This window comes from Pseudomonas sp. MF6394, from assembly GCF_002018845.1.
GTDB lineage: Bacteria > Pseudomonadota > Gammaproteobacteria > Pseudomonadales > Pseudomonadaceae > Aquipseudomonas > Aquipseudomonas lactis.
On sequence record NZ_MVOJ01000024.1, the window covers coordinates 57,196 to 106,472 of the forward strand.

Here is a 49,277-nt window from a genome sequence, read left to right on the forward strand (position 1 = left end):
CCTTCCAGAACGCTTCCTGCGCTTTTTTCAGTTCACGATCGCGTCCAATGCGTGGAAACCCGAGGGAATGAGCGACTGCCATGACTTACAACTCCAATGGTCTGATTGATGGCGGTCATTGTCGGCAGAGGGGTGTCTTGAGACAAACTCATTCTGTTCTAGATCATCACAAGATTTGCTCATGTTTAGGTAGGCATGATATTGGCGGCGCTACTGTGGGGGTTTGTGTTGCCAGGGCGGCCGTCATCGCGGCCTCGCTTAGGCTCGAGCGCTCCCACAGTTTGGGCGGGGTGATTCTTATGAACGGTCATACTTACGCCCTATGCTTAACGTGGCGCGCAAAATCCGCCGGCTAACCTTTCGATCTGTTCCAAGTGCGGGCACAATGCGTGTCCTTTTTTGGCAGGCACCGCCGCAGGCTCTCAAAAATGATCAAAACGCCGTACTACCTCATCGATAAACAGAAGCTTCTGGTCAACATGCAGAAGATTGCCTACGTGCGCGAGCAGTCTGGCGCCAAGGCTCTGCTGGCGCTCAAGTGCTTTGCCACCTGGTCGGTGTTCGACTTGATGCAGCAATACATGGACGGCACCACCTCGTCGTCGCTGTATGAACTCAAGCTCGGTCGCCAGAAGTTCGAAGGTGAAGCGCACGCCTACAGCGTGGCCTGGGCCGACGATGAAATCGAAGAGATGCTGGAGAACTGCGACAAGATCATCTTCAACTCCATCAGCCAACTGCAGCGTTTTGCCGAACGCAGCGAAGGCAAGACCCGCGGCCTGCGTGTGAATCCGCAGGTGAGCAGCTCTGACTACCTGCTGGCCGACCCGGCGCGCCCGTTCAGCCGCCTGGGCGAATGGGACCCGGTGAAAATCGATGGCGTGATCGATCAGATCTCCGGCTTCATGTTCCACAACAACTGCGAGAACGGCGACTTCAGCCTGTTCGACAAGATGCTCGGCACCATCGAAGAACGCTTCGGTGCGCTGTTGCACAAGGTCAAGTGGGTCAGCCTCGGCGGCGGCATCCATTTCACCGGTGAAGGCTATGCGTTGGACGCGTTCTGCGCACGGCTCAAAGCCTTCTCCGAGAAGTACGGCGTGCAGGTCTACCTGGAACCCGGCGAAGCAGCGATCACCAACAGCGCCTCCCTGGAAGTCACCGTGTTCGACACCCTCTACAACGGCAAGAATCTCGCCGTGGTAGACAGCTCCATCGAAGCCCACCTGCTGGACCTGCTGATCTACCGCCTCAACGCCAAACTGGCGCCGAGCGAGGGTGAACACACCTACATGGTGTGCGGCAAATCCTGCCTGGCTGGAGACATCTTCGGCGAGTATCAATTTGATCGTCCGCTGGCCATCGGCGATCGGCTGTCGTTCATCGACACCGCAGGCTACACCATGGTCAAGAAAAACTGGTTCAACGGCCTGAAAATGCCGTCCATCGTAGTGAAACAACTCGACGGTACAGTCGAGGTGGTTCGTGAATTTGGTTACGACGACTACCTGTCCAGCCTGTCCTGAGCTGGCGGATAAAGGAGAGATAAAGCAATTGAAAAAGAACGTTCTTATCATTGGTGCAGGAGGTGTCGCCAAGGTGGTGGCCCACAAGTGCGCGCAGCACAACGACGAACTCGGTCGTATTGCTATCGCGTCGCGCAACATCTCCAAATGCCAGGCCATCATCGACAGCGTCAAGGCCAAGGGTAGCCTCAAGGTTCCCGCCGATATCCAAGCCTTCGCGCTGAACGCCCTGGACGTGGAAGCGACCAAGGCCCTGATCCGCGAGACCGAATCGCAGATCGTCATCAACGTCGGCTCCGCGTTCCTCAACATGTCGGTATTGCGTGCCTGCATCGACACGGGCGTGGCTTACCTCGACACCGCCATCCACGAAGAGCCGGGCAAGGTCTGCGAGACCCCACCGTGGTACGGCAACTACGAGTGGAACCACCTGCAAGAGTGCAAACAGAAGAACATCACCGCCATCCTTGGCGTGGGCTTCGACCCAGGTGTCGTCAACGCGTATGCCGCGCTGGCGCAGCAACAGCATTTCGACCGCATTGATTCGATCGACATTCTCGACGTCAATGCCGGCTCCCATGGCAAATATTTCGCCACCAATTTCGATCCGGAAATCAACTTCCGCGAATTCACCGGGCAGGTGTGGAGCTGGCAGAACAGCCAGTGGACCAGCAACACCATGTTCGAAGTCAAACGCACCGACGACCTGCCAGTAGTCGGCTCGCAGAACCTCTACCTCACCGGCCACGATGAAGTGCACTCGCTGTCGAAAAACCTCGACGTGCCCAACGTGCGTTTCTGGATGAGCTTCGGCGAACACTACATCAACGTGTTCACCGTGCTGAAAAACCTCGGCCTGCTCTCCGAACAGCCGGTCAAGACGGCCGAAGGCCTGGAAGTGGTGCCGTTGAAAGTGGTCAAGGCCGTGCTGCCCGACCCGTCTTCGCTTGCGCCTGGCTACACCGGCAAGACCTGCATCGGTGACCTGGTCAAAGGCACCAAGGATGGCCAGCCGCGTGAGATGTTCATCTATAACGTGGCTGATCACGAAGAGGCCTATGCCGAGACCGACAGCCAGGGCATCTCCTACACCGCAGGCGTACCACCGGTAGCCGCTGCGCTGCTGGTTGCGCGTGGCGAGTGGGATGTCAAGCACATGGCCAACGTCGAGGAACTGCCGGCTGAGCCGTTCCTCAAGGCGCTGGATGTGATGGGCTTGCCGACTCGGATCAAAGACGAGCACGGTGATCGGGCCTGGGATGCGACGGCCTGATAGGCCATAGCTGACCGAGCAAAAGAATGCGCCCCCAGGGGCGCATTTTTTGTTTGGGCTCACCCACAGTTCAAAGAACAATACAGATTCAAAATGTGGGAGCGGGCTTGCTCGCGAAGGCGGTGTGCCAGTCACTGAGTTTTCAACTGAACCACCGCTTTCGCAGGCAAGCCAGCTCCCACATTGGCCATGTGTTGCCCACAGAATCAGCGCCTGGCACCGATCCCCTGTGGGAGCGGGCTTGCCCGCGAAGGCGGTGTGTCAGTCTCTGAGTCTCCAACTGAACCACCGCTATCGCAGGCAAGCCAGCTCCCACACTCGTTTTGTATTGCCCACAGAATCAGCGCCTGGCACCGATCCCCTGTGGGAGCGGGCTTGCTCGCGAAGGCGGTTTGTCAGTCAATGATTTTTCCACTGAACCACCACCATCGCAGGCAAGCCAGCTCCCACAATGAGTCGCCGGTGTATCCGGGGCTTCGGTTCATTCCAGGTTCCGCGCCTGACTATTCAGCGCCCTTGAGCACTGCAACAGCACCGGGGCTCACATTGGCGCAGGCGTGGCCTGATATAGCCTGTTGGATCGATGAGAACGTCGGTTAAACCACCAATCGCTTCTGAAGAAACTGTCAACTTCAACAGGTTACCGACTCCGTGAATGCCGTTAGTCTGAGCGAGCCAGTCATCGATTGGCTCACCCATTCACCATGTGCGAAAGGAATCGTCCATGAAACGGCAAACCTCTTCAAACACCCTCACGGCACGCTTGGCTGGCCTGGTCTATAGCACCTGCTGCTACCTGGTGTTCTTATTCACCCTGCTGTACATGATGGGCTTCGTAGGGGCTGTGGTCGTGCCCAAACACATCGACTCCGGCGCGCGCATCGACTGGGCGCTGGCACTCATGATCAATGCGTCACTGATCATTGTGTTTGGTGTCCAGCACAGCAGCATGGCGCGTAAACGCTTCAAGCGCTGGCTGGCAGTCTTCGCCCCGGCAGCGGTGGAGCGTTCCAGCTATGTGCTGCTCTCCAGCCTGATGCTCGCGCTGCTGTTCTGGCAGTGGCGGCCTATTACGCACACCGTTTGGGCGGTTGACGCCGCCTGGGCCAAGGCACTGCTGACCGGCCTGTTCTGGCTGGGCTGGGGCATCGTGGTGCTGGCAACTTTCTTGATCAGTCACTTCGAGTTGTTCAGGCTGAAGCAGGCCATTGATCGCTGGCGCAACGCCCCACCCTCAGGCCTGACATTCCGGACGCCGCTGCTCTACAAAGTCGTGCGTCATCCGCTGTACCTGGGCTTCCTGATCGCCTTTTGGGCAACGCCGCATATGACCGTGGGGCATCTGCTGTTTGCGCTGGGGATGTCGGTGTATCTCTTCATCGGCGCCCGTTTCGAAGAACGGGATTTGGTGGCGCTGTTTGGTGAGCGGTATCGGCGTTATCAGCGTGAGGTGGGCATGGTCGTGCCACGCCTCAACAAACCCCGCCAATAACCCACTGTAGGAGCGAGCTTGCTCGCGAAGATCGTCAACGATGACACGGGTAACCTGGATGACCGCAGAGCCTGGGCGTTTTTCGCGAGCAAGCTCGCTCCTACAGTGACCGTTCCCAAGCTCTGCATGCCCGGGCGCTCTGCGTCAGGCTGTGCCAGGTGACGCCGAGCGTCACTGCATGCATTACCACGCAGAGCGTGGGACCGACCGAATAGCGGCATCTACACACTGAAATATGCCACGCAAGCATTCAGTAAAGGGAGCCGGAAGGGGATTCTTATGAAGTAACGTTATAAAAAACTGTTATTTCCTACAGGTTCTCGTAAGAGAACTTTCACTCAGTATGACTGCGTATCACTTTACTCTCTCGCTACTTATCAGGAAATGCCCATGACCTACTCTCTATCCGGAAACTACGACGGCGGATCCAGTAACGTATTCCGTCTGACTATTAAAAAGTTCGATCAGTTAGCAGGTTCCTTCAGTGGAGAATTTCATTATTTGCTTACCGGTATATCGGAGCCCGTCAGTGGCCACTATCACCTTTACGGAGATGGTCGAGACGAGACCGTGCTCTGGTTTGAAACCAGTGGCGGTTCGTGGCGTTGGGAAGCGGATTACGTTAACGGCTCCCCCTCTTTTGAGAAATGGACAGCCAAACGCACGTCCAGTACCGGCGACATCGAAACTGAATTCTTCAAAGAGACCGCCTAATTTATGACAACCTAGACTGAACGAGATGAAGTTTGGTGCACTGCGTTTTGAGCGCCGATTCGACTTCAGTCTGATGCTCGTCCCCATGTACGTGGGAATGATCTCAAAAAACCGACCACCCAATCCGCTCACTCAACAACTCCAACGCCTTCATCCCCGCCAGCGAATTGCCCGCTGCGTTCAACTCCGGCGACCACACGCACACTGTGAACTGCCCCGGCACTACCGCGACGATCCCGCCGCCAACCCCGCTCTTGCCCGGCAGGCCCACGCGGTAGGCAAAATTGCCCGCCTCGTCATACAGCCCGCTGGTGGCCATGATCGAGTTCACTTGCTTGGTCTGGCGCGCCGTCAGCACTTGCTCGCCACTGTGGGCACTCACGCCTTCGTTGGCCAGAAAGCTGAACGCTCGGGCCAGGTCCAGGCAGCTCATCTGCAACGCGCAATAGTTGAAGTAGCTGTGCAGCACTGCGTCCACATCGTTATGAAAATTGCCGAACGACTTCATCAGGTAGGCCATGGCCGCATTGCGCGCACCGTGCTGGGCTTCCGATTCGGCCACGACGCTGTTGACCAGGATCTGCGGGTTGCCCGACAGGCGCCGCACAAAATCGCGCATCGACAGAATCGGCACGGCGAAGCGTGACTGGTTGATGTCGCAGATCACCAGCGCGCCAGCATTGATAAAGGGATTGCGCGGGCGTCCACGCTCGAACTCCAGTTGCACCATGGAGTTGAACGGCTGCCCCGAGGGCTCATGGCCCAGGCGTTCCCAGATGGTTTCGCCACCATGGTCGATAGCCTGCACCAGGCTGAAGACCTTGGAAATGCTCTGCACCGAAAACAGCGTGTCGGCATCCCCGGCGCAGTAGGCCGTGCCGTCGTTGCCGTAGACCGCAATGCCAAGTTGGTGGGCGGGCACGTCGGCCAGCGCGGGAATGTAATCGGCAACTTTGCCGAGGCCGATCAAGGGGCGCACTTCGTCGAGGATCGACTCCAGCAGCGCCTGCATAGCTTGTCCTGTCATCTTTGTTTGAATCAGTGATAAACGAGGCGCGGAGGATACTTCAGTGGGCGCGCAACACCCACACAATCTCTACCACCCGCTCGGCAACCACCACGTAGATCAGGATCAATAACAGTTGCAACGCCAAGTGATAACGCAACTTGGCCAGCCGGCGAATGCCGTCGCTGACGTTCAACAACATCAGCAGCGTCGACAGCACAATCAAGCCCCAACCCGCGACGCTGGAAGCAAACAGACCGATCAGCAAATCGTGCGGCCCCACCAGCGCGTTGGTCCCCGCCGCAAACAACAGCGCGCAGACCAACAGGTTCTTGACGTTGTCGAAAATCTGCGTGCTCAAATCGTTTTCCAGCAATGCCAAATACCGCGTCCATAACGTGCGCATGCTTGAGTACCGAGTGGGAAGGCTCGTCAATCAAGGTAGTTCAATTGTGGACGCTGTCGAGCTCTGGCCAGGCTTAGAAATGCGCCACATCCGACACTTCTGGGTCCAGCACATCCTCGGCCAGCGCCCAGGCGCGGTTCTCGGACTCCACCACCAGCAGCGGGTAGCCCCAGGCCTTGCCGAACGTCACGGCGAAGGGCTTGAGAGCCAGGCGCTTGGCGGCGCTGGGCTCCACCTGGATCATGCCTTTGACATAGGCGCGCAAGGCCGCTTTGTTTTTCTTCATCCAGATAGAGGCGCGCTTGCGCTCTTCGTGGGCGTGTTCGTGATTGTTTTCATCCACGGCTTTTTCGTGCAGCAGCAAGAAGGGCTGCTCACGGGCCAACAAATGCTCGAAGGTCAGTAAGGCATCTTCCGGCCCGCCGTCGTCAGGCGCGTCGAAAAAGATTTTCACCACGGGGAAAGTTGAACTGTCGAGTCGCATGGCAAAGCTCCTTGGATGAGATTGGTTCTCATCATAGAGCGCGGGACGCTGGACAGCATTGCACACAATAGCCAAAATGTTTCGCAATCCAGCCAAGGCAGTTGCCACCATGGTTCATCACCGCCTCGACCAGTACGACCCCTGCCGGGTTCGCGACGCCGCCGCCATCCCTCGCTCGATAGTGGCCGTGGGCGCCTCGAGTACCTCCGAGCGCTGGGAACATACCCCTCACCACCATCAACACGGGCAATTGATCTATACCTTGCGCGGCGTGGTGCATTGTGTGATCGAGGCGGGTATCTGGATCGTGCCGCCGCAATGCGCGTTGTGGATTCCCGGCGGTGTGACCCACGAAGCGCTGCATTTGCCCATGCCCCAAGACCCTCGCTTGCATCGGCTGGCCAACTGCTTATTGGCCAACCCCGGCGACAAATCCACCTTGGGCGAATGGGCCATGCGCATCGGCATGAGCGAACGCAGCATGACTCGCCTGCTGCTGGAAGAAATCGGCCTGAGCTTCGGTCGCTGGCGCCGCCAGTTGCATGTGATCCTTTCACTGCAACGCCTGGCCAACGGCGAGAGTGTGCAGAGCGTGGCGCTGGATTTGGGTTATGAAAATGCCAGCGGGTTTATCACCATGTTCCGCAAGGCCATGGGTCAACCGCCGGCGCGTTACCTGGCGGACCGCACGGGCGCGCCGAGCCCGGCAGCGCAACCCAGCATTGCGATGCGCGAGGCTGTTAATTAAATATTATTTAGAGCAAGCCCCCTCCTACACCACTCAGTTTTTGTAGTCGGTGTCTGTTCGCTCAAGCTGACGCACCAGCGCATTCCAATGTCGCGCCACGCCTGGGCCTTCACCGTTGCTGAATACCTTGGCCTGCTGCTCAACTTTGGCCACCACCTCTGCCGGTGGGAAGATCAACTCGGCATTCCCCGCCGCCTGTGCCGCGATCTGGATATTGCAGGCCCGCTCCAGGCTTTGTAGTTGCTGGAAGGCATGCTCGACGCTGACGCCGCCCGTCAACAAGCCGTGGTTACGCAGGATCATCACACTCTTGTCGCCCAGATCCGCCACTAGCCGTTCACGCTCATCCAGGTCCAGGGCCACGCCCTCGTAACCGTGGTAAGCCACACGCCCCGAGAACGCGATAGCGTGCTGGGAGATGGGCAACAGCCCCTGCTTTTGCGCCGACACCGCAATACCGTCGCGGGTGTGGGTGTGCAGCACCGCTTGCAAGTCATGGCGTGCGCCGTGGATGGCGCTGTGGATCACGTAGCCGGCGTAGTTGATCCCCAGGCCCGTGGGGTCATCGACGATGGTGCCGTCCAGATCGACTTTGACCAGGTTGGAAGCGCTGATTTCGTCGAACAACAGCCCGAAAGCATTGATCAGGAAATGCGCCTCGGGCCCTGGCACCCGCGCCGAGAAATGCGTGTAGATATGATCGGTCCACTTGTGTAACGCCGCCAGTCGGTAGGCTGCGGCCAGCTTGACCCGTACCTCCCACTCTTGCGGTGTGACCCGCTGGCGCACATTGCTGGAAACACTGGAAATCGGCGTGACGCTGCTCATGGCAAATCTTCCTGGATGGCCTAAGGGGGCTTACAGGCAAGACTAGGGGATGGTCATAAATAATAAAAAGCACATTTTAATCTAAGCTAATTATTATTTTTATTTATAAACAACACCTACGAGTATGAGCCGTTTTGGCTGGAGGCGAGGCGGCCACTCCTTTACTGGACTGCATGCGTCACAACCGTGATTGCGTCTGCGACGGTGATGAGATGACTTGCCATGTCATTGGATATTTCGATGCCAAATTCATCCTCGATCGTTATGACGAGTTCCATAAGATCCACCGACTCGGCGCCCAGGTCATCAACAAAGGATTTGTCACCCAGAATCTGCGCTTTGATCGCTCAATTGCCCCCTCACCACTGGGCAAAAAAGCGCAAAAAATTTTAAACCTTTTACGCCCCTCTCCATTCAACAGTCAGGTAACGGCATCCCGCCATTTCCAAGGAGAGACACCATGAAAACTCGACTGATGAAACCGATGGGCCTTACCTTCATGCTGATCGCAGGCTCGATGTCCACCGCGATGGCGGCGACCTCCAACGACTTTGTCGACAACGCCGCCGAGGGCGGTATCACCGAGGTGGAAGCAGGCAAACTGGCCCTGGAAAAAAGCAGCTCGGCGGACGTGAAGACCTTTGCCCAGCATATGGTTACCGACCACACCAAAGCCAATCAGGAATTGATGGCCCTGGCGAAAAAACTCGATATCGAAGTCCCCGATGACGCCGCGCTTACCGACCAGGCCAAGAAAGCCATTCTGGAAATGCGCGATGAATCCTTCGACAAGGCCTACGCCAACAACCAGGTGGCGGCCCATGAAAAAACCGTCGAACTGTTCAAGAAAGAAGCGGCCTCCTCGGACAATCCCGAGCTGAAAGCCTTCGCCACCAAGACCCTGCCTACCCTTGAAGCCCACCTGAAAATGGCCAAGGAACTGCAAACCAAATACGCCCATTAATCGATCCATGACCCAAGGAGACACTCGACCATGAGCTCGCAACTCAACGGCAAGCACATCCTCGTCATCACCTCCAACACAGGCATTGAGCGCGACGAGCTGCTCAAGCCGCTGGAGACACTGCGTGGCTACGGCGCGACCGTGACGCACGCCTCCAGCAAAGGCGGCACTACCCAGACATTTGTCGGCGACACGGAAAAAGACCAGACCGTGGAATCAGACGTGCAACTGTCGGATGTGGTCAGCGCCGATTTCGATGCGCTGGTCATCCCGGGCGGCACGGTGAATGCCGATACACTGCGCCAGGATGCCGCCGCGCTGCGCTTGATCAATGAATTCGTGCAGGCCGGCAAGACCATCGCGGCGATCTGCCACGGGCCATGGACGCTGATTGACGCCGGGGTGGTCAAGGGCAAAACCCTGACCGCCTATAAAAGCGTGCGCATCGACCTTGAAAACGCCGGCGCTGCCAGCGTGGTGGATGCCGAGGTTAAAGAATGCCAGGCCAATGGCTGGACCTTGATCACCTCGCGCACGCCCGACGATCTGCCGGCGTTCAATGAGGCGATTGCCTACGCCGTCGGCGGTTGATCGGTTTAGCGCAATGAAAACAGGCGCCCCATGGGCGCCTGTTTTTTATCACTCACCGCTTCAGCTTTTACGCTGCTGCGCCATCTCACGCTTGGGCCCGAACATCGCCCACGCAATCAGCCCCAGCAGCGGCACGAACACCAGCACCACCACCCACAACCCCTTGGTCTCCCATCCGCCAGTGCTGCGCAAAACGATGTTGATCGCCCAGAGTTCCAAGAGCAGCAGAATCACCGCCAATACGATCCAGATATATTCTATTTGCATGATTCACCTCCTGAAGTCTATGCGTTAGGTCAAGCGGATGCGCCAAGGGTTCCATTGGATTTTCAAGCCACGCTTTAAGGCCTGCGCCGTTGCGCTGGAGCGTCAGCGCCGGTTGGGCGTTGTGCAATGTCGCCGCAACCCGACCATGCAAGCTGCACGACAGCAAAGCGCACAAGTAAACTCAACCAATTGATTTTAAACATTTTTTTATATCCGAAAAATTGGTACGCCTGATGCAACCCCCTCACCACGAGGCGTGCGCTTCGACACGCCCGAACACCATCCGTGAGGTTTTATATGAATGCCATCGACCTTCTCAAAGCCGACCATGAACGCGTCAAGACCCTGCTGACCCAGTTGAGCGAATCCACTGAACGCGGGGTAAAAAAACGTACCGAGTTGCTGGCCAAACTCGAAATGGAAATCACCCTGCACACCCAGCTCGAAGAAGAGATTCTCTACCCCGCGTTCAGAAAAGCCGGGGGCAAGGAACAGGACATCATGTACCACGAAGCCAAGGAAGAGCACCGTACCGTCGACTCGCTGGTACTGCCGGACTTGAAGAAAACTGACCCATCGTCCACCGAGTTTTCCGGTCGCGTCAAAGTGGTCAAGGAGCTGCTTGAACACCATATCGAAGAGGAAGAAACCGAGATGTTCCCACAAGCTAAAAAGCTCTTGGGTAAAGCACTTCTCGAGGAGCTGGGGGCTGAGATGGAAGCGATGAAGGCCGCGCACAAAAAAACCATGGCGAGAAAACCCCTGGCGGCGTGATGGCCTTCGGCTCGCTATCAGGTTCGGCGTTTCATGGCACCGGCAGCCAGCCGCTGAAGGTGCCTTGCGCATTCAATGGGCACCAGGCGAAATCCCAGGCGGGCGCCGGCAATGCCGGCTGCTGCGTGGCTACCCAAGGGTGGCCCTTCCAATCGAACAGGGTGCAATCGCGCCAGCTCAGAACAATGCCTGCCGCCGGGCTGTCGTCCGTGAGCACCCAACGCGCAGCGGCGGCGGCCATGAAGGCTTCGATCGGTTCGTCATCGATCTGCGTGCGGTACGCCGAAATCAGTAACCAGCGGCATACGTTCAGATGGTAGGTCCAGTCCAGCGGCGGTTGGTTGCGATAGGCCCAGGTCATGAAGGCGCGAAACAGGTTCAAGCCCTCCGGTGGGTCGAGCTTGAGCAGCGCCGGGCAGATATCAAACAAGCTATGCCAATGAGGCAGCAGGCGCGCGTCCAGGTGCACGAAACAGCGCGAATTGCTCGGGTAATCAGGCAGCGCCGGCTGCGCACGCAGGCGCCGCGACGCCTTGCTGACCAGGCGGCTGGCGCCGGCAGGCAATTGAGGGTTCATAAAACGTACTCACCATCGTGACGAGAGAATGCCTCCTGGTGACAGGAAGCCCAAGGCACACGTCAGGATGCGGGAGAAGCGCGAGGGTTGGCCGAAGGCCAGGAATAGCGCGGAGGCGCCTTGTTGCGCCGTTCATGGGCGACACGTGGGGTGTGCGTAAGACCGAGCAGCCAGGCCAGGCCGATCAGGAACACCAGGGCGACGGTAACCGCGTTGCACACCGGGCAGGCAAAGTAGTTCGAGATGTTGCTGGAAGTCGGGGTTGCCAACCCTTTGTCGGAAATGGGCGACTGGCCGCCGTCCACCGAACAGAACAGCCCGCCGATGCCATTGAGCTGCTGGCCCATCATCTGGCCATGCCCCAAACCGCAGGCGAACAGGTTCATCAGCACGCAGAAGTACAGGGCCCAGGCGATCAGTGAGCGGTCAGAGTGGCGCAATTTCATGGCGGCGACTCTACCACCGAAGCCACAAAAGCACGAAATGCGCCGCGCCCCTGTGGCAGAACGTCGCAGATTACGCGCACGGGCCAGGGTTGCTAGACTCTGCACCCTTCTCGTTACTCCTTTTCAAAGCCTGGTGGGGCAGCTCTACTGCCTTGCAGGCGTTTCACAGGATGCACAGTTGATGAGTACGTTATTCACCCGCCGCAAAGTGCTGACCGGCATGGGCCTGTTGGGCCTGGGCAGCCTGCTGGGCGGCTGTGACTACAGCCCCAAGCTGAACTTCAAGTACGGCAAGGACCTCAGTGACAAGATCATGGGCCGCACTTTCAAGCTCAAGAATACTGACGGCGAAACCGTCACCTTGAGCTCGTACCGCGGCCTGATGCCGGTGGTGTTCTTCGGCTTCACCCAGTGCCCGGCCGTCTGCCCGACCGCCCTGGCCCGCGCCGCCCAGGCCAAGAAACTGATGGGCCGCGATGGCAAGATCATGCAGGTGGTGTTCATCACCCTGGACCCCGAGCGCGACACCCCCGAGATTCTCAACAATTACGTCAAGGCCTTCGACCCCAGCTTCGAAGCGCTCTACGGCACCCCGGAAGAAATCGCCGTGGCCGCCAAGGAGTTCGGGATCTTTTATGAAAAGATCCCCGCCGGCGACACCTACACCCTCTCCCACACCGCCACCAGTTTCGTGTTCGACACCCGTGGCAACCTGCGCCTTGGCTTGCAGGCATCCCTTACCGCTCAAGAGTGCGCAGAAGACCTGCTCACCGTCATGGAGGTCTGCTAATGACTGCCGTTCAACACCTCAAGCGTCTCACCCTCGGCCTCACCCTGCTGGGCCTCGCCGCCCACGCCAGCGCCCAAGTACAAGTGACCGACGCCTGGGTGCGCGCCTCCGTACCGGGCCAGCCATCCAGCGGTGCCTTCATGACCCTCACCGCCGACAGCGACAGCAAATTGCTGAGCGTGGCATCGCCAGTGGCCAAGGACGTGCAGATTCACGAGATGAGCATGAAGGACGACGTGATGCGCATGGGCCCGGTGGATGCGGTGGCCCTGCCGGCAGGAGAAGCCGTCAAGCTCGACCCGAACGGCTACCACGTGATGCTGATGGGCCTGAACGCCCAGATCAAGGAAGGCGACCAAGTGCCGCTGACCCTGACGGTGCAAGATGCCAAGGGTGAAAAGCAGGCTGTCGAAGTGAAGGCAACGGCCCGTGGGCTGGATGGCATGGACCATAGCAAGATGGACCATAGCAAGATGCATTGAGTAGGCCGCTTCTTCTCCCACCTCACCACGATGCGAAGCGAGCCGCTCTTGATCTTGCTCTGCTTGTGATCTTGATCTTAGGCGCCCCGTTAAACCACGCTGGCCGAACGCAGGCTTGAATTCGTGGGTAACCCGGCAGGACGCCGGGTTAGCCGCCCCGCGCCATGGATGGCGCGTGGCGGCGGCCCACGGATTCAAGCCTGTGTTCGGGCACACCGAGCCTAAGCGAGGTGCCGAGTGGTGGGGCAAGAGCGCTTTGGTTACTTTCGCGCTTTTCGAAAGTGACCCGCCGTCAGGCGGAACCCTAAGTAGCCGTTACCGCAGCAATGGATATGTACACAATCCAACTGCGTTGACTGCTAGGCCGCCTTCGCGAGCAAGCCCGCTCCCACAGGTTGATCGCAGGGTGTCAGGTAGATAGGTGTTGGCTGGCAGGCCGTCATCGCAGGCAAGCCAGCTCCCACAATTGGATCGTGGGGGTGAACGCTTTCGGTACGCAATCCCTCGATCCCATGACCGATGGCGCCGAACTGACCCAATTGCGCGCTGCATTCAAGCGCGATTCATAACCCGCAACCGCTTCACCATCGGTACACACGCCAGCACCAACCCCGACGGGCAGCGATACACCGCCTGCTCATCGCCTACATACCCGCACGCGCTATAAAGACTTGTCGCATCCAGCACCACCCTGCTCAATCGCCTGCTGCTGCTGCTGCGCGTCGTCCGGCGTCAAGCTCCTTCCATGACCTCAAACTGCCATTAGCCCATTTGTGCTAATCGACCCTACCTCACGGCGGCGCTATATTCCGCGGCACTTCCAACGTTCTCACCAACACCGCGCATTCAGTGCGCGTGGGTTTGTTGCGCGTTGGAAAAACCAAAACAACCCCAAGGAAGAAGCACCATGAAACTCCACTCCCCTGTCACTCGCCTTGCCCTGTTGGGCGCCCTGATCATCGGCGTCGCCGGTTGCAGCAATATCAAGCCTACCGAAGACCATCTCAAGAAGCTGTCGGAAACCAATCTGGGCGAGCCGGTAAAACGTATCTCCAATGTGCGCAGCGACTCCATGACCACCTACTACGTGGCTAACACGGCCTCCGGCGAGTACAACTGTTCCGTGCCCAGTGGTGCCAGCGGCGGCGCGTTCGCGATTGCCAGCTTCGGCCTGATGAAGCCAGCGGCCTACTGCATGCCCAAGGGTGCCAAAGGCAATGGATTAACACCATTCATGCAGTAATTTTTTCCTGGCTGAGCTCACGCAGGGTGCCGCGCAGTTCCGTAGGGCGTACCGGTTTGGACAGGATAGCGATCTGACGGTCATGCAACGCGGCCTGGATTTTCTCCACGTCGTGGCCGGTGAGGATCAGCGCTGGCACCGCCCAGCCACGTTGCTCGCGTAGCTGGTCGATGCATTCGATGCCGGTGGCATGGTTGCCCAGGTCATAGTCGGCGACGATGATGTCACAGTCGCTGACCAAACCCTGCCCCGTGGACTCGGCCTGCACTTGGCACCCCCAGCGCTCAAGCAGGGCCTGGGTGGCGAGCAGCACGTTGTAGTCATCTTCCACCAGGCACACCTTAAGGCCGGTGAGCAGGCCGGCTTGGCGTGCATCGTCGCGCAACGCCGGTTGGCGCGGCGCGGCCGCCAGGGCCAAGCCATGCAAGCTGACAGAAGTGCCATGGCCAACGCGCGAGCGCAGGCTCACCTGCAACCCCATCAATTGCCCCAGGCGCTTGACGATGGACAGCCCCAGGCCCACGCCTTCAACGTCCTTGTCACGCAGTTGACGCACGCGATAAAACTCTTCGAAGACTTTTGAAAGATGCTCCCTGGCAATCCCCCGCCCCTGGTCGTGTACCTCGATTACCAAGCCGTTATCGCGCACACGCACGCCGATCAGCACCGGTCGCTGGGCGCCGTATTTGAAGCAATTGGAGAGCAGGTTCTGCACCATGGTCGCCAGCATGCCTGGATCGACCAACACCCAATGGGCGCAGGGGCGCAAGCGCAACTCCACACCCGCCCAGCGTGCGGCCTCGGCGTTCTGGCGCACCAGGTCGGCGAGAAATTCGCCCAGGTGGAGCACTTGGTACTTGGGCAACAGCCGACCGTTGTCGAGGGTGTAAAGGTCGAGAATCGAACGGAACAATTGCGACACGTTAAGCAGCGAACGGTCGATATTGTCCACCAGGCGCTGTTCGTCATCTCCCAAGCGCGCTTCGCGCAGGCAGGCGGTGAACAGGCCAATGGAGTGGATAGGCTGGCGCAGGTCATGACTGGCCTGGGCGAGAAAGCGGGATTTTTCCAGGTTGGCAGCGATCGCTTGCTCGGAGGCCTTGCGCGTGCGCTCCAGCAGAATATGCGCATACACCGGGATCACCGTGCTGGTGATCATCAGCATCAGCACCATGAACGGCTGCGCCTGCCACAGCGGCGTAAGCTGGTACACGATCAACAACGCCAGCAACGCCAGCGCCGTGGCAATCGCCAGGTAGCGCGAACCGTAGCGCATGCCATTGCCCAGGTTCACCCAAACCATCACCGCATACAGCGGCAATGCCGCTTCACCCCCCACTACCAGGCCGAACGAAGTACCGGTGTAGTCGTGGATCATGCCGAAGATCCGCCGCGCCGGGTAATGCCCGGGCCAGCGCGCGATCACCTGGCGAAGCACGATGGACGCCAGCAGGAACACGAAGATATAGAGGATCACCGGCAGGTAGGTGTCCAGCGATTGCCCAGGTAGGAAACCCAATAGGCTTATATACACAATGGCGATGGTGGCCACCACGATGCGCAGGTTAGCCTGATCGAGTTCAGAATTGGTCTCAAGACTCATCGTCGTATCCCTGACCTATCATCTGTAGGAGCGAGCTTGCTCGCGAAAAACGTTAACGATAACGCGTGTTGCCTGAATGAACGCAGCGCCTGTGAGTTCTTCGCGAGCAAGCTCGCTCCTACAGGCCCGGTGGTAAATTAGCATGCCTGGATACAACCTTGCCCCAGGAAGGAGCACACAATGACCGGCCGTATCATCATCGCCGACGACCACCCCATGTTTCGCGAAGGCATGACGCGCACCGTGCAGCGCCTGCTACCGGGCGCGGTGGTGCAGGAGGCCGGCGACCTGGCCACGGTGAATGCGTTGCTGTGCGAAGCGGGCGAGGTCGATACCTTGATTCTCGATTTGCGCTTTCCCGGCCTGACCTGCATCAGCCAACTGGCCGAACTGCGCCAGCAACTGAAACGCACCACCTTGGTCCTGGTGTCGATGGTCGACGACCCCGCGCTGATCGAACAGGTCATGGCCCTGGGCGCCGACGGTTTTATCGGTAAGAACATCGCCCCGGATGAGATCGGCCAGGCCCTGCTGGCGATCCGCGAGGGCGAAGTGCTGGTCAAGTTCGCCCCTTCAGGCCTGCTGCCCCTCGACACCCACACCCTCACCCCACGTCAGCAGGAAGTGCTGCGCCTGATTGCCCAGGGCAAGACCAACAAGGAAATTGCCAAGGCCCTGAATATCTCGCCGTTTACCGTGCGTATCCATGTGTCGTCATTGTTGCGCAGCCTGAATGTCCCCTCACGCGCTGCAGCTGCGGTGAAGTATTCCGGCGAGTTCTAGGCGCCTGCGCTGCTCAACGCTGCGTGGGAATACGAATATCGCCTCCACGGCATTGGCTTTTCACACTGCGCGGGCAACCTGCAAACGCCAGATCCTTGGTCAGGCACACCCGCACTTCCGACAGCACCTGACCCTTGCAGATCACCGCCATCCCGTGGTTGCCCATGCGTGGGTTGCTCTCGCGAAACAGCGCCTCGATCTCTTTGGCCTGCAATGACGGCGGCGTGTTGAACGGCTGCAACTGTGGCGGGATCACCACCGCACCAAGCGCCACATCGGTCTTCTCCAGGTACTCCAACGGCGGCAGCCCACTGCAGGTGCCATGCTTGGCCCACTCATGCTTGAGCAGTGCACGGGTGGGAAACAGCGCCGCGCCCTTGTCCATTTCTGCCTCGCTCAAGTGCATCTGCGGCGCACAGGACGCCGGCCACCCTCCGCGCGCGTATTGCGGCCACAAACCGTGCAGCACAAAGCCGTAGCCCTTGCCCGAACATTGCTCGTTGCCTGGGTGCGTCAGGCAAAACGTGGGTGACCACGATAGCGACAGCACATAGAAATCAAACTCGCCCGACTGCCCTTGGCTGCGTGGCGCCGCCGTTGCCGCGGTGGCGATCAGCAGCCACAGCACCATCCAGTATTTCATCCCGGTATTCCTTTAAAAGAGTGAAGCCTTACGCTATCGCCACGACTAGGGATGCTGGGAGTAACGGTGTAGCACCTTGTCCAGGATGATATCGGTCTTCAGCGCCTCGATGGCCAACGACGGATGCTCGGCCTCGCCACGAATATGCGCGTTCATGTTCAGCACATGGTGCCATTGAATATGGGTGTGACACGGCACTTCCAACACTTCGGTGGTCTCGCCTTCAAGCCGCAGCGGCTGGTCGTCGAACACCGAAAATTGAATACGGCCGCGACTGCCGATCAGTTCGACACGGTCTTCGCGGCGGTCTGCCACAAAGTTCCAGCAGCCCATGCCCAGCGCACCGCTGGCGAATGTCCAACAGGCTGTCACTGCGTCTTCTGCCGCGTAGCGTCCCGCCTGTCGCGCCGAAAAGCCTGAGACCTCAACGATATCCCCAGCCAGGTACTGGAACAGGTCAAACCCATGGCTGGCCAGGTCGGCAAAGTAGCCGCCACCGGCAATGGCCGGGTCGGTACGCCAATTGGCGGCGTCGGTGTCTGTTGCGGCAGCTGGCTTGCACAAGGTCCAGGTCAGGTGGCGCAGCTCACCGATACGGCCTTCCTGCAGCCAGGTGCGCACTTGCTCAAAGCGCGGCAATGAACGCCGGTAGTAAGAAACAAACAGGTGCAGCCCGGCGCGCTCAAAGGTGCGCTGCATCAACGCGCTCTGTTCAGCATTCAGCGACATCGGCTTTTCGACGCAACAATGCTTGCCCGCCGCGGCCACCCTCAGGGCGTACTCAAGGTGACTGTCGGGCGGGGTGGCGATGTAGACCGCCTCCACCTCGGGGTCATCGATCAAGGCCTGGGCGTCGGTATAGCAGCGGGCAATGCCATGGCGCGCCGCATAATCGCGCACCGCCTCGGCACGCCGCCCCATCACGGCGACCAATGCCGAACCTGGCGCTTTATAGAAAGCCGGTCCACTCTTTAACTCAGTGACACTGCCACAGCCGATCATGCCCCAGCGTATGGTCTTCATCTAATGTCCTCGGTCGTATTCGTCAATCGGGCAGTATCCACATACCGGCCCTGGCGCGCCATAACCACTTAGCATGACAATTGCATTACACTTTTATGACATTCGTTCGGCGCGGGGGCACATTCGATGAAAATTAGGGCAACCGTCATTTGCGAACATGAGGGGCATATCCTCTTCGTGCGCAAGGCCAGATCAAAATGGGCATTGCCCGGCGGGAAAGTGGAAGCAGACGAGCGCCCGGTAGGCGCGGCGGAACGCGAGCTGGAAGAAGAAACCGGATTAAACGTGGACGGCTTGCTGTACCTGCAGGAGCTCAAGGCCCGCGACACCGTCCACCATGTGTTTGAGGCCTCGGTAGTCAATATCGACGAGGCACGGCCGTGCAACGAGATTGTCGATTGCCAGTGGTACGCCTACAGCGCCCTGGATGAGCTGGACACCACAGACGCCACGCGCCACATCGTCAAATCCTTCCTGCGGCGCCTCTGACGCCCTGGACAGAACCCACCGCAGCAAACCCACGGCGGCCGGCCTTTATCTCGGTACGCAACTCACCAATCAGGTTGGCGATGGCACGGATGCTGTCCAGGCCCTCGGGCGATACGCAGGTCAGCAGCAAGTCGACACGACCGGACGTGGGCTCGAACACGCTGATGCGCAGTGAGCCGTCGCTGTTAAGGCAGCACTCACACGCAAGCGGCAGGAAGCCTGAGGCCATGATGCGATTGAATTCGGTGATGGAAATCATGATCAGCCCCCCGTCCCTGGGTTCTACCCGATTGAGGTGATGCAAGCAGCATAGATAAGGTTTTGCGGGCCGCCGGACAATTAATGCAAAAGTGTTAGCCAGCCCTCATTTTGTCGGGCGTAACCCGCCATGAATGGCAGGCCGAGATTAAATCGCGGGCAAAAAAAATCCCAAGTAGCTGATGGAAACTTGGGATTTAAAAATGCATAAACCGTGGGAGGTGAACGCCCGGCTATAGTAGCGATTGTAAAAACATGTAACAAGATTATTTTAATCCTTTCGTCGGATTGAAAGCGTCGTAAGTCATTCAATAACCACATGTTTTTTAAGGTAGAAGGCAATACTTGTGCTACTTTTTGGTGCAAGTAACAGCTATATACCCCCGTATAAAAAAGGGTTATTAATCCGGTGCAGCACTTTCAAGTAACTGTTCACTTAACTGCTTGCACGTTTCTTCAAGCGCCTCACGACTGGAAGCGGTGGCACCTACCACGGCCTCCAGGTGACGACACAGCGTCAGGCGTTCAGCCGCCTCCGCACGCTGGCGGTCGACTTTGGCGTTGAGCTGAACAAAATAGAACCCCAGTAACACGGCGACAACCAGCACCCCCACTGCAAAGTAGCGCAAGCTGTTGGACGATGGAGGCTCTGGGGCATTCATGGCCTTAAGGCGCCCTGCTCTTTTCATAACGCACATCATCCAGATCGACCATGGAAAACCCCGCCGCCTGGCCGTCCACTTCCGCGATCCAGCCGCAAGGGGCTGCGCGCAACGTATCGCTCAATACCTGCGGGGTAATCCCCAGGTCAGCCATCTGTTCAAGGCTCAGGTGGTTTTGCACCACCGCGGTGCGAATCGCGCACAGCGTGTCGACGTCATCGGGTGTCGCCGCTCGAATCAGCACTTGCATACAGGCCTCCATGAAGAAGTGCGCCATTGTATGCAAATACTTACATAGGGTTTGTCGTGGATTTGTAAAGGCCTCACAGCGGGTGCGGGGCTACGAATTACTTGCGCGCGACCTTGTAGCGCAGGCAATCCTGATAAAAGCTCTGACGAATCGCCTCCGGCTTGAGCCTTGAACGACTGTCATAAGTCTGCTCGGTGATCCCCATGGCCATCATGCGCATCCACGATTTGCTGAACTTGAGGGTCTGGATCTTCTGCCGGGCGGCGTACAGCGAAACACCGGATAACTTGAGCTCCTGGGCCCTGGCGGCCGTGCCGGCGCCCCAACTGCACATGTACTTGTCACCTTCGCGCAATTCCCTGGCCTGCGCGACAGTCGCGCCGCCGGCCAGGGAGCAGGCAATCAGCATCATTCCCACAGAGCGCATTTGCATCCTCACCTAACCACCTGAAAATAAAAGTGATTTTGGCGAGGATTTTGTTACAAAGGGGCCATTAAATTGCCTTACTGCGCAACGCAATGGCCGGATGGCTCATATCAAGGCTTGAGTTCGAACAGCGCCGGCATTGGCGGCCACTCCGAGGGCACTTTGCGGAAGCGGCTGAAACCGGCCGCTTGCGCCATCTGGCGGGCACGCTTCTCGCCCATGAACGCCCCCAGCCCCGCCCCACCGTGGGACAGTGAACAGGTCATGCAATAGAGGGTGCTCTGCGGGTACATGACGCGCCCGAACAGGTTCATGTTCTCGTGCAGCTCTTCGGACAGGTTGAGCTCCACCATCAGGTAAGTGCCGTCTTCGGCCGTTGCTGCGCGTAAATCCTTGAGCATCTGCTGAGGGTCAGTGGCATCGTGGATCACCACAAAAGTGGTCACGAAGTCGAATTGCTGGCCGCGCAAGGCATCGGAGTCGTTCACCTCAAATTGCACCCGGTCACCCACACCAGCCGCCTCGGCGTTGGCCCGCGCCAACTCGATGGAAGGCAGGTGGAAGTCGCATCCGACAATGCGCGCCTCAGGATAGGCCTTGGCCATGGTGATCGCCGCCAGGCCCGCGCCGCAGCCGAAATCCAGCACACTGCCGCCGGTCTTGAGCTTCTCTTCGACGCCGTCCAGGGACGGAATCCAGTGCTGGACCAGGTAGTGCTTGTACCAAGGCATGGTCATGCGCTCCATGCCTTTCCAGGTTTCCAGCGGGAACGCCTCTTCAGCGCAACCCCCGCCGTGGCGGAAGGCCTCGATGACCTTGGGCGCCATGCTCACGAACGGCACGCTCAATTGGATAATGCCACCGGCGAAATACGGCGAGTCTTCATCGGCCAGCACTGGCACAAACTCGGCGGGCATCTGGTAGCGGCGGGTTTGCGCGTCGTAGGTCACGTAATTACCGGTGGCCATGCTGCCCAGCCATTCGCGCAGGTAACGCGCGTTGTAGCCGGTCTTGTGCGCCAACTCCTCCAGGGTCACCGCGTGGCCGTCGGCCAATGCCTTGAACAAGCCGAGTTGGTCGCCAATGTAGAGCATGGCACCGCGCAGCGTGTTGCCGTAATCCTCCATGATGCGCGCCGAAAATTGCTGGACCTTGGCTTTATCAACTTCCATAACGTTAGACATCTGTCGCTCCTTGATGAATTTGCAAGTCTGTTCAGAGATCAATGATCAGTGGCCGGCGAGCCTGGCCAGCACGTTGTCAACGATGCGTTCGGACATGCCCAGGTGCGTCCGGGGCTCGAACAGCCGGGCCAGGGCGCCGTCATTCATGACCGCAAGCACCCGCGCATCGGCCTCGATCGCCTCGCGGATCGACACGTGATTGCGCTGGCTGGCCTGGGACACTTCGAAGATGATCTGGTAGGCGCTGCTCTTGCCCAGCTTGCGCGCCATTTCGAACACCACGGCTTCAGTACAGATGGCATCACCATAGGCCTGGGCGGTGCCTTCCATCTTCTGCACATTCACGGTGAGCCCGTCGATGGTCTCGGTCAGAATCGAGAGCGCCATCAGCGCATAGTGGGAAACGTCCGCGACCGCGCACCACTCCAGCCGGGTACCCCGGTAATCGCGCTCATGCTCAAGAATCATCGCGTCCAGCGCGAGCATGACCTGGGCCTTGGCCAGCCGCGCCAACACCACCACCTGCTCGCAACCTTCAGGGTTGCGTTTGTGCGGCATGGTGCTGCTGCCGATCTGCTGGTCGCTCCAGCCCACCTCCACTTCAGCGATTTCCCAGCGATTGAGCGTACGGATTTCATCGGCTATGCGGGCCAACGAGGCGGTGACCATGGCCAGAGTGCTGACGAACTCGGCAACGCGGTCGCGGGACACATGCCAGCCCGTAAGGGGCACTTGCAGCGACAAGCGCTGGGCAAAACGCTCCAGCATCGGCATGGCGTCCGGGCCGAACGCGGCCATGGTGCCGACCCCGCCGAACAACTGCACCACCAGCACCCGCTGGCGCGCCTCGGCCAGGCGCTGACGGTGGCGCAATAGCTCATCGATCCAGCCGGCGACCTTCAGCCCGAAGGTGGTTGGCAACGCGGGAATCGAGTGAGTCCTGGCGACCATCAGCGAGTCACGGTGCGCATCGGCCAGGGTCGACAACTTGCCCAGCAGAGTCTCTAGGGCCTGCTCCATGGCATCAAGCACATCGCGCATTTCCAGGGACTGAGCGGTGTCCTGGATGTCCTGGGTGGTAGCGCCGTAATGCACGTATTCACGGGCAGTGGGGCTGCAGTTTTTTTGCAGGGCGCTCAGCAATGGCATCAGCGAATGCCCAGTGGCCGCCACGCCCTCGGCCAGTTGGCGCACATTGATGCCCGACAGCAATGCGGCCTTTTCGATCTCCAGGGCCGCCTCGCGCGGGATGATGTTGACGTCGGCCTGGGCCATGGCCAGCGCGGCTTCCACGTCCAGCCAGCGTTGCAGGCGACAATGACTGCAGAAGATCTTGCGGCTCTGCGGGCCGGCATAACCCGAACCGTGGGTTTTCGAGTCAAGGATATGGCTGTGTTCGTGGCGGCATTGCTCGCCGTCATGATCAAAGCCCGCTCGGTCCGACCGTGCGGTGCAAGATGCACGGGCGGTCACTTCCAATGTTTGCGCATCCATCACATACCCTCCATCGCGTACTGGGACTGACTGGTATTGCCTGGGGTTGCCTGCGTCGCTTCAAGGCCATGGCCGCAAGCGCGAGGCAGTGCTTTAGTTGCCACCAAATCGACCATCTCGGCCGCCAGCCCCGTGTAGGTCGACGGGTCAAGCAGCTCATCGAGCGTTTGCGGGCTGAAACAACCCTGCAGCCGCGAGTCGCCAAGCAGTGCGTCACGAAAGCAGACGCCTGTGTCCTGGGCTTGCAGGGCGATGTCGTGCACCAAGTGATGGGCCGTCTGCTTGCCACACCGAGGCGCCAGCGCAAGCATCACCCGCTCCGACAGGATCAGCCCGCCCAGTAAATCCAGGTTGCTGCGCATGCGCGCTTCACGCACCTCCAGCCCAGCCAGCAGCAAGCCTTCCATACGGGCGAGCAAGGCGCCGGCATAAATGAACAGCTCGGGCAAGGCCGCCCATTCGATGCGCCAGGTGGTGCCGTCACGCTCGTGCAACTGGAACGCCGCGTCGGTCAGCGCAACCATCTGCGCGCGCACCAGCCGCGACAGCGCGCTGATCAGGTCCACCGTCGACGGGTTTTGCTTGTGGGGCATGGTGCTGCTCCCCACCTGCCCTGCCCGCCGGCCTTCGCGCACTTCGTCGATCTCGGTGCGCTGCAGGTGGTAGATCTCATTGGCGACACGGCCCAAGGTTGCCGACGCCTGCACCAGCAACCACGCCGCCTCCAGGATGCGGTCGCGGGCGCTGTGCCAACTGCTCAATGGCGCCGCCAGGCCGAGGCGTTCCAGGGTGCAGCGCTGCACATCCAAACCCTGCGGGCCCAGCCCGGCCAGGGTGCCCACGGCGCCGGTCAGGTTACCGACCATCACCCGCGCGTAGGCTTCGTCAAAACGTTCAAGGTGCCGATCGAGCTCATCGACCCACACCGCTACCTTGTAGCCAAACGTGGTGGGCAATGCCTGCTGCCCATGGGTCCTGGCGACCATCGGCGTGTGCTTGTGGCGCAGCGCGAGCGTGAGCAAATGCCCACGGATCCCGCGCAAACGCTGCACCACCAGGCCCCAGGCATCGCGGATTTGCAGGATGAGGCCGGTGTCGAGGATGTCCTGGGTGGTGACGCCGTAATGCACGTATTCACCCAGCCCATCGGCGCATAACCCCTGCAAGGCGCGTAGGGTCGGCACCAGGATGTGTCCGGTTTCCAGGCTCTCGCGCCCCAACGCGTCGAGGTCCAGCAGTTCCACGCTGGCCACCCGGGCAATTTCCCGGGCGGCCTCGTGGGGGATGATGCCCATCTGCGCCTGGGTCGCCGCCAGCGCAGTTTCAACATCGAGCCACTTCTGCACCTGATTGGCATCAGAGAAGATCGCGGCAAATTCCGGGGACGAGTAAGCGCCCCCGTGGATACGGGATTCAGTGATATGACTTGGCATGTCGAGTTACTCGCGTTGTCCTAAGGAGGGCTACTTCACGCGTTGCACTTGTTCCCAGACTGCATCGTAGTAAGCCCGCTCCAGCCGGAAGTGCTCGGCCAGGGACGTGAGAAACGCATTCTGGAACCCGAGGTCCGGAATACGCCGTGAGATCAGCGCCCATTCACGCTTGGCCCGTGGCGGCACCAGGCTGATATGCACTTCGTAGTACTCCGCGTCATCCTGGCTCAAGCCTGCGTTGCGCAGGGCGTTGTACAGCTTGCCGTGGTTGCCCGGCACCACCAGTTCGGTGATGTAGAACACCGCCAGGCCCCAGCCGACATCGGGGTTGCGGAAGCAACGTGCGCGGTTGTTGAGGTAGGCGATTTCCTCGGGCATCGTCGAAAGAGCCTCGAAATCGGCATTCAGGCCCACGGCGGCAAGCAGCTTGGCCAACAGCTTCGGGTGGGAACGCTGCTCATCCTCTTCGCCCAACTCGCCGTAGAGATAACGCGCCAGGGCGGCCGCCTCGTCTACGTCAGTCAGGTTGACCAGCAGGTCGGCGGCGTCCCGGTACAGGCGGTAAGTACGGAACCATTGGTGGCGCAAAAACACCTGCAATTGCTCGCGAGAGGCTTTGCCTTCAAACACATACTGCGACATCGGGTGGTTTTCCCGCGACTGCGCGGCAATCTGCTCTTCCAGGCGTTGCTGGAAACCGGCCTCGGACAAGGGCGATGCCAGGTCGACAGACGGCATGAAACGCTCTTGCACGCTATAGACGGCATTGGCCAGCCAGCGCCGGGTTGAGGCGGTGGCCACGTCATCGCTCAGCGACAGGATGTACAGCAACTGCTGGCACTGCGCTGCATTCGCGGCGTCACCGCGTTGGCCGCTCTCGCACAGGGCGCGCAGCATGTTGGCGGCAATTTCGATGCGATTGAACGTCGCGTCCGGCTTCAGGGCCTCCGCCAACAGACGGGCTTCGGCCGTGTGGATATTCTGCAATTGCGGCAGGGAAAAATTACGTGGGCTCATCATGTGCTCCATTATTTTTGTTCTGGGATCGCAGGTCGTTCAGGCAGACAGGCGTTGGGCCTGCATCTGTTGCCACAGGCTGTCGAAGTAGGCCTTGTTGATTTCGAAGTGGCGCTTGAGGGCACGCATGAACGTGCGTTGAAAGCCCTCCTCGCTGGCGAACTTGGCAATCAGGGCCCACATTTCCTCGGTATCAATCTCATCCTGGGTGCCATGCAAGCGGTGGAATTCGCTGGGCTGCTCTGGAACGTCGAGGCGCTGCAACAGCTCGTAGATGCGCCGATGGTTGACGCAACTGACAGACTCCACCGCATAGAGCAGCGCAAGGCCCCAGGCGACATCCGTGTGGCGCACACAGCGAATGCGATTATTGAGATAGGCCTTTTCCAGCGGATGCAGCGCGGGGAAGTCGATGGCCAGCGGAATATCGAAATACTCCATCAGATGGGCGAGCATCGCCGGGTGCGAGCGCTCCGGTGTCTCAGCCCCTGCTTCACCGTACAGGTTGCGGTAAAACACCGAGGCATCTTCGATGGCTTCGAAACGAAAGGCCAGTTCGGCCAGCAGGCTGTAGAAGTTGTAGGAACGGGTCCAGTGATGCTCCAGGAAGAAGCGCACATCCTGCACCGGGGGCGTCCCTTGGAACAGATGCACCGACATCGGGTGATTGACCCGGCTGCGTGCAGCGATTTCAGCGTCGACCTGCTGACGGAACTCCTCCACCGGCAACGCGGTGAAGCCCGGCACATCGGCGGCGAACTCATCTTCGACGCGGTAGACCTCGCTGGCCATCCAGCGCCGGGTCGGTTCGGTGCGCGGGTCACCGGGAATGTGCAGTTGCAGCAAGGCAGACTGGTAATGCGCGTAGGCGCCAGCGTCTCCCGCCAGGCCTTGCCGAGCCTGTGCGAGCAGCGCTTCCAGCGCGCGGGTGACCTGGGTGTAATTGGCGCCAGGTTCCAAAGCATTCGCCATCAGCCGCGAGGCGTTGGTGAAGAGATCGGAATCCGAGCGTTGTTGCAGGGCAGCAGTATCCATTGATAACCCCTGAATCTTGTTTTTGTGGTTAGGCGTACTCGGAAAAAAGCCTAAAGGTTCCCGTAGTGGCAAGGTCAACACCTGTAGGAAAATTCTTTCAAAGGCTTGGCAACCAACGGTAACCACGATGCGAAGCGAGCCGCTCTTGATCTTGCTCTGCTTGTGATCTTGATCTGGCTTTTGATCTTAGGCGCCCCGTTAAACCACGCTGGCCGAACGCAGGCTTGAATTCGTGGGTAACCCGGCAGGACGCCGGGTTAGCCGCCCCGCGCCATGGATGGCGCGTGGCGGCGGCCCACGGATTCAAGCCTGTGTTCGGGCACACCGAGCCCAAGCGAGGTGCCGAGTGGTGGGGCAAGAGCGTTTTGCTTACTTTTGCGCTTTTCAAAAGTGAGCCGCCGTCAGGGCGGAACCCTAAGCGGCCGTTACCGCAGAAATGGATATGCACACAATCCAACTGTGTTGACTGTCAGGCCGCCTTCGCGAGCAAGCCCGCTCCCACATTTGGATCGTGGGGTATCAGGTAGATAGGCGTCGGCTGGCAGGCCGGCATCGCAGGCAAGCCAGCTCCCACATTTGGATTATGGGGGTGTCAGGTGGATAGGCGTCTGCTGGGAGGCCGTCATCGCAGGCAAGCCAGCTCCCACAGTTGGGCCGCGGGGTATCAGTTAGATAAGCGTCGGCCATCACACCAACGCCCTGCGCTCCCGCACAAAGCGCGGCATCTGATCCCCAGGCAGTGCCTTGCTGAAATACCAGCCCTGAATAAACAACTCAGGCCCATGACTCAAAAACGCCAACTGCTCAGCCGTCTCAACCCCCTCCACCACCACCCCCAGATCCAAGGCCTCGCAGAAGCGCAACATACCGGTCAGCACCTGAGCGCCTTTAGGGTCACGCTGAGCCACCACAAAACTGCGGTCGATCTTGATGAAATCCACAGGAAACTGGTGCAAGTAACTCAGCGCAGAAAACCCAGTGCCAAAATCATCCAGATAGACCTTGGCCCCCATGGCCTGCAGCTTCTGGATGGTCTGGCGAGTGGCCGGGATATCACTGACCAGCGCGTCTTCGGTAATTTCCACTGACACCCGCCCTCGGGCCTGGGCAAGAATTTCCACCAGCCGATCGCCGTAGGCCGCGTCCTTGAGCGTAGTGCTGGAAATATTGATGGTCATCGGCAGTTCAAAACCCACCTTCTGCCATTTCTGATACTGACGCACGGCCTGGGACGCCACCCACACATCCACGTCCGGCATCAGCCTGGCGTGCGCCAGCCATTGCAGGAACTCCCAGGGCGAATGCACCGTGCCCTGGCTGTCCCGGGCGCGCATCAGCGCCTCGCAGCCGGTGCACAAACCGGTGCGGGTGGAGACCTGGGGTTGAAACTCAAGGTAGAACTCGTAATCACTGATCTGCTGGATGCGGTTCAACTCCGCTGCCTGGCGGGCCAATGTCTGGTGAGTGGCCAGCACCGGGTCGAACTCCAGCAGGCGGCCTTTCTCTTCAAGGCCGCGAAACGTCATGTCCAGGGATTTGAGGTACACCGTGCCGCCATCGCTGGACTGGCGATGAATGGCCCTGACGTAGGGTGCATACACCAGCGTACCGGCCCCCAGCAGAACGATCTGCAACACCACCGCCGCCACGTCGCCGTGGGTGCTGAGGTAGGCATTGAGCAGGACCGGGGCGGTAAACGGCACGCTGGCCACCGCCGGCGACACCCAGCCCAATTGCACCACCATCAACGCCACCATCGCGTTGAACGCCGGTACCAGTAGAAACGGTATAAACAGACGCGGGTTGAGAATGATCGGCAAACCGAACAACAACACCTCGCTGACATTGAATAACGACAACGGCAAACTGGCCACCGCCAGCAAGCGCATGGACTGGCTCTTGGAAAACAGCAGGATCGCCAACAACAAGCATAAGGTTGCGCCCGAGCCACCGATAAAGGCAAAACTGCCCAGCAAGCCGTTGTTGAGCAGGTACAGCACCGGCTCTCCCGCCGCCAACGCTGCGCCATTGAGCGCCACCGCCTGGTCCAAGGCATCGAATAACGGCTGCATGGCATACACGCCATGAATGCCGAAGAACCACAGCAGCGAATTCATCAGGGTGACAAACAACCCACTGCCGTAAGGCGCCTGCAACGCATCAAGCACCTGCGGCCCCTGGATTTGCGCCACATGGGGGATCAACAGCAGCAACGACAACACCGCCACCAACGCCAAGGCTGTGAGTGCGCCAGGCACCACCATGTTGATGGTGCCCTTGAGGTTATGGCCGACCAGGTCTTGGTTGACCAGGCGCGTCCAGCGAAAGCGATGCAGCCAGGCAATGGCCGGCACATTGATCAAGGGCGAAGCAATGGCAATAAACAATAAAAACGTGGCCGAAGCACGTGGGTAATCACGCAGCACGAAGGTGGCGACCACCACATGGGCCAGGCACAGAAACGCGACCGGCAGCTGTGGCAGACGGTGTTGAATCGCCAACATATAACCGATGGAGGCCGCGACCAGCAGTGGGATCACCGAACTGATCTGTTTATGCAACCCCGCCAGGAAACTCACCACCTGCGGATCGAAACCCAGCGCCAGGGCGCATTCGGACAGAATCAGGAAACCGGCGGACACCAACAGGCACGGCAGGATCCACAGCAGTCCCTCCCGAATCGCACGCAACGACTCCGTGCTGGCCAGGACTGCCAGGCGCTGGGTCAGGAAAAGTTTGAACAGGGTGTGCGCCATGGGCCGTCCTCTGCCTGTCACCGACTGCCGCTGAAGATCAGGGCCGGAAACACCCGCTAACGCTACACGCCCTGATAGCCGAAGCGAAAGCCTTTATACCCGTCCCCGCCCGGCTTTTTTGCCAGTCAATGCCGGGTTGCTAGACTAAATCCTTACAGATTTATCGAACTTTCTGACTTGAATCATCCCCTAAGGCTGTCTGAGTCGGTATCATCCGCACGTTTTGTGCGTGTTATACGATGTTACAACCTGTCTGATAATGGGTACGCACTCAGGGAATCTTGCCTGGAACGACAACAGGCCAAAGGAGAGAACCTCACTATGCAAGACAAGCGCTCAAGTAACATGCGTCCTCTATTTGTCACCATCCTGCTGTGGTTGTGCAGCGTGGTGTTGCTGTTTGTGATCAAGAACGTCATTGAATTGTTTACCGGGCCTGTGGCTGAAACCTGGGTAGATCTGGCCCTGGTGCTGGTCGCCTACCTGATGTTTTTCTTGCTCGCGCCGTTGCAGAACTGGATGCGGCGCAGGTCGCGCAAGCGTGCTCGCCATCACCTCAACACACGCACGTCCGATAGCGGCTCCCACCCTTCTCATTAAGGTGTCTACCTATGTCGGCACCCAACGATACGCACCAGCTTGCACTGGACAGATTCCTGCGCGAACAACCGCAGGTCGCTGCCGAGCTGGACAGCCTTAACCCGCTGGTAGCCCAGGCCAGGGGCGAAACCCTGGCGCAGTATCGCGCCGAACGGCTGCATGAGGCTTTCGAAGCGTACGCTGAACAGCAAAAGCTGTTCGCCTGGGAATTGACCCTCAAGCTGACGGCCGACTCCACCGAAACCTTCGAGGCTCAGCGCCGCGAAGTGCATAAAGAAGTCGCGCAAATGGCGGGCATGGACTGGGCGCAGTACTGCCAGTTGCACGGCTTGGCCGTTTGACCTTTGCCTTACAAGCACCAGCGTGCTCGGTTGCGCCCCATGACGTGACGCAACTCGGCCACCGTTATGCTTCGGTGCTGCGGGTCTATCGCCAACGCGGCCTGTAACGCTGCCCAGCAATGCCTGGGCAACTGCGCGGGTCGGGGCAGCCGGTCTGAGGCGCGCTTGCCAACGCGACTGCCGTGGGCCAGTTCGTACAGGATGCAGGCCACGCCGTACAGGTCGGCGGCAGCGGTCAGCGCACCGCCGGCCAACAGTTCCGGGGCGGCGTAGCCAGGTGTCCAGGCATTGAAACGACTGCGGCTGACACTCGGCAAACCCACCGCAGCCTCTGCTTGAGCATGGCCCAGGCCAAAATCGAACAAGCGCACGCCCTCCTCGCCCACCATGACATTGGCGGGTTTGACGTCACCGTGCAGAACATCTTGCTGGTGGGTGTAAACCAGCGCATCCAGTAACTGCAAGGCGATAGGGCGCAACTCCCGCCAGGGCAAGCCCTGGGGGCACTCCAGCAGCAGGCGGTCCAGCGTCATCCCTTGTAGCAACTCCATGGTGAAAAACGCGACGTGGCTGTGTGTATCGACCTCAAACGAAAACACCCGTACCACGCGTTCATGCCGAAGGCTGCGGGCCAAGGCAAACTCGCGGTACAACAACACATGCGCGTCGGGGCACTGGGAAATGGGTTCGTCGAGTAGCTTGATCGCTACCTTGGAACAGGGTTCGCCCAACTGCTCGTGCAACAGGTCTCGCGCGCGGTACACCCTGCCCATGCCACCGCAGCCCAAGACACGTTCAAGGTGATAACGCCCAGCCAATAAACGGGAAGATGAAGCTGTCGAGTTCAAGGCTGCACCACGACCGCGGTCAGGTCATCACGTACCGGCCTGCGCAACGCCCCTGCAAATAGCCGTTCCACTGCCCGTTGAGGCGTGCCCATGCTCAACGCCCGCCCCAGGTCAACGTGGCTGATGGCCTGATACAAGCCATCACTGCACAACAAAAACACGTCCCCTGGGCGGGTGCGCAGTTCCAGTACTTCAAGGTGCAAACGCGAACGCGCGCCAACGGCCCGGGTCAAGGCCCTGGCACCCGGGTAGGCCTGGGCTTGCGCCACACTCAACTGACGCTCGTCCATGAGGCGCTGCAGCAGCGAGTGGTCCTTGGACAACTGATAAAGGCTCTGGTCGCGCCATAAATAGCAACGGCTGTCTCCCGCCCATAGACAGGCCGCCCGGTCCTTCTCCAGCAACAGGGCAACCACGGTGCTGCCCATCGTCACGTCACCGCTTGCGCCAGGCGCTGTCCATGCGCGCCTCACCCCTTGGTTGACGTCCTGCAACCTGTGGCGAACCGCCTGGATACGTTGGTCAAGGTTGCCGTCCGCCGACACTGACGCCAACTGGCTGACCACCCACTGGCTAGCGACATCCCCGTGCCGATACCCGCCCATGCCGTCCGCCACCGCCCAGCAACCCACGCGCGGGTTGTCCAGGAACGCATCCTCATTGCGCAACCGCGCCTGGCCTCGCTGCGTGCGCCCGGCGCTGCGCCACGGCGCCTCCATCGGATTCACAGCTGCTCCGGCAGGCGAAAGGTGCGCCATGTGTCCATGTCAAACGGGCCAGGCGTGCGCTGGCTGGTGAGCCGGTAATTGGCGCGCAGGCCGGCGAGGTCTGCCTTGAGTAGCTGTATATTTTGGCCACTGGCGGGCTCTTTCTGCAGCAGATCCAGAAACCGGAACAACGACCACGCCCCGGTGTTCTTTTCGATACCCAAGGGTCGCTGCTGCGTGCCTCTCTCCAGAACGAGGCTGCTGCGCCCATTGTCTGCATCGGTGGGCCAATGGAACGCCATGGGTACGATCGGACCGTGGCGATACTCCAATTGCTGGTCGCCCAACCGCAGGATCGCACGGCTGACCGATGGGTCCAGGCTGTAGGGCGCCAAGGTGAATCGCACAGATAGCTCCCCCGCATCTTCGGTAAAAAAGCCACGGCGGATGACCTGAGTTTTCATCAGTTGCTCCAGCAGCGCACGCGAAACCGGCAAACTCTGGCCATCCAGCCCACGCAGTCGATAGCGGCTGCCGTCGACGCTGATAAAAGGCCGCAGGTAGCCCTCATAAAAGCGCGCCATTACCCCGCGTGGCTTGAAGAACTCCTGAAAGTCGTGAAGGGCGACCTCACTGCTGGCGTGCGCATTGAATGGGTAACGTCGGCCAATGGCCTTGGCGTAAAGGCTATGCACCTCGCTCCGATAACGTTGGTTGACGTGCACATAAGCCTGCTCCAGCAGATGCCGCCAACTGTCATCGGCCACACCTTCGAGCCAGCCGGCAACGGGCAGCGGCAGGCGCGCGGCGGCGTCACGCAGATTGCCCAATGCATCCTGCTGGCCCTCCATGCGCTGCCTGGCACGCAGGAAAGCCGCCTGCTCGGGTGCGCTGTCACGGTTCAATGCCGTCAGTTGCAGGTGTACTTCATCCAGCAGGCGCAACGCCTGAGTCAGCTCTACGCCAGGGTTGTGCTGCTCATCCAGCAATTGATGCAAAGGCTCAAAGCGGCGCTGCAAGGCGCGCCGCGGCGCCTCGACAATAGCCGTCTGCCCTGCCGTCAACCGCGACTTGGCCATCTCGCCCAGGTCTGCCGACTGCTGGGCCACTTTGTCCAGCAGTCCAGGGCCTGGCAACAGACGCGTGTTTTCACGCACCTGTTGCAACAGACGAATCAAGGGCGATTGCGCCGACGTCAGGTTCATCAGTTGCTCGGCATCCTGGCGCAGGTTGTCGGTCTCCTGCAGCCTGACTCGGCCAAGCGCATCGCTCCAGGCATCGGCATACTCGCTGAAATAGCGTTGCCGCAGTTCAGCCATCAGGCGCCGCAAGTCCTGGGGGCTCAAGTCGGCGCCCTGCCCTAGCACCCAGTTGTCCTGGGTGATGGCGTTTACCAACCGCGGGCCCTGCGCCTCGAAGTACTGCACATAGCGTTTGGTATAGAACCCCGGCACAGGCGGGTCGATAGCGGCGAACACCTTACCCTCGGCCAGCCGCAACGGCTCCAGGCTGCGCGCTTGTTCGCGCAATACCCGATAGACCCCATCGGCCAACGATTCGCCCCTCAGCGCTTCACGGGCCTGCGCCACCCGCTCTTCGTTGAGCGGCGCCACAAACGGTTGCTCCAGCAGGCGGGCGAGGTGCGTATTAAGGCGCTTCTGTGTCGGCATATCCCCGGCAAACCGCACCGACCAAAGGCTTGCGATATGTTCCGCCAGCCAGGTCGTGTCACGGCGCTCGCGCAGATTGAGCATCAGGTAGGCACGCAGGTCGTCGAGCAGCCGCTCCCGGTCCCCCAGGCTAGCGAGTACCTGTTCTTCCAACTGGGCGGCTATCCAGGCCAGCAATAGCTGTTGCAGCGCCTGTTCATAGGCTTGATCGACGCGGGGACGGCTCAGTTCCCCCTGATACAGCCCGGTGCGCTCCACCAGGCGTACATCTGCCGGCCCTGGAAAAACCTGGGTCGCCGCCAGTCGCGCGTCCAACAGCGCCAACAGCGCCGCGCTTTCATCGTCGGCCGCAAGGGCTAGCGGCGGGTGTGAGGTCAGCGCCGACAATTGGGCCAGGCGTTGATGGTTGACGGAGTAACTGTGCCCCCACAGCCCGCCGACACCGACAATAACCAGCGCCGCAGCCATCGCCTGCGCGCCCTGGCGCCAACGCAAACGTTGCTGTTCGTGGGCTTGCAAGCCCGCCAGGTCGGCCTCGGCGAAGATCACCTGGCTGAACAGGCCCTGCACAAATCGCGGGTGCCTGCCATCGGCGCAGGTCAAGAAGAACCCTCGCAAACCGTTGATGGGTTGGTAGCGATGAGCGCAAAACGCCATGTCAACGAACAGACTAACCTGCTCCCCCATTCGTGCTGCTTGTTGGGGAAACTCGAGCATCTGTCCACGCCGCTCGACATTGCGCTCCTGATGCAATCGCCCAATCAGCTCACTGTTCAAGCGTTGCAATAATCGCTCGACCGCCTGACGAACCCGCGTCGTGTCAGTCCCCTCGGCGCAGGCATGCAGGTGCTGCCCAAGCACGCTGTCGGCACTTTCTCCAAGGGGTGAGTCGAAGTATTGTGCGAATCCCGGCAACTGGTCGGCGTGGGTCAACACCAGGTAAATCGGCACATCCACATGCAGCGTCTGTTGGATCTCCTGCAAGCGCGAATGTACACGGCGGGCATGATGATCCAGGTCGTATTCAGTGGCGCTCGCCAGCGTATCGGCAGACAACGTCACCACCACACCGCTGAGCGGGCGCACTCGGCGACGCCGCCTAAGCAGTTGCAGCAAGGTAGCCCAGCCTGCGGCGTCCACTGAACGGTCGGGCTGGGTAAGGTAGCGCCCCGGGGTGTCGACCAGGACGCCTTCGTCGCCGAAATACCAGTCACAATGGGCACTCGTACCTGTCGGCCGCGCTTGCCCGTGGTCCAGCGCCAGCGGTAAGCCCGCTGCCGCCAGCAATTGCGTCTTGCCACTGCCCGGCTCGCCGATCAACAGGTACCAGGGCAACTCATGACGCCAACGCGCGTTACGTTCTCCATAATGGCGGGACGTCTTGAGCAGGTGCACGGCTTTCTTGAACCGACTGCGCAGGTGTCGGCGTTCGTCCTCCACCCCCGTCATCGGCTGCTGACGCGCCTCGCGTTCAGGCCTTTGGCGCCAGGCGGCAAAACCGGGCCCCGCAACCGCCATCGCCAGTCCCCATAGCAAGAACACACTGCTGATGGTGACCAGCCGCGCAGTCGCTCCGGCCCAGATGCGGTGGTCATCCACCGCCAGCAGCGGCCCCAAAAACCACACCATTGCCGCACAGGACAGCACCAGCAACAGGCTCCACACCCAAATCCTGCCCAGCACGGTGCCCATCCCCTTGAAGAATGCGATCATTCAATGCTCCCAGCGTTTACAAAGGCGTGCGGAGCAGATCCGACGCCGACAGTTGAAGGGGTTGCAGCGCGTGCGTACGCTCGTTGCTCAGTACCCAGGCAAACCCTGCGTACATCGCCAGCACACACACCAAGGTGAGGCCGACCCACCAGGTGGCAGGGATGACACGCACCAGCTTGCGCCGTTCGGCCTTTGGCTGGGCAGGCAGTAGCGCTACCGCCGCCGGTTCCCCCCGTACATGCCTGATCTGGCGATACAACGCATCGCGCACCGCCTCCAGTTGCGCCACACCCCGCTCCATCACCCGGTATTTGCCTTCGAACCCCAGGGACAGGCACAGGTACAGCAACTCCAGCATCACCAGGTGCTTCACCGGGTCGCGCGTGAGGCGCTCCAGCAACTGGAACACTTTTTCGCCGCCAAAGGTTTCGTTATGAAAGCGGCTCAACAGGCTCATCTTCGACCATTCGTTTTGCGCCCCCCACGGGGTCGTCACCACCGCCTCATCGATCACGCTGCACAACACATAGCGCGCCGACATGACCTGGCTGTTCTCCACGCCGCCCTGCAAGGCGCGGGTTTCGAACTGAGTCACCGCCAACGCTAACCGATCGTTGAGCGTGCCCAGGTTTTCACGGCCGGAGCAGACCCTGAGCCCTATAACTTCAAACAATACCGCCCAGGCTGCGGCAACCAGCGGGTTGAGCCCTGCCTGAAAGCTCTGGGTATCGAGCCTGTGGCCGGCGTAGATCATGCGGTCTTGCAGCTGTTCATAGCGCGGCGGCGACGGGAAATCCGTCAACGGCCCCTGGGCAGGCTCATGTGTCTCCCGGTCGAGCAGGACGGTTTTTTCATCCTGGGTGTATTCACTGTCCATGGCATTCAGTTCCTGATGGCCCAGAAGTCGAGTTCAAGCCCGGTGAATTCACCCCCTACGTGGAAAGCGAAACCACCCGACTGCTCCAGCTGCGCGATATCACGGGGGCTCATATCGAGCATGAAATAGGTCTTGCCGGCATGGAACGGAATCTGTCGCGGCGCCACTGGCCGGGGCTTGACCTTGATACCGGCCAAATGCAGGTTGACCAACTCACGTATGCGCTCAACCGGCGCGACTTTCAGGTGTGCTGGCAGGCGCTGGCGTAGTTCCTGCGCCTCACACTGCGCAGTGGCTGCCAGGATGAAGGTGGCGGTGCCCAGCAATTTCAACTCGCTGACCGGGCATACCAGAACGCCGTATTGGCGTGGCTGCAATGTCAACTCGATCGCCTGTTGCTCCAGCACCACCGACAGCACCATACGCAACTGCACCATCAGAGCGCGAAAACTGGCGCCCTGATCACCGTGTTGGTAATGAACATCCAACTGCGCGCGTTTGCTGTCAGTGGTGAAGGTTGATAGCTCCCCAAGCAGCGACACTAGCGCACGGAACACCGCTTCAGGCCGCACCCGCGCCTGGCTCAGGCAGTGGCGCAGCTCCAGTTCGCTACGATTGATCACTTGCAGCATCAGGAAATCGGCGATGTGCGTGCCTGCGGCTGTGCTCTCGCCACGAATGCGCGCCGCGATGGCATCGCCCCGGCTGGCAAGCAGGCCGATTACCTCCTTGAGGCACGACGCCACGTACCCGTGCTCCTGCACGAAGATAAACGTCGGGATGAACGCCGTATCCAGATTCACGCCGCCTTCACTGCTGGCGTCCAGTACCTGGGCCACCTTGAGCTTGACGAAGTGCTGGTCACCCGGCTGTTCACCCAGCACAAGACGTAAATCCGGGCGCGCGCAGTGGATTCGGCAACGCGTATCCACGCCCACGTTGGAGTCTCCCACTTCCACTTCACAGCTGAGGTAGCGCGCCAACACCTCGCTTTGCGCAGGCTGGCGGACCTCAAGGTGACTGCCGCTGGCCAGCGGCAGCGCCAGGTAAACCCCTTGCGTGCCTGCATCCTTTGGCACCTGCAGCACCAGCGGCTCCATGGCGGCATTCAATTCAAACAGGCTGCCGTCCGGTAACACACCACTGGCCTGGTTGACCACCAGCTTGCCCAGCTTGAGGTACTGCGTATTGAGTTCGAGCGTGAGCAAACCCCAGGTGTCACTGCCCAGCAGGCGGGTCTGATTGAGCTGCTGCTGGTAATAACGGTCGTTGTGCTGCAAGTGCTGTGGCCGCAACAACATGCCTTCCTGCCAGATAACTTTATGAACCTGCATGTTATTGCGTCTCCACAGCAGCGAGCGGCTCGGCAACACGTATACCGCCCTCGTCCAGCACCAACTCGGCACGGTTGCGTTGCTGCACCGTCAAGGGCACCAGCAGCCGCCATTGCACATGGGGCAAGTCTCGATAAGCGGCCAGCACTCCCACAAAACGGCTCTCAGGCGCGATGCGCAGTTTGAGCGCCAGCCCGTCACCCGGACGCAGTTCAACCTCCTCGCTGCCGACCCAGTCCTTGGGCAGCGCCTGCTGCGCATTGCCATACAGGCTGAAGAAGTCGGCATGTTCAAAGGCGACGCCATGGCGCAGTTCGATCAACTGCACCACCACGGGAGAAGGACGACCGTGCAGGTCCGGGTTGACGTGCTCGCTGGCGGTCAGCACCACATCCAGCTTGGTCAGCCTGGAAAATGGTGAGACGGCACTGCAGCCCGCCAACAGCCCGCACAAGAGCAACAGCGAAACAAGGGTGGCTCGATACATGACTATCATCCTGGAAAATCCATGTGCAGGCTGGAGAGCAGGCGCAACTGCTCCTCATAGGCTTTGGCGAAGTCGCCGCCCAACGGGCGATCATTCAGCTGGTCTTGCGCCACCACACGCTGGTAGTGACGCTGGTAGGCCCGCCAATGCCCGCCATCGGAGAAAAACCCGGCCGATTTGCCCTGGGACTCAAAGCACCCCAACAGGTGGCTGGGCTCAAAGGCCGCGCGGGCGTTACGTATGGCGCTTCGACAAGCGGCCAGCAGCGCAATCTGATGCACCTGCAGTTCTCGGTGCACCTGGGCAATGGCGCGCACGGCAGGCAGTTGCCCCAACTCCCGGGTATCGAGCATCGCGGCCAACGCAGCATCGGTGTCGCGATACACTTTCAAGGGGTTCTGGCCCATGCCCTGACTGGCGAACGCCGCCGTACCCAATTCGTTATTCAGTTCTTCCCGAGTGCGCAAACCCTGTTGCAGCCCTTCGATCGTCACCCGAAACAAGCGTGCCATCTTGATCGCCAGTGCCTCCCGGGCCAGCGTGTCGAGGGCCGTAAGGTCAACGCCCAGGACCGCTGCAAATTGTGACCAGAACACCTCGTCGGTCGATGGGGTCATCGCAACAGCGGGTACGGCGGCAACCTCTATCGAAGGGGCTTGCCGACGCGGCAAGGCCACGTGCTCGCTATCGGCCCCAAAGTGATCTGCCCATATCGCTTGCTCATCGGCGCTCTTGTTCAAGGCCTCCAGATCATCGGAGGTGGCCTGCATCTGGCGATCAAGCTCCAAGCCGTGCAGCGGGTCCAGCGACAGGAAAGCGTCATCGGGGATCGGTACTGCCGCGGGCGTCAGCAACTCGTCGGAAGGTCGCGTCGATTCCAGCAGGCGCGCACGTATCGTCAATACCCCCAGCTCGAAGACGTCACCGTCACTGATCAATCGCGCCTGCCCCTTGCGCAGGCGCTCAGGACTGCTGGCCAGTCCTATACCGTTGCGGCTGATATCCGTGAGGAAATAACGGCCTTCACGGTAACCGATCAACCCATGATGGCTGGAGAGTACGCGACTGGCGTCAGGGATCACCCAGTCACATCCAGGGCCGCGCCCGATCACGCCGCCTGCACCGTCAAATACTTTGCGGGCCAAAAGTAGGCTCTTGTCGCTCTCGCAGGCGCAGACCTCAAACACAAGCTGCAGCTTCATGCCCTCTCCTTTCAGCGGCCACGAATGATCGCCTGCGGATCACCCAAGGGGTGGTACTCGGCATCATCGAACACATAGTTGGCGTTACAGCCTCCCAACAAACACATCACCAGCACGACGACGTGCCACGCACGATCAGGCATCAGGCTTCTCCCCCAGTAAAAATCGAGTGCGTCATTCAGCGTTCCTCCCGGGCATCACCAAAGGGAATATTCAAACGGGCCAGACGGTAAAGCAGGGTACGCCGGGCGACCCCAAGCTCCCGCGCGGTACGGGTACGATTGCCGTGGTTCTTGTGCAGGCAGTCGAGCAGGAACGTGCGCTCCACTCGCTCCATACGTTGGCGCAGCGTCACGTCATCGGGAGTGGCCGGCTTAAATGCCAGGGGCAGCGCCAGGTGCTCGGGCCGAATCACGCGGTCGTCACACATCAACACGGCGCGCTCCACCAGGCATTTGAGCTCGCGCACGTTGCCGGGAAAACCGTGGCTGGACAGTTGATCAAGGGCGGTATTCGACCACTCGACAGGTGGCCTGCCCAACGCTGCGCACACCTTGGCCGTGAAATGGCGCGCCAGTTGCAGCACATCGCCGTCTCGCTCGCGCAGGGCCGGCAAGGTGATGGGGAACTGAGCCAGTCGGTAATAGAGGTCTTCACGAAAGCGCCCTTCGGCGACCATCGCCGCGAGGTCGCGGTGGGTCGCGGCAATGATGCGCACGTCGACCTTGTGTGCCGCACTGGCACCCAGCGGGCGAACCTCACCCTCCTGCAATACGCGTAGCAATTTGGCTTGCAAGGGCAGCGGCATATCGCCGATCTCATCCAACAGCAACGTACCGCCATGTGCGGTGTCGAACAGCCCCGCGTGATTGCGTTCGGCACCCGTGAACGCGCCTTTGCGGTAACCGAACAGCTCGCTTTCAAGCAACCCTTCCGGGAACGCCGCGCAGTTTTGCACGACAAACGCCTTGGCCTTGCGCGGCCCGGCCGTGTGAATGGCCCGGGCCACCACTTCCTTGCCCGTGCCGGTCTCGCCCTGCAGTAGCACGGTGTAAGGGGTGTTCAAGACTTTACTGATCAGCCGGCACGCCTGCTCCATCGCCGCACTGGTGCCAATCAAGCCGTATGCGCCAGCCAAGGGTGTGTTGCATTCGGGCTGTGTGCCAACGTTGGGCTGCCCATCGCGCAGTACGCGCAACTGGTTGACGGCGAAGCTGCCCAAATGCCCCAAGGAGGGAGCGTAGCCTTGCAGCTGGGCCGGGTGTTGGCGGGCGCATACCAGCACACCAGTCATGCGTTCGCATCGATTGAACAGCGGCACGCTTAACAGTGCCCGCCAAGGTGTCGCCAATGCTGGCAGGAAACCCATGTCATGGCCGCTGCCTTGCACATCCTCCAGGCTCAACGCTGTGCCCTGGGTCAAGGTGTCGTGCAGCAACTGTTGGGAATGCTGACCAGGCCGTGAAGGCACTACGGCGAGCGACGGCACCTGGGCAAGATGTTGGGCGATCAGTTCAAGCCCGCCGGTCACTTCATCGAGCAGATACAACTGGCTGACGTCGCACTGGCTCAGCCGGGCCGCCGCGCTGACACATACGTCAGGTAACGCGCGTTCATCACGCTCGAACCCCAAGCGTGCGAAACAGGCAGACAGTGCGTCGATCATGTGTTGAAAATCCCTGTTCATCATGTCCATTCATCCCTAATGAAATTGCCGGTTAGCGTGACGACGCCATCGGCCCGCTCGCGCCCCAACCAGGTGGTCCAGCCCAAGCGGCAAACCGTGTTTTCGCCAATGTGCAGGGCTCTGATCTGACCCTGTGCCATTACCAGACGCAGGTCGTATTCCAATGGATCGCGCAGGGTCAGGCGCACCAGCGAGCGCAGCGGCTCACAGGCCTTTCCCGCGGGCAGGAAGTCGTGAAAACGCTGCCACCCCAACGCGCGGACATGCACCCTGAACTTGCCACTGCGGTCAGCGACGCGGCGCCCCAGCACCAGGTCCTCGCCCAGCACACTGTTGGTTCGTCCCAGGTCGTTGCGCTGTACCTGGCTGACCTCGACCTGGCGTTCAACCCACTGCTCGATAAACAACGCGTCGTGCTTGAAGTAGTAACGCAGGACCGATTCGATCAACGCCGCCGAGTGCACACGCACACTCAGCAGGCCCAGGTAGGGCAGCAAGCGCTTGCAATCGAGCTGGCAAGCGCCACGGATCGCGGCACCACCCAGCCCCGTCAAGGCAAACATCTGCTCGGAAAAACCATCATTGGCGCCTGCCCGGAAACACGCCCGATAGCGGTATTTGCGCCAGATCGGGAGCATCAGCCGGTGCAGGCGATGATGGAACAGATCGAGGAAGTCTCGAGTCGGGTTGCCGCCCGGCTGTTCGGCAAATGCCTGCTCACCATAAAACGCAGGCAGTGGGGACCCGGCGCCAAATAACCCCAGCACATTGAGGCGCAGGCGTGCGCGCAAATGTCCGTGCTCCATAAAGAACTCCACTCGGTCAATATCGTGCGCGGCAAACCCCAAGCCAGGGTTGGCCTGGAACTCCAACTGGTCGTACAGCGCGTCCTCATCCAGCAGCGGATGAGCCTCACGCAATCGCTCGGTGACCTGCAAAACCGCCTGGAACAGCGTGTATTCACGGATACCCCGGCAAAGTTGATTCAGAGCAGGGGTTGCTGCCCGATCCGGGATGGCCATAGATACACGTCTCCTTGTGTGCTGATGACACGCAACTCGTGATGGGAATTGAGGCTGGCATAAAGCGCAAAGAACTGATTGAGGACCGAAGCGAATACAAACAAGTCGCCCTGACCGACAAAGCCCTGGGAATCGACGGTCAGATCGACCCGCACACCTCGCACGGGCAACCCACGATGCAGGCGATCAATCGCCTCATGACGGATGGCGCGCAAGGCCCCCAGTCTTTTCTGGCTGACCTTCAGCGCCTGGCGATCGTAATAACGCGGCAGGTCGTAGGTTTCGAGAATCACTTTCAAGGCGTTGATATCGGTCAACGACAAATAGTTGAGCGACATGTTGCTGATGAGCTTCCACAGAAAATTCTGGTCCAGGGGCGGCGCGTAGCTCGCCGTTGGCGCGGTGATATTGCCGAACGTCAACGACTCCGGTGTCTGTTCGCCGGGCTGGTTGATCTCGCCTGCACGTAATTGCCGTGGCAGGTTGCAATTGGTACAGGTCAGTTCGACCGACAGGGTTTCCTGGCCCTGTTCGCGGCGATTGCCGAACCCCATCCAGGTGTCGAGCCCGGCATGTTGGACCGACGAACGTTGGCGAATGCTGTAGCTGGGCGGTGCCGCCAGAGGCTCACTGTTGCAATCATGTTCAAACGACTCGAACGGCACGTAGGTTTGATAGCCCAAACCACCGGGGCGCCAGCCGGTGACCTTATCCACGGAAAACACGCTGGCATTGCCCGGCGTGTATTCCCCAGGCACCAGGAGGTACTCGTCCTGTTTACCGTCCAGGCGAATGGGAACGGCATCCTGGGTAAACAGGTTGACGATGGGCGTGCAATACAGCTTCACGTTATCCAGGGTAGGACGCAGGGGCTCACGGCCCTGGGTGCGAAGTTCGAAACGCATCACCAGGCCGTGCGCCTGCCGGAGCAACTCGTGAGACAACGTGTGCAACACCTCCAGGCCTTCGACATCGACAAACAGGTACTTCTCGGGAAACGCGAAGTACTCCTGCAGGTGCCGATAACCCTCCAGGGTGTTCTGCGGATAAAGAATCAACGCCTGGTCCGGGGCAAACCCCACCGGCCGGACCTGGTTGGCATTGAGCCGCAGCGTCACGGGTTGGCCATTGCCGGCGTTGATCGGCAGACCGTCGTGATCCACGAGCTGCAGGCTGATGCCCTCCAGGTGGCGCAATAGGCTCAGATACAGGCCCTGACTGATGTAATGGTCACCGGCCAGGTGCAGTCGCAGCGAATCGAATATCAACTCACTGAAGCTGCCGTCGACACTCATGCGCAGGCGCAAGTCCAACCAGGCCTCTTCGCCCTGGCATCTGTATTCCAGGCCGTTGAGCTGCAACGGCATGACGTCGGTGGCATAGCAGGTGCGGAACCGGCAACGCTCTCCTTGGATGGGGGCGCTTTGCACAGCGGTGTCCCGAGCCACCCGAACGCTGGGGCCGGCACGTTTCAACGGGTCGAATTGCAGGATGCTGAAGGCCGGTATCGGCCGCATGTAATGGGGCCACAGCAAGTGCATCAATGAGTGGGTCAACTCCGGTAGTTCGTCATCCAGCTTCTGGCGCAGGCGCCCGGTCAGGAATGCAAAGCCCTCCAGCAAGCGCTCGACATCCGGGTCCTGGCCGGCTTCGCCAAGAAACGGCGCCAGGGCGGGATTACGCTCGGAAAAACGCCGCCCCAGTTGGCGCAGCGCGCTGAGTTCGCTTTGGAAATAACGGTCAAGCGCCATCGGCAAAGACCTCAACCCGCCCGGTATCTGTAAGGCGCGCGTGGAACACCACAGGATGCAGGGCACCCTCGATCATCCGCTCAGCCTCAATGGCGAATGCCAGGGACAAGGAGTCACGCACAACCGGCAGCAGCCTGACACGGACATTCGTCAGCCGCGGCTCATACGCCTGGATAAACCGTTCGATATGCAGGCGCGACTGACTCAAGGATTCATGCAAGCTGAGCCGCATGTCATTGAGGTCAGGCAAGCCATAATCAGGCAGCGTCCGGACACTGCCCGCACGAGTGCTGAGCATTTTCCCCAAATGTGCGGCGATGGACGCCACGGCGGCGCCCGGGTTAGACGCACCACGCTCAAGGCGTTCGAAAAGGCTGTTGTGCTCAAGCATGCCCTGGCCTCCGCTCATTCTTTATCGAGCTTGCCGACCAGGGACAACGTGAAATCTGCCCCCATGTATTTGAAATGCGGGCGTACCGTGACGTTGACCCGATACCAGCCAGGCTCTCCCTCGACATCGCTGACCACAATGCGCGCGGCACGCAAGGGGCGACGCCCACGCACCTCGGCACTGGGGTTTTCCTGGTCCGCGACGTATTGGCGAACCCATTTGTTGAGTTCCAACTCCAGGTCCGTGCGCTCTTTCCATGCGCCCAACTGCTCCCGTTGCAGCACCTTGAGGTAATGAGCCAGGCGGTTGACCACCATCATGTAGGGCAATTGAGTGCCCAAACGGTAATTCAGCTCTGCCGCCCGGCCCTCCTCACTGATGCCAAAAGATTTGGGCTTCTGCACGGAGCTGGCGGAAAAAAACGCTGCGTTGTCACTGCCCTTGCGCATGGTCAAGGCGATGAAACCTTCTTGTGCCAGTTCGTACTCACGCCGGTCCGAAATCAGCACCTCCGTAGGAATCTTGGTTTCGATCTCGCCCATGCTCTGGAAGTGATGCAGCGGAAGGTCTTCGACCGCCCCGCCGCTTTGCGGGCCAATGATGTTGGGGCACCAGCGAAAGCGCGCAAAGCTATCGGTCAGGCGAGTGGCGAAGGCGTAGGCGGTATTGCCCCACAAGTAATGCTCGTGGCTGTTAACCACATTCTCCTGGTAGGCGAAGGTCTTGACCGGGCACTCAAGGGGGTCATAAGGGGTGCGCAGCAGAAAGCGCGGTACGGTGAGGCCAATATATCGGGCGTCTTCGCTCTGCCGGAAACTTTGCCATTTGGCAAACTGCGGGCCTTCGAAATGGTCCCGCAGATCCTTCAGGTCGGGCAACCCGCTGAAGCTTTCCAAGCCGAAGAAACTCGGCCCCGCCGCAGCGATAAAGGGTGCGTGGGCCATGCCGGCGACGCTGGATGCGTATTGCATCAGTTTCACATCGGGTGCACTGGGCGAAAGAAAGTAGTTGGCAATGATCGCGCCCACCGGCTGGCCGCCAAACTGGCCGTATTCGGCGCTATAGACGTGTTTGTACAACCCGGACTGGGTAATTTCCGAGGAGTCTTCAAAATCATCCAGCAGGTCCTGGCGCGAGACATTCAACAGCTCGATCTTGATGTTCTCGCGAAAATCGGTGCGCTCAACCAGCAACTGCAAGCCTCGCCACGAAGCCTCCAGAGCCTGGAACTCCGGGTGGTGAAGAATCTCATCCATTTGCTCGCTGAGCTTGGTATCGATCTCGGCGATCATCCGGTCGACCAGGCGTTTTTTTACCGGCTCGTCACAATTATGTGGCTTGACCAGCTCTGCGATAAACGCCGAGACCCCGCGCTTGGCGATGCCATAAGCCTCGTCGTCGGCGCTGAGCAATGTCTGGGAAATGATGTTATCGAGGATGCTACCGCCTTCGATAACCTGTACGGGTTGCGGGCCGTGTTGAATCGTGGTCATGGTGTCAGTGTCCTTTTACTGAAAATGTCAGGCTTGGGGCCTATCCAGCCCCAATTCGGCGAGCACTCGTGCGCGCGAGTCGCCATTGGCCAGCGTCCGCTCGATAGCGTTGCGAAAGCTGGGCGTATTACCCAGCGGGCCCTTGAGCGCCACCAACGCCTCACGCAAAGCCATCAGCTTTTGCAATTGCGGAATCTGTTCCACCAGGTTCGCGGGGTTGAAGTCCTTCATCGCGCTGATCCGCACCTGGACCGGCAACTCTTCCGTGTCGGTTGCCTCCTGGAGGCGGTTGGGCACGCTCAGCGTCAGGCTCAATGCTTGCTTGGCCAACACCTCGTCAAAGGTGGGCTTGTCGATGCCGATGGGCTTGCGATCTTCAAGTTTGCGCGGGTCCGCGCGCAGGGAAAAATCCCCCAGCACCAGCAGCTTCAACGGCAGCTCGACGTCTTCCTGAGCGCCACCGACGGCGGGTTTGAAGGTAATGTTGATGCGTTCCTTTGGGGCTACCGAACCGTCTTTGGCCATGGTGCTTTTCCTTTTTGATGAGGCACTATTCAAGTACTGCTTCCAGGTCGAAATGGCACAACCGGCGATGCAGGGTGTCTTTTGCGTCTTGTACGGATTGGTTTTGTGGCAACAGGTCGTAGCAGCGATACAGCAACTGGCCGACTTGCACGGCCAGCTGCGGCTCCCAATTTTCCAGGCCCGTGCGCTGTAACTGCAGGTCGAGTTGTTCCAGCTGGATCCTGGCCAGGTCATGCTTGCCGGCCGCCACACACAACCTGGCCAGCGCCAGGTGCCAATGAAAGCGCGCTCGATCACCGCACGCCGCCCGCAGCCCTTGCTTGAGCCCCCCCACCGCAGCCTTGAGGCCGTCCTTGCGCAGGCAGGGCATCACGGCTTGCAACGCCGCGTCCCAAGGCTGTGCGACGCTGTCGACGACCACACTGGAGGGCTCGGGCTTGTGTACGTGACGCATCACGTGAAGCGCGATCCACTCACCTGTCGCGGGGTCGGCAAAGGGCGTGCCGTCCTCGAACCGATACTCAGGCAGGTTCGGCAAGCGATGCAGCAGCAGAGCGAATTGCATTTCCAGTTCGGTCATGGCCAGCTCTGCGTGCAAGGCCTCCAGGCACTCCCAGATCATGCGCAACCCGTCGAACCAGAACATCGCACCGGCCAGGCTGACCTCAAGTTCAAGCAACAGATCGGTGTAATGGCCTTGGCTGAAGCGGTCTTGATAGCGCTTGCGCTTGTCGCCAGCCAATGGGCGCAGCGCCGTCACCCGCTCACTATTGGCGTCGGGATAATTGACGAGCATCAGCCACGCCAAGGTTCGGGCCAGGCGCAAGGCACGCGGGTCGGTGGCATCCTGACGCAACCACCAGGCACATAAAGGTCGAGCCTGCTCCTGCAAGGCGCGCAGCCGTTTGTGCGCGTCTTTTTCGTTATTGAGCGGTTGCTCGGCCTGTAGCAGTGGAGTTGGCGCTGGCTTGACCTGGGCAATGATGCCCGCGACGCCGCCAGGTTCGGCTGTAGCCTGGGCCAAACGCGCCGACAGCTGCCGGCGAACCGGCAACAGTAACGGCGCCTCGCTGCCAAGCTGTTCGCCCCATAGCCGATCAAGACATTCCAGGTGTTCCAGCAGCGCCTGACATAAAGGTCGTTGATCCTCGAGCGGGACGTTGTGCGCACACACTTGTTCAAGGCGCGACACTAACCAGCCAAACACCGCAATGCGGGTACGCAGCTTAACGGGATAGACCTGCGCCCAATGACGCTCGCAGAGTTCACGCAACACTCCGAGCCCCGCCAGCAACCCAGCAAATGAATCACGCTGGTACAGGGCCCAGGCCAACCAGGCGGCGACGCGCAGATCCTTGGAATGCTCACGCAGAATGCACTCACTGATTTCGCTGATCTTCTGCCAATCCGGCAGGCCTGCCCCATGAATGGAGTGCGCCTTGCCCAGCTCGGCTTCCAGCACTTCAAACTCACTTGAATAGCGCATGTCACTGCCAACAAAACTGCTTGGCGAACACGCTGTCCGTGCAAGTTCTAAGTAATAGGCATATTGCTTTTCTGAATAAACCATTTTGGGCTGCACACAACCATCCAAGGCAAAGTAGGCAAAATTAACATCACTGTTAAACCGCCCTTGAACTTCCGCTCAAAACACATTGAAGTGAGCGAACCTTAGCCACGAAAAAAACAATCAGCAAGTAACAGAACGGAACTTAAGAAACATCCTACACCACCTGAAAATAAAGGCCTGCGCAGCTATTTGCGCAGCTCACCCAAGCGAAACCCATCATCCACAGCCTAAAACCATGCATTTACCAAACATATGACATGAGCAACTAAATGCGCATATCTGTGCAACTAATGACACTAAAAACCACCCACAGCACTACAGCAAACGCTCAATAAAGGATGCCGAGTATTTTTCGCCCTTATTTCATTGAGCCTCACACTTTCAGGCACGCTTCTTGTTATAGGAACCTGCCCGGTCAGCGCTCTCGCTGCCCGGCAATACCTACTCAATCAGGCAAGGAAACCCGTCATGCCCACACCCGCGTACCTCTCCATCACCGGTGTCAAACAAGGTTTGATTACGGCAGGCACATTTACCCAGGACTCGGTAGGCAACATTTATCAGGAAGGCCATGAGGACCAGATTCTGGTGCAGGCGTTTGCTCATCAGGTAATCATTCCCCGCGACCCGCAGTCGGGCCAGCCGACCGGTCAGCGCGTGCATAAACCGCTGATGATCAGCAAGGTTTTCGATAAATCCTCACCCTTGCTGTTCAGCGCCCTGACCACCGGCGAAGAAGTGTCCTGCCGCCTCGAATGGCTACGCACATCCTCGGCCGGAACCCAGGAGCATTACTTCACGATTGAACTGGAAGGCGCCACCATCGTCGACATCCAATCGCGCATGCCCAACTGCCAAGACCCAGACAACGCCCACTTCACCCATCTGGAGGATGTGCACTTCACCTATCGCAAAATCATCTGGACTCACGAAGTCGCCGGAACGTCCGGCTCGGATGACTGGCGTAGCCCAGTGACGGGTTAACGGTAACCACGATGCGAAGCGAGCCGCTCTTGATCTTGCTCTTGATCTGCTTGTGATCTTGATCTCAGGCGCCCCGTTAAACCACGCTGGCCGAACGCAGGCTTGAATTCGTGGGTAACCCGGCAGGACGCCGGGTTAGCCGCCCCGCGCCATGGATGGCGCGTGGCGGCGGCCCACGGATTCAAGCCTGCGTTCGGGCACACCGAGCCTAAGCGAGGTGCCGAGTGGTGGGGCAAGAGCGCTTTGGTTACTTTCGCGCTTTTCGAAAGTGACCCGCCGTTGAACTGCCCCCCGAATGTTGGACACCTGCCCCCTCGGGAGAGTGTTCCATGACGAAATACAACCTAGCGCTCAAGCAATCATTGATTGAAGAGTGCCTGTCTGCCAGTAGTGTTCATGAGGTGGCC

Annotated in this window: 52 protein-coding genes and 2 pseudogenes (1 of these 54 running past the window's edge); 16 read left to right on the top strand and 38 right to left on the bottom strand. The window is 59.8% G+C overall.

Going from position 1 to position 49,277, the window contains the following annotated elements; all coding sequences use genetic code 11:
* On the bottom strand, positions 1–82 hold the start of the coding sequence (gene metE / locus MF6394_RS22210) for a 5-methyltetrahydropteroyltriglutamate--homocysteine S-methyltransferase (protein WP_078467555.1). Its footprint begins 2,207 nt before the window's first position; 82 of the gene's 2,289 nt are visible here — the first part of the coding sequence; it begins with the start codon at positions 80–82; the stop codon falls past the left edge of the window.
* Positions 83–428: 346 nt separating this feature from the next.
* Between metE and MF6394_RS22215 the strand changes: the two genes are divergently transcribed.
* The 4 genes from MF6394_RS22215 to MF6394_RS22235 all read left to right on the top strand — a co-directional run bounded on the left by MF6394_RS22215 (position 429) and on the right by MF6394_RS22235 (position 5,005).
* A complete protein-coding gene (locus MF6394_RS22215; RefSeq protein WP_078467556.1) occupies positions 429–1,526 on the top strand; it encodes a carboxynorspermidine decarboxylase in 1,098 nt (365 codons plus the stop codon).
* Positions 1,527–1,554: 28 nt separating this feature from the next.
* Positions 1,555–2,799, top strand: coding sequence for a saccharopine dehydrogenase family protein (locus tag MF6394_RS22220; protein WP_032896980.1), 1,245 nt, complete (start codon positions 1,555–1,557; stop codon positions 2,797–2,799).
* A gap of 724 nt (positions 2,800–3,523) precedes the next feature.
* Positions 3,524–4,291, top strand: a complete 768-nt coding sequence (gene mddA / locus MF6394_RS22225) for a methanethiol S-methyltransferase (RefSeq protein WP_078467557.1) — start codon at positions 3,524–3,526, stop codon at positions 4,289–4,291.
* A gap of 390 nt (positions 4,292–4,681) precedes the next feature.
* On the top strand, positions 4,682–5,005 hold the full coding sequence (locus MF6394_RS22235; RefSeq protein ID WP_069558363.1) for a hypothetical protein: 324 nt from the start codon (positions 4,682–4,684) through the stop codon (positions 5,003–5,005).
* A 103-nt stretch (positions 5,006–5,108) separates the two neighbouring features.
* On the opposite strand, the gene glsB is transcribed toward MF6394_RS22235, so the two are convergent.
* The 3 genes from glsB to MF6394_RS22250 form a co-directional block, all read right to left on the bottom strand.
* Positions 5,109–6,017, bottom strand: a complete 909-nt coding sequence (glsB, locus tag MF6394_RS22240; protein ID WP_056787397.1) for a glutaminase B — start codon at positions 6,015–6,017, stop codon at positions 5,109–5,111.
* A gap of 55 nt (positions 6,018–6,072) precedes the next feature.
* Positions 6,073–6,417 carry a hypothetical protein gene (locus MF6394_RS22245; protein ID WP_003191720.1) on the bottom strand — a complete coding sequence of 115 codons (345 nt, stop codon included), beginning with the start codon at positions 6,415–6,417 and terminating at the stop codon, positions 6,073–6,075.
* A 73-nt stretch (positions 6,418–6,490) separates the two neighbouring features.
* Positions 6,491–6,901, bottom strand: a complete 411-nt coding sequence (locus MF6394_RS22250; RefSeq protein WP_069558362.1) for a hypothetical protein — start codon at positions 6,899–6,901, stop codon at positions 6,491–6,493.
* A 109-nt stretch (positions 6,902–7,010) separates the two neighbouring features.
* On the opposite strand from MF6394_RS22250, the gene MF6394_RS22255 reads away from it, so the two are divergent.
* Positions 7,011–7,649: an AraC family transcriptional regulator gene (locus tag MF6394_RS22255; RefSeq protein WP_078467577.1), complete on the top strand. Its 639-nt coding sequence runs from the start codon at positions 7,011–7,013 to the stop codon at positions 7,647–7,649.
* A gap of 33 nt (positions 7,650–7,682) precedes the next feature.
* Here MF6394_RS22255 and MF6394_RS22260 read toward each other — a convergent pair whose 3' ends face one another.
* A complete protein-coding gene (locus MF6394_RS22260) occupies positions 7,683–8,477 on the bottom strand; it encodes a class II aldolase/adducin family protein (RefSeq protein WP_044274129.1) in 795 nt (264 codons plus the stop codon).
* Positions 8,478–8,638: 161 nt separating this feature from the next.
* Positions 8,639–8,755 carry a hypothetical protein gene (locus MF6394_RS34685; RefSeq protein ID WP_078467559.1) on the bottom strand — a complete coding sequence of 39 codons (117 nt, stop codon included), beginning with the start codon at positions 8,753–8,755 and terminating at the stop codon, positions 8,639–8,641.
* A 182-nt stretch (positions 8,756–8,937) separates the two neighbouring features.
* On the opposite strand from MF6394_RS34685, the gene MF6394_RS22270 reads away from it, so the two are divergent.
* Entirely contained in the window at positions 8,938–9,441 is a 504-nt protein-coding gene (locus MF6394_RS22270; RefSeq protein WP_044274135.1) for a DUF4142 domain-containing protein, read from the top strand.
* 30 nt (positions 9,442–9,471) lie between these two features.
* Positions 9,472–10,032, top strand: a complete 561-nt coding sequence (locus MF6394_RS22275) for a type 1 glutamine amidotransferase domain-containing protein (protein WP_078467560.1) — start codon at positions 9,472–9,474, stop codon at positions 10,030–10,032.
* Between the two features lie 60 nt (positions 10,033–10,092).
* Here MF6394_RS22275 and MF6394_RS22280 read toward each other — a convergent pair whose 3' ends face one another.
* Entirely contained in the window at positions 10,093–10,299 is a 207-nt protein-coding gene (locus tag MF6394_RS22280; RefSeq protein ID WP_032896961.1) for a hypothetical protein, read from the bottom strand.
* A gap of 297 nt (positions 10,300–10,596) precedes the next feature.
* On the opposite strand from MF6394_RS22280, the gene MF6394_RS22285 reads away from it, so the two are divergent.
* The gene (locus MF6394_RS22285) at positions 10,597–11,073 is read left to right on the top strand and encodes a hemerythrin domain-containing protein (RefSeq protein ID WP_044274139.1); all 477 of its coding nucleotides are present in this window, start codon (positions 10,597–10,599) and stop codon (positions 11,071–11,073) included.
* A 31-nt stretch (positions 11,074–11,104) separates the two neighbouring features.
* Here the strand turns inward: MF6394_RS22285 and MF6394_RS22290 are convergent, their stop codons facing one another.
* Together MF6394_RS22290 and MF6394_RS22295 are read right to left on the bottom strand one after the other, a co-directional pair.
* Positions 11,105–11,650, bottom strand: coding sequence for a putative natural product biosynthesis protein (locus tag MF6394_RS22290; RefSeq protein WP_078467561.1), 546 nt, complete (start codon positions 11,648–11,650; stop codon positions 11,105–11,107).
* 62 nt (positions 11,651–11,712) lie between these two features.
* Positions 11,713–12,096, bottom strand: coding sequence for a DUF2946 domain-containing protein (locus tag MF6394_RS22295; protein WP_069558357.1), 384 nt, complete (start codon positions 12,094–12,096; stop codon positions 11,713–11,715).
* A gap of 181 nt (positions 12,097–12,277) precedes the next feature.
* On the opposite strand from MF6394_RS22295, the gene MF6394_RS22300 reads away from it, so the two are divergent.
* Together MF6394_RS22300 and MF6394_RS22305 are read left to right on the top strand one after the other, a co-directional pair.
* On the top strand, positions 12,278–12,886 hold the full coding sequence (locus tag MF6394_RS22300) for an SCO family protein (RefSeq protein ID WP_003191741.1): 609 nt from the start codon (positions 12,278–12,280) through the stop codon (positions 12,884–12,886).
* Complete coding sequence (locus tag MF6394_RS22305; RefSeq protein WP_044274145.1) at positions 12,886–13,368, top strand: copper chaperone PCu(A)C; 483 nt, start codon at positions 12,886–12,888, stop codon at positions 13,366–13,368. The genes MF6394_RS22300 and MF6394_RS22305 overlap by 1 nt, the downstream gene beginning before the upstream one ends.
* Before the next feature lie 552 nt (positions 13,369–13,920).
* Here MF6394_RS22305 and MF6394_RS34690 read toward each other — a convergent pair.
* A pseudogene (locus MF6394_RS34690) lies at positions 13,921–14,067 on the bottom strand (GNAT family N-acetyltransferase); the annotation flags it as partial.
* Positions 14,068–14,275: 208 nt separating this feature from the next.
* Between MF6394_RS34690 and MF6394_RS22330 the strand changes: the two are divergent.
* Complete coding sequence (locus MF6394_RS22330; RefSeq protein ID WP_044273082.1) at positions 14,276–14,611, top strand: hypothetical protein; 336 nt, start codon at positions 14,276–14,278, stop codon at positions 14,609–14,611.
* Here the strand turns inward: MF6394_RS22330 and MF6394_RS22335 are convergent.
* Positions 14,601–16,214, bottom strand: a complete 1,614-nt coding sequence (locus tag MF6394_RS22335; protein ID WP_078467564.1) for an ATP-binding response regulator — start codon at positions 16,212–16,214, stop codon at positions 14,601–14,603. The genes MF6394_RS22330 and MF6394_RS22335 overlap by 11 nt on opposite strands.
* A 180-nt stretch (positions 16,215–16,394) precedes the next feature.
* On the opposite strand from MF6394_RS22335, the gene MF6394_RS22340 reads away from it, so the two are divergent.
* On the top strand, positions 16,395–16,997 hold the full coding sequence (locus tag MF6394_RS22340) for a LuxR C-terminal-related transcriptional regulator (RefSeq protein ID WP_032896946.1): 603 nt from the start codon (positions 16,395–16,397) through the stop codon (positions 16,995–16,997).
* Between the two features lie 13 nt (positions 16,998–17,010).
* On the opposite strand, the gene MF6394_RS22345 is transcribed toward MF6394_RS22340, so the two are convergent.
* Both MF6394_RS22345 and MF6394_RS22350 read right to left on the bottom strand, forming a co-directional pair.
* On the bottom strand, positions 17,011–17,640 hold the full coding sequence (locus MF6394_RS22345) for a ribonuclease T2 family protein (RefSeq protein WP_044273079.1): 630 nt from the start codon (positions 17,638–17,640) through the stop codon (positions 17,011–17,013).
* A 45-nt stretch (positions 17,641–17,685) separates the two neighbouring features.
* A complete protein-coding gene (locus tag MF6394_RS22350; protein WP_044273078.1) occupies positions 17,686–18,663 on the bottom strand; it encodes a Gfo/Idh/MocA family protein in 978 nt (325 codons plus the stop codon).
* Positions 18,664–18,789: 126 nt separating this feature from the next.
* Between MF6394_RS22350 and MF6394_RS22355 the strand changes: the two genes are divergently transcribed.
* Positions 18,790–19,152: an NUDIX hydrolase gene (locus MF6394_RS22355; RefSeq protein ID WP_032896941.1), complete on the top strand. Its 363-nt coding sequence runs from the start codon at positions 18,790–18,792 to the stop codon at positions 19,150–19,152.
* Here the strand turns inward: MF6394_RS22355 and MF6394_RS22360 are convergent.
* The 10 genes and pseudogenes from MF6394_RS22360 to MF6394_RS22415 all read right to left on the bottom strand — a co-directional run bounded on the left by MF6394_RS22360 (position 19,127) and on the right by MF6394_RS22415 (position 29,668).
* Positions 19,127–19,411, bottom strand: coding sequence for a DUF1652 domain-containing protein (locus MF6394_RS22360; RefSeq protein ID WP_044273074.1), 285 nt, complete (start codon positions 19,409–19,411; stop codon positions 19,127–19,129). The genes MF6394_RS22355 and MF6394_RS22360 overlap by 26 nt on opposite strands.
* Positions 19,412–19,811: 400 nt before the next feature.
* On the bottom strand, positions 19,812–20,072 hold the full coding sequence (locus tag MF6394_RS22365; RefSeq protein ID WP_044273073.1) for a hypothetical protein: 261 nt from the start codon (positions 20,070–20,072) through the stop codon (positions 19,812–19,814).
* Between the two features lie 34 nt (positions 20,073–20,106).
* Positions 20,107–20,322, bottom strand: a pseudogene (locus MF6394_RS22370) (GNAT family N-acetyltransferase); the annotation flags it as partial.
* Between the two features lie 97 nt (positions 20,323–20,419).
* Positions 20,420–20,749, bottom strand: coding sequence for a hypothetical protein (locus tag MF6394_RS22375; RefSeq protein WP_003191756.1), 330 nt, complete (start codon positions 20,747–20,749; stop codon positions 20,420–20,422).
* A 110-nt stretch (positions 20,750–20,859) separates the two neighbouring features.
* Positions 20,860–21,933, bottom strand: a complete 1,074-nt coding sequence (locus MF6394_RS22380; protein ID WP_044273072.1) for a class I SAM-dependent methyltransferase — start codon at positions 21,931–21,933, stop codon at positions 20,860–20,862.
* 45 nt (positions 21,934–21,978) lie between these two features.
* Positions 21,979–23,427: a class-II fumarase/aspartase family protein gene (locus tag MF6394_RS22385; protein WP_044273070.1), complete on the bottom strand. Its 1,449-nt coding sequence runs from the start codon at positions 23,425–23,427 to the stop codon at positions 21,979–21,981.
* Positions 23,427–24,860, bottom strand: a complete 1,434-nt coding sequence (gene purB, locus MF6394_RS22390; protein WP_078467565.1) for an adenylosuccinate lyase — start codon at positions 24,858–24,860, stop codon at positions 23,427–23,429. Before purB ends, MF6394_RS22385 begins: the two co-directional genes overlap by 1 nt.
* A gap of 30 nt (positions 24,861–24,890) precedes the next feature.
* Positions 24,891–25,877, bottom strand: coding sequence for an HOASN domain-containing protein (locus tag MF6394_RS22395; protein ID WP_047711039.1), 987 nt, complete (start codon positions 25,875–25,877; stop codon positions 24,891–24,893).
* A 39-nt stretch (positions 25,878–25,916) separates the two neighbouring features.
* Complete coding sequence (locus MF6394_RS22400; protein WP_047711040.1) at positions 25,917–26,912, bottom strand: HOASN domain-containing protein; 996 nt, start codon at positions 26,910–26,912, stop codon at positions 25,917–25,919.
* A gap of 686 nt (positions 26,913–27,598) precedes the next feature.
* Complete coding sequence (locus MF6394_RS22415; RefSeq protein ID WP_044274251.1) at positions 27,599–29,668, bottom strand: EAL domain-containing protein; 2,070 nt, start codon at positions 29,666–29,668, stop codon at positions 27,599–27,601.
* A gap of 345 nt (positions 29,669–30,013) precedes the next feature.
* Between MF6394_RS22415 and MF6394_RS22420 the strand changes: the two genes are divergently transcribed.
* Both MF6394_RS22420 and MF6394_RS22425 read left to right on the top strand, forming a co-directional pair.
* On the top strand, positions 30,014–30,268 hold the full coding sequence (locus MF6394_RS22420) for a hypothetical protein (protein ID WP_228391207.1): 255 nt from the start codon (positions 30,014–30,016) through the stop codon (positions 30,266–30,268).
* Positions 30,269–30,279: 11 nt separating this feature from the next.
* Positions 30,280–30,609 carry a DUF6388 family protein gene (locus tag MF6394_RS22425; protein ID WP_003191771.1) on the top strand — a complete coding sequence of 110 codons (330 nt, stop codon included), beginning with the start codon at positions 30,280–30,282 and terminating at the stop codon, positions 30,607–30,609.
* Between the two features lie 8 nt (positions 30,610–30,617).
* Here MF6394_RS22425 and MF6394_RS22430 read toward each other — a convergent pair whose 3' ends face one another.
* Genes MF6394_RS22430 through tssA form a run of 15 tightly spaced genes read right to left on the bottom strand, consistent with a single transcriptional unit; the run spans position 30,618 to position 47,886 of the window.
* Positions 30,618–31,457, bottom strand: a complete 840-nt coding sequence (locus MF6394_RS22430; protein ID WP_078467567.1) for a serine/threonine-protein kinase — start codon at positions 31,455–31,457, stop codon at positions 30,618–30,620.
* Positions 31,454–32,176, bottom strand: coding sequence for a PP2C family protein-serine/threonine phosphatase (locus MF6394_RS22435; RefSeq protein WP_078467568.1), 723 nt, complete (start codon positions 32,174–32,176; stop codon positions 31,454–31,456). Before MF6394_RS22435 ends, MF6394_RS22430 begins: the two co-directional genes overlap by 4 nt.
* Before the next feature lie 5 nt (positions 32,177–32,181).
* The gene (gene tssM, locus MF6394_RS22440) at positions 32,182–35,547 is read right to left on the bottom strand and encodes a type VI secretion system membrane subunit TssM (RefSeq protein WP_078467569.1); all 3,366 of its coding nucleotides are present in this window, start codon (positions 35,545–35,547) and stop codon (positions 32,182–32,184) included.
* 16 nt (positions 35,548–35,563) lie between these two features.
* Entirely contained in the window at positions 35,564–36,424 is an 861-nt protein-coding gene (icmH, locus tag MF6394_RS22445; protein WP_078467570.1) for a type IVB secretion system protein IcmH/DotU, read from the bottom strand.
* Between the two features lie 5 nt (positions 36,425–36,429).
* Positions 36,430–37,758, bottom strand: a complete 1,329-nt coding sequence (tssK, locus tag MF6394_RS22450; RefSeq protein WP_078467571.1) for a type VI secretion system baseplate subunit TssK — start codon at positions 37,756–37,758, stop codon at positions 36,430–36,432.
* A gap of 1 nt (position 37,759) precedes the next feature.
* A complete protein-coding gene (gene tssJ, locus MF6394_RS22455) occupies positions 37,760–38,245 on the bottom strand; it encodes a type VI secretion system lipoprotein TssJ (RefSeq protein WP_044274263.1) in 486 nt (161 codons plus the stop codon).
* Between the two features lie 5 nt (positions 38,246–38,250).
* Positions 38,251–39,447: a type VI secretion system-associated FHA domain protein TagH gene (tagH, locus tag MF6394_RS22460; protein ID WP_078467572.1), complete on the bottom strand. Its 1,197-nt coding sequence runs from the start codon at positions 39,445–39,447 to the stop codon at positions 38,251–38,253.
* A gap of 11 nt (positions 39,448–39,458) precedes the next feature.
* Entirely contained in the window at positions 39,459–39,590 is a 132-nt protein-coding gene (locus tag MF6394_RS22465) for a hypothetical protein (protein ID WP_003191783.1), read from the bottom strand.
* Positions 39,591–39,625: 35 nt separating this feature from the next.
* A complete protein-coding gene (locus tag MF6394_RS22470; RefSeq protein ID WP_376753096.1) occupies positions 39,626–41,113 on the bottom strand; it encodes a sigma-54 interaction domain-containing protein in 1,488 nt (495 codons plus the stop codon).
* A 20-nt stretch (positions 41,114–41,133) separates the two neighbouring features.
* The gene (gene tssG, locus MF6394_RS22475; protein WP_047711049.1) at positions 41,134–42,156 is read right to left on the bottom strand and encodes a type VI secretion system baseplate subunit TssG; all 1,023 of its coding nucleotides are present in this window, start codon (positions 42,154–42,156) and stop codon (positions 41,134–41,136) included.
* The gene (gene tssF / locus MF6394_RS22480; protein WP_078467574.1) at positions 42,120–43,907 is read right to left on the bottom strand and encodes a type VI secretion system baseplate subunit TssF; all 1,788 of its coding nucleotides are present in this window, start codon (positions 43,905–43,907) and stop codon (positions 42,120–42,122) included. Before tssF ends, tssG begins: the two co-directional genes overlap by 37 nt.
* Positions 43,897–44,298 carry a type VI secretion system baseplate subunit TssE gene (tssE, locus tag MF6394_RS22485; RefSeq protein WP_044274272.1) on the bottom strand — a complete coding sequence of 134 codons (402 nt, stop codon included), beginning with the start codon at positions 44,296–44,298 and terminating at the stop codon, positions 43,897–43,899. Before tssE ends, tssF begins: the two co-directional genes overlap by 11 nt.
* A gap of 14 nt (positions 44,299–44,312) precedes the next feature.
* Positions 44,313–45,791: a type VI secretion system contractile sheath large subunit gene (tssC, locus tag MF6394_RS22490; RefSeq protein WP_044274274.1), complete on the bottom strand. Its 1,479-nt coding sequence runs from the start codon at positions 45,789–45,791 to the stop codon at positions 44,313–44,315.
* 27 nt (positions 45,792–45,818) lie between these two features.
* Positions 45,819–46,316: a type VI secretion system contractile sheath small subunit gene (gene tssB, locus MF6394_RS22495; protein ID WP_078467575.1), complete on the bottom strand. Its 498-nt coding sequence runs from the start codon at positions 46,314–46,316 to the stop codon at positions 45,819–45,821.
* Between the two features lie 25 nt (positions 46,317–46,341).
* Positions 46,342–47,886, bottom strand: coding sequence for a type VI secretion system protein TssA (gene tssA, locus MF6394_RS22500; RefSeq protein ID WP_177345152.1), 1,545 nt, complete (start codon positions 47,884–47,886; stop codon positions 46,342–46,344).
* A 468-nt stretch (positions 47,887–48,354) separates the two neighbouring features.
* On the opposite strand from tssA, the gene MF6394_RS22505 reads away from it, so the two are divergent.
* Positions 48,355–48,870, top strand: a complete 516-nt coding sequence (locus tag MF6394_RS22505) for an Hcp family type VI secretion system effector (protein ID WP_014718214.1) — start codon at positions 48,355–48,357, stop codon at positions 48,868–48,870.
* The last annotated feature ends 407 nt before the right edge of the window (positions 48,871–49,277 follow it).

Coding starts and splice junctions, on each gene's coding strand:
- MF6394_RS22215 (WP_078467556.1), top strand. CDS start 429: ATGATCAAAACGCCGTACTACCTCATCGATAAACAGAAGCTTCTGGTC.
- mddA (WP_078467557.1), top strand. CDS start 3,524: ATGAAACGGCAAACCTCTTCAAACACCCTCACGGCACGCTTGGCTGGC.
- MF6394_RS22235 (WP_069558363.1), top strand. CDS start 4,682: ATGACCTACTCTCTATCCGGAAACTACGACGGCGGATCCAGTAACGTA.
- glsB (WP_056787397.1), bottom strand. CDS start 6,017: ATGCAGGCGCTGCTGGAGTCGATCCTCGACGAAGTGCGCCCCTTGATC.
- MF6394_RS22245 (WP_003191720.1), bottom strand. CDS start 6,417: ATGCGCACGTTATGGACGCGGTATTTGGCATTGCTGGAAAACGATTTG.
- MF6394_RS22250 (WP_069558362.1), bottom strand. CDS start 6,901: ATGCGACTCGACAGTTCAACTTTCCCCGTGGTGAAAATCTTTTTCGAC.
- MF6394_RS22255 (WP_078467577.1), top strand. CDS start 7,011: ATGGTTCATCACCGCCTCGACCAGTACGACCCCTGCCGGGTTCGCGAC.
- MF6394_RS22260 (WP_044274129.1), bottom strand. CDS start 8,477: ATGAGCAGCGTCACGCCGATTTCCAGTGTTTCCAGCAATGTGCGCCAG.
- MF6394_RS34685 (WP_078467559.1), bottom strand. CDS start 8,755: ATGGAACTCGTCATAACGATCGAGGATGAATTTGGCATCGAAATATCC.
- MF6394_RS22270 (WP_044274135.1), top strand. CDS start 8,938: ATGAAAACTCGACTGATGAAACCGATGGGCCTTACCTTCATGCTGATC.
- MF6394_RS22275 (WP_078467560.1), top strand. CDS start 9,472: ATGAGCTCGCAACTCAACGGCAAGCACATCCTCGTCATCACCTCCAAC.
- MF6394_RS22280 (WP_032896961.1), bottom strand. CDS start 10,299: ATGCAAATAGAATATATCTGGATCGTATTGGCGGTGATTCTGCTGCTC.
- MF6394_RS22285 (WP_044274139.1), top strand. CDS start 10,597: ATGAATGCCATCGACCTTCTCAAAGCCGACCATGAACGCGTCAAGACC.
- MF6394_RS22290 (WP_078467561.1), bottom strand. CDS start 11,650: ATGAACCCTCAATTGCCTGCCGGCGCCAGCCGCCTGGTCAGCAAGGCG.
- MF6394_RS22295 (WP_069558357.1), bottom strand. CDS start 12,096: ATGAAATTGCGCCACTCTGACCGCTCACTGATCGCCTGGGCCCTGTAC.
- MF6394_RS22300 (WP_003191741.1), top strand. CDS start 12,278: ATGAGTACGTTATTCACCCGCCGCAAAGTGCTGACCGGCATGGGCCTG.
- MF6394_RS22305 (WP_044274145.1), top strand. CDS start 12,886: ATGACTGCCGTTCAACACCTCAAGCGTCTCACCCTCGGCCTCACCCTG.
- MF6394_RS22330 (WP_044273082.1), top strand. CDS start 14,276: ATGAAACTCCACTCCCCTGTCACTCGCCTTGCCCTGTTGGGCGCCCTG.
- MF6394_RS22335 (WP_078467564.1), bottom strand. CDS start 16,214: ATGAGTCTTGAGACCAATTCTGAACTCGATCAGGCTAACCTGCGCATC.
- MF6394_RS22340 (WP_032896946.1), top strand. CDS start 16,395: ATGACCGGCCGTATCATCATCGCCGACGACCACCCCATGTTTCGCGAA.
- MF6394_RS22345 (WP_044273079.1), bottom strand. CDS start 17,640: ATGAAATACTGGATGGTGCTGTGGCTGCTGATCGCCACCGCGGCAACG.
- MF6394_RS22350 (WP_044273078.1), bottom strand. CDS start 18,663: ATGAAGACCATACGCTGGGGCATGATCGGCTGTGGCAGTGTCACTGAG.
- MF6394_RS22355 (WP_032896941.1), top strand. CDS start 18,790: ATGAAAATTAGGGCAACCGTCATTTGCGAACATGAGGGGCATATCCTC.
- MF6394_RS22360 (WP_044273074.1), bottom strand. CDS start 19,411: ATGATTTCCATCACCGAATTCAATCGCATCATGGCCTCAGGCTTCCTG.
- MF6394_RS22365 (WP_044273073.1), bottom strand. CDS start 20,072: ATGAATGCCCCAGAGCCTCCATCGTCCAACAGCTTGCGCTACTTTGCA.
- MF6394_RS22375 (WP_003191756.1), bottom strand. CDS start 20,749: ATGCGCTCTGTGGGAATGATGCTGATTGCCTGCTCCCTGGCCGGCGGC.
- MF6394_RS22380 (WP_044273072.1), bottom strand. CDS start 21,933: ATGTCTAACGTTATGGAAGTTGATAAAGCCAAGGTCCAGCAATTTTCG.
- MF6394_RS22385 (WP_044273070.1), bottom strand. CDS start 23,427: ATGGATGCGCAAACATTGGAAGTGACCGCCCGTGCATCTTGCACCGCA.
- purB (WP_078467565.1), bottom strand. CDS start 24,860: ATGCCAAGTCATATCACTGAATCCCGTATCCACGGGGGCGCTTACTCG.
- MF6394_RS22395 (WP_047711039.1), bottom strand. CDS start 25,877: ATGAGCCCACGTAATTTTTCCCTGCCGCAATTGCAGAATATCCACACG.
- MF6394_RS22400 (WP_047711040.1), bottom strand. CDS start 26,912: ATGGATACTGCTGCCCTGCAACAACGCTCGGATTCCGATCTCTTCACC.
- MF6394_RS22415 (WP_044274251.1), bottom strand. CDS start 29,668: ATGGCGCACACCCTGTTCAAACTTTTCCTGACCCAGCGCCTGGCAGTC.
- MF6394_RS22420 (WP_228391207.1), top strand. CDS start 30,014: ATGCGTCCTCTATTTGTCACCATCCTGCTGTGGTTGTGCAGCGTGGTG.
- MF6394_RS22425 (WP_003191771.1), top strand. CDS start 30,280: ATGTCGGCACCCAACGATACGCACCAGCTTGCACTGGACAGATTCCTG.
- MF6394_RS22435 (WP_078467568.1), bottom strand. CDS start 32,176: ATGGAGGCGCCGTGGCGCAGCGCCGGGCGCACGCAGCGAGGCCAGGCG.
- tssM (WP_078467569.1), bottom strand. CDS start 35,547: ATGATCGCATTCTTCAAGGGGATGGGCACCGTGCTGGGCAGGATTTGG.
- icmH (WP_078467570.1), bottom strand. CDS start 36,424: ATGGACAGTGAATACACCCAGGATGAAAAAACCGTCCTGCTCGACCGG.
- tssK (WP_078467571.1), bottom strand. CDS start 37,758: ATGCAGGTTCATAAAGTTATCTGGCAGGAAGGCATGTTGTTGCGGCCA.
- tssJ (WP_044274263.1), bottom strand. CDS start 38,245: ATGTATCGAGCCACCCTTGTTTCGCTGTTGCTCTTGTGCGGGCTGTTG.
- tagH (WP_078467572.1), bottom strand. CDS start 39,447: ATGAAGCTGCAGCTTGTGTTTGAGGTCTGCGCCTGCGAGAGCGACAAG.
- MF6394_RS22465 (WP_003191783.1), bottom strand. CDS start 39,590: ATGCCTGATCGTGCGTGGCACGTCGTCGTGCTGGTGATGTGTTTGTTG.
- MF6394_RS22470 (WP_376753096.1), bottom strand. CDS start 41,113: ATGATCGACGCACTGTCTGCCTGTTTCGCACGCTTGGGGTTCGAGCGT.
- tssG (WP_047711049.1), bottom strand. CDS start 42,156: ATGGCCATCCCGGATCGGGCAGCAACCCCTGCTCTGAATCAACTTTGC.
- tssF (WP_078467574.1), bottom strand. CDS start 43,907: ATGGCGCTTGACCGTTATTTCCAAAGCGAACTCAGCGCGCTGCGCCAA.
- tssE (WP_044274272.1), bottom strand. CDS start 44,298: ATGCTTGAGCACAACAGCCTTTTCGAACGCCTTGAGCGTGGTGCGTCT.
- tssC (WP_044274274.1), bottom strand. CDS start 45,791: ATGACCACGATTCAACACGGCCCGCAACCCGTACAGGTTATCGAAGGC.
- tssB (WP_078467575.1), bottom strand. CDS start 46,316: ATGGCCAAAGACGGTTCGGTAGCCCCAAAGGAACGCATCAACATTACC.
- tssA (WP_177345152.1), bottom strand. CDS start 47,886: ATGGTTTATTCAGAAAAGCAATATGCCTATTACTTAGAACTTGCACGG.
- MF6394_RS22505 (WP_014718214.1), top strand. CDS start 48,355: ATGCCCACACCCGCGTACCTCTCCATCACCGGTGTCAAACAAGGTTTG.